The sequence below is a fragment of the Acinetobacter sp. CY81 genome (assembly GCF_059515925.1).
In genome coordinates, this window is sequence record NZ_JCAKNC010000011.1 from 1 (window position 1) to 57,671 (window position 57,671).

The following is a 57,671-nucleotide window of genomic DNA, read 5'->3' on the forward strand; positions in this document are numbered from 1 at the left end:
CCTACTTGAAATGAGCCTTAAACAATTTATTTCAACTCAAATATATTCTGTTAATGATTAACTACGTCCTCATCGGATCGCAGGTAACTGTGATAAATCACAGAAATTAATAAACTTAAACTCAATCGTCTAATTTACTAAGTTCTATAATTTCTCAGCTTATACACTCCGAAGAATGTATGGTGGAGACTAGGAGAGTCGAACTCCTGACCTCCTGCGTGCAAAGCAGGCGCTCTACCAACTAAGCTAAGTCCCCAGCTTATCATTTATAGATTCGATGTATCTTAAGTCATGGTGGGTCTGACAAGACTTGAACTTGTGACCCCACGCTTATCAAGCGTGTGCTCTAACCAACTGAGCTACAGACCCTCAGATACATCTTCATGAAGAACAACTTGTTGTGGATTCTTACCGATCGTCAATCTTTCGTTAAGGAGGTGATCCAGCCGCAGGTTCCCCTACGGCTACCTTGTTACGACTTCACCCCAGTCATCGGCCACACCGTGGTAAGCGTCCTCCTTGCGGTTAGACTACCTACTTCTGGTGCAACAAACTCCCATGGTGTGACGGGCGGTGTGTACAAGGCCCGGGAACGTATTCACCGCGGCATTCTGATCCGCGATTACTAGCGATTCCGACTTCATGGAGTCGAGTTGCAGACTCCAATCCGGACTACGATCGGCTTTTTGAGATTAGCATCCTATCGCTAGGTAGCAACCCTTTGTACCGACCATTGTAGCACGTGTGTAGCCCTGGTCGTAAGGGCCATGATGACTTGACGTCGTCCCCGCCTTCCTCCAGTTTGTCACTGGCAGTATCCTTAAAGTTCCCGGCTTAACCCGCTGGCAAATAAGGAAAAGGGTTGCGCTCGTTGCGGGACTTAACCCAACATCTCACGACACGAGCTGACGACAGCCATGCAGCACCTGTATCAGAGTTCCCGAAGGCACCAATCCATCTCTGGAAAGTTCTCTGTATGTCAAGACCAGGTAAGGTTCTTCGCGTTGCATCGAATTAAACCACATGCTCCACCGCTTGTGCGGGCCCCCGTCAATTCATTTGAGTTTTAGTCTTGCGACCGTACTCCCCAGGCGGTCTACTTATCGCGTTAGCTGCGCCACTAAAGTCTCAAAGACCCCAACGGCTAGTAGACATCGTTTACGGCATGGACTACCAGGGTATCTAATCCTGTTTGCTCCCCATGCTTTCGTACCTCAGTGTCAGTATTAGGCCAGATGGCTGCCTTCGCCATCGGTATTCCTCCAGATCTCTACGCATTTCACCGCTACACCTGGAATTCTACCATCCTCTCCCATACTCTAGTCTCCCAGTATCGAATGCAATTCCTAAGTTAAGCTCAGGGATTTCACATCCGACTTAAAAGACCACCTACGCACGCTTTACGCCCAGTAAATCCGATTAACGCTCGCACCCTCTGTATTACCGCGGCTGCTGGCACAGAGTTAGCCGGTGCTTATTCTGCGAGTAACGTCCACTATCCAAGAGTATTAATCTCGGTAGCCTCCTCCTCGCTTAAAGTGCTTTACAACCAAAAGGCCTTCTTCACACACGCGGCATGGCTGGATCAGGGTTCCCCCCATTGTCCAATATTCCCCACTGCTGCCTCCCGTAGGAGTCTGGGCCGTGTCTCAGTCCCAGTGTGGCGGATCATCCTCTCAGACCCGCTACAGATCGTCGCCTTGGTAGGCCTTTACCCCACCAACTAGCTAATCCGACTTAGGCTCATCTATTAGCGCAAGGCCCGAAGGTCCCCTGCTTTCTCCCGTAGGACGTATGCGGTATTAGCATTCCTTTCGAAATGTTGTCCCCCACTAATAGGCAGATTCCTAAGCATTACTCACCCGTCCGCCGCTAAGTAAAGTAGCAAGCTACTCTTCCCCGCTCGACTTGCATGTGTTAAGCCTGCCGCCAGCGTTCAATCTGAGCCATGATCAAACTCTTCAGTTTAATATTGCTTAGTGCCTTAAAGGGCACCAATCTTGGCTCATCAATTTTCTGACAAATATTTCTCAAATAAACTTCGAGTAATTTCTACCATCAATCAATGAAAATAATTTCGATCAATCAATCAGTAAAAATCCACACAAGTTGTTCTTCATAATCTCTTAATGATCTTCTTGCTCTTCGTCAGAGACAAGTTCAACACAATACAATCTTAACAACTTAACCTGTTCAGCTAAGTTCGTTTGCTGTATCGCGTCGGGATGCTGCGTATTCTATACAGTTTTATTTATCACGCAACCCCTATTTTAGATAAAAATAAGCACATGCATGTTTTTTAATCTAAAAAGTCACTTTTTTCATTTTTTCGATTAATTTTCATCCTTAAATAGCAAAAACTCTGCAAATAGTAGAGTTTTTTTAATTTTTCAAAATGATCTTTATTTAGCGATGTCGAGAAAGTCTTGGGTACTATAATGCTTTGTATCCAATTTTTTTATTTGTTTTTTACCTATATAATATGGATCAAGCGCTTGTACGTATTGTAAAAAAGCTTCCGCATAATCTAATCCCACATCTGTACGGCGTTCACCACTGATGGATTTAAGCGTTGTATAGTAATCACCACCATTTGCTAAAAAATCAATCGTCACCACTTTGTATAACTTTTCAAGCTGGACGGGTTGATATTCTCCAGATTGATTTCTGATTTCAATTGTATGAATCCGTTGCCCTTTATTTTGGGTAAAATCCACTTTCCATCTCATACCACCTGTATATGGATAACTCCCTGTATTATTTTGTGCAATGACGCCATCTATTGCATCTTCCAAAGTTGCTTTAACTTCATTACCCGTCATATCTAATCGAACGAGTGTATTTTTAAAAGGTAATACATTGTAAATTTTACCTACAGTGACATCACCAATACCGACATCCTCACGAACACCACCACCATTCTGAAAAGACAGGTCAGCATTAAAGTATTTTACACCCTGCTGTAAAAATGCTTCGGCAATCATTTGTTGGATATCTCCACCGTGCGCATCTACATGAGCATTTTTATTACATGCGTCGCCTAATGTTGAACGATTCACATCACGCTGTGTACCTGGCACTCGACGAGAACAAAGGTTATCAACCGCTTGAGCCACGACTTTTTCAGCAAAACTTTTCTTTTGTAATTGATAGGGTCTAAGAATATCTATCATTTTCTGATCAGGCTGTACCACTCTAAATGGCACTTGATCTTTGACAAACTGATTTAGAATCATTTGCTTTTCAGTTTCAGTTACAGATTTTGCATCTTTAGCCGTTCTATTGAACTGATCTCCAATCAAAACATGGGGTGTACCAGAACAACTTTCTACTTTGCCTTTGTTATCGAATTTAACATTGAGTTCACCAACGATATAACTATATTGCCAAGCTTGGGCAACACAAACTAAATCCCCATCTTTATTTTTCAATTGAGTCGGATATGTACCCTCAGGGGTCATACCGTATTTACTCAAATTTGATGGTCCTAATAAAGTGTGCGAATCACCACCAATAATCACATCAACATCTGTCAGTGATTTTGCCAGTTGTTGATCCAAATCATAACCTACGTGAGTTTGTAAAATAATCTTTTGAATCCCTTGTGCCTTATAAGCATCAATTTCTTTTTGAGCAGAGGTTATTTCATCTAAAAATAGTGTATCTGCATTGGGTTGCGATGAGTTCTTGGTTTTTTTTGCAACCGTTAGTCCAATAACAGCAAACTTGACACCATCTTTTTCAAAGACATGTGACTTTTGAATACGATTGGTTTGATATAAAGGTGATGATTGTCCAAATTGTACATTGGCAGTGAGAATTTTAGTTTTGTCTTTACATGATGTCCGATCCAAAAAGCCAATAAATTTGTCTAAGCCTGCATCCTGAGCATCAAATTCATGGTTACCCGGGGTGAAAGTATCAAAACATACACTATTCATGGCATCAGCATCCGCCTTACCATCAGTAAGGTTGTAATATAAGTCTCCAGTGGTTGCATCACCAGCATGCATTTTCAGCACATTCTTTTTTTCAGTTGCCAATTGATTCATCAATGAGGTGACACGTGAAAAACCTCCACTACTGACGCTAAATTCTTCCTGTCCCAAGCCAACATCGGCTTTAAATTTAATGGTTTCTTGATCCAAATGTGAATGGTGATCATTGATATGGATTAAATTGAGTTCCAATGCTTTTTGCTCAGGTTTAGGCGTGGCTTCAGACGAGCCATCATCACCTCCACAGCTACCTAAACTTAAACTGATTAAAACAATCAAAGTGCAATGACTAAACTTATGCTTTTGAATATTTATTTTCATTTTAGACACCCGAGTTAAAATTATTTTAAATAGAGTGTCTAGATTGTTAATTTCAATTCAGTGATAAAACAATGAAATTTTAATGACATTAATTTTGTATTTTTAAAAGTGCCCAAATAAAAAAAGTATAAAGTTATATTTAGCCTATTTTTTTTATTCAACTTAATCATTCTGAGGAATATTCGCCGAGAATCTCTCAGCCAAAGCAGTAATCGTTAAACTTGGATTCACACCAACATTGACTGGAATAACACTTCCATCTACGACATAGAGATTTGGATATCCAAATACTTCATGCTGAGCATTTATGACGCCTTTAGTTGGATTTTCTGCCATTACAGCTCCACCAAGCAAATGTGCCGTTACTGATAAATTTCCGACACTTTCCAACAATACATTTTGAGCTTCGCCATCACTAACTTCAGCAAATGTTTGAGCGGTTTGATTTGCGATAGGTATAAAAGACGGTGACCTTTGACCTGTTGCGATTCCCGAAATCAACCCACGTCCAAAACCTCTAAATAAGGTACGACCGTATCTAAAACGCAACTCATTATCTACTTGCTGCATCACCGTCAAAACTGTGACTCGTTTATACCAGTTTTGGGTGCGCCACGATCGTGTTGAGTATAATGGGTGCAGTAGCATTTGCTTCAAAACCCTCAAAGCCCGTAACCAAGGCTTTTCACCACCGATAAAAGGTCCCATATAAAACTTCATAAAATCATAACTGGCTGGAAAACGATTTTGCGTGATATGCGTCCGTTCATCTGCATGAAAATGACTTGAAATCGTTGTTCCTTGCGTTACATCAGCATGCTGATTATTCGATAATATGCTGACAATCGCTTCACTATTAGTCCGGACATGCTCACCCAATTGATTTGAAATATTTGGGAGGGTTTTGAACTGATCTCTGGATGAAAATAGAATTTCGAGAGTGCCCGTAACACCTGCAGATAAAATCACTTTCCGAGCAGTTAATGATTTTTGTCCATCTTTCTTCCAAGGATGCTTGCGGTGAACCTTATAACCGTTACCGTAAGGCTCTATATGGCTGACTTTAGATTCGGAAACGATCTCAACACCAAGCTGTTCTGCAAGGTACAGATAATTTTTATCCAAACTATTCTTTGCACCTTGACCGCATCCAGTAATACACCGTCCGCACAAATTACAGCCTATACGTTCTGGACCCGTACCTCCTAAAATTGGATCAGCAACCAGCCTTTCTGGATCACCAAAATAGATTCCTTGTGGAACTGTGCCATAACTCGATTGTACATCCATTTTCAATGCGGTTTGCTCTAACCATTGATCTTGAATACCTTTATAAGGATTTTCAGTCACACCCAGCATTTTTTTTGCTGTTTCATAATACGGCGCTAGCTCATCCTGCCAATTGCTATTTAAATTTGACCATATTGGATCAGTATAAAAACGTTCTCCTGGTTCCAAAAGTACAGCTGCATACACCACACTACCGCCACCTACAGCAATCCCTCGAACCACACCCATGTGCTGATATACATCTTGGGCTAAAAACCCGTACCGCCCCAACTTAGGTGCCCAAGTTAAATACTTTGCGTCTTCCCCCGCTTGATGAAGATCATCCGCAGATAAGCGTCTTCCTTGCTCTAAAATTGCAACTTTATAGCCTTTTTCAGCCAATCTGAGCGCGGAAACACTACCACCAAAGCCTGAACCTATGATCAAAACATCGTAATCAAATTGATCATTCATGATTCACGTCGCAATATAAAAGGAAATGAAAGTTTACGAATGAAAGGTAGATCAATCACGGTCATGCATAGATACGTTTGATCATCTAAAACCCGCATTTCATCTTTAACCCAACGCCAAGGTATAGGCGCATCAGCCCCGTAACTTAAAGCAATTCCTTGTTGACCATCCACCAAAGACATACCTTGAACGCAGTGCATTTGAAGTTTTTCAACAAGTCCTTGTTGGGTTTGCAAAATATTGGTCGCAGTATGCGGATCAAAAAACTTTTTACCTTGCCAGCCCATGAGACCACTCAATGCAATACTTGGCATTGCAGTTATTCTCAGCCACCACGGCCCTATAAATGATGCCCGATAAAATCCAGGTGTGATTGTCCCAACGTCAGATGAAAGATCCCGAAAGAATTGACGTATAAAACCCAACGATGCAGTTGCTAACACTTCATCTACCATGACTCGATACTCTCCTTAGAATCAAGAATGATATAAAATTATTTTTCTTTTTATTCAAAAACTAAGGCTAGGTATACCTTATTTTTATTATGCATAGTTTTGTATATAAATAAACCAATTTACTTACGTTTAATAAAATAATGAAAAATGAGCAATCTATTTTATGAATAAGTCAAAATCGTTAGTAAATATTGTATTAATGAACTGCTCTGAGCGTTAGGTACCGACACCCTCTCCAACCATTAAATAAAATGAGCCACGAATATATCGATAACCTTAACTTAGGCTCATCATAAATTGTCAATTTCCAATCTTTTAAATACAGGAAATTAAAAGTAAGACTATGATCATTGATGATCTGAACACCATTAAAAGTATCTGTATTATAAGGTTGTCCAATCCACAACTTATCCAATACGCCTTTCTGTATATCTATAAGATAAATATTTAAGCTCTCTTCAAAAACAACCTCATCTGTTGTTAAGATCAGATAACGATTTTCCCTCATCCATATGGCTTGTTCGAGCACTTTTCCCCGAATAAAAATTTTAGTATTTTTTTGATTGAGTTCAATCTCACATAGACTTTCCTTCGAGTCGGAAGCCTTTTCAATTAATTTCAGCTCAATCGTATTGACAATATGCATAGATCCTCCTCACAAAAAAACCAGTCAAATTGACTGGTTTTTTTACTGGCTTGAGTGAAGACTCAAACTTGACTAAATGTCGCTTGAAATAACTTATGAAATTATTTTAAGAAGCCTTGAACTAAGTTCAATACATTTTGAATATCACTATTGGCTTCTTGCTGATCAGTTTGACCTGCTTGAGGCGTTAGCGAATCAATAATCTCGGGTAATACCGAAGAAATCGCACCATACACATCTTGAGCTGGCACTTGTGCTTGAGCCGCAACATTTTCAATATCTTTTTGATCAAACAGGTTTTGAACCGATTGAGTTGGAATATTGGCATTCGCGCCTGGACCTGTAGAAACCCAATCATCCACTTGACTGGTTAAGCCCTGTCCTTTTAGTTGATCTAAAGCGCCTTGTAGACCACCATTTTTTTGAATCCAACCTAAAACTAAAGGTACAACCGCAATAAGCAATGATTGCGCATTAAATCCACTTGATTGTTGGGCAGGTGCTTGTTGCTGACCACCCGTCAATCCACCCAGTACAGAACCGAGAACACCACCTAAACCACCTTGTTGCGACTGTTGTTGACCACCAAGACCACCTAAAACAGAACCTAAAATCCCACCTAAACCACCTTGTTGAGATTGTTGCTGACCGCCTAATGCTTGTTTCGCTAAAATTTCTACAATATTACTTAAATTTGTCATGTCATGTTCCTAATTAGAGTTATCACCTCATCGAGCATACAATTTTTCTTGTTCACTGATGAAATATAATTGTTGTAATTTCTATGGTACGAAATTGAAGATACCCTTTAAAACAACTTTTACCAACGAAATTTATTCCAATTCTCAGGATTTGCCCAAAATTTTGAATTAAACCAATCTGGTACATGTTTATAAGTCAAAATATTAAATTGCCATAAAGCAAAATCTTGATCATGTGTGGTTTTATCAATGAGCTGTGTAAATCCGAGACTTCGCAACATTTGCTCATCTTGTAATTGGCTTACGACTACGATTCTTTTCGCCATCAAATCTCGAAGCTTGACTAACATTTGGACTTTCTGCTGTTCGTTTATTTCAGCAAACTCATGGGTATTAAGTAATACAAAACCCAGATCATATCTTTGTGTAAAAGGAAGCTTTAAATACTCAGTTACGCTAAAATATGACCATTGAATTGAATGTTGATGGTCTTGGCTTAAATTTTGCCCAAGACATAATGCAGTTTGAATTGGCTGTTCATTAGATAAATCGTCTAGCATCGACGTGATGACATTTTTCTCAGCCATGACTGCACCTTATTTTAGAGAGAATGAATACATGGAACTCCAAGGCATTTGTCATAAAATGCATGCAGGTCTACGCAACCTAAGTGTAACTGAACAACAAACGCACAAGGCAAATGTTGAATATAAATTTACATTAGATCGTTCAGAAATTGATCTTCCGTTTCAATTGGGTCAAGAAATTGAGATTGAAGCAACTGGCAATATCTACTGTGTTTCATGTGGTTCAAAAACACCTAAATCTTATTCGCAAGGTCACTGCTTTAAATGTATGAAAACCAAAGCTGCCTGTGATATGTGCATTATGAAGCCTGAAACTTGTCATTATCATTTAGGTACATGCCGAGAAGAAAGCTTTGCTCAAGAAGTTTGCTTTCAACCACACATCGTTTATTTAGCCAATTCAAGTGCTTTAAAAGTCGGTATTACACGTTTGGGGCAAATGCCGACACGGTGGCTGGATCAAGGTGCAACGCAAGCTCTGCCGATTATGAAAGTAGGTTCGCGTCGTTTATCTGGACAGCTCGAAGTGATGTTTGGTACTCAAGTCGCAGATAAAACCGATTGGCGCAAGCTACTTAAAGGTGAAGCTGAGCCTTTAAACTTGATCGAAGTTCGTGACGAACTATTAAATGAATTTGAACCTCAAATTGAATTGATTCGTGATGAATTCAGTATGAGTTTAGATTTCAATGAAAATGTTGAAATTCTTGAAAATGAATTGCCAAGAGAGTTTATTTATCCAGTAGACATTTACCCTGAAAAAATTAAATCTCATAATTTAGATAAGACTCCGATTATTCGTGGCAAGCTGCAAGGGATTAAAGGTCAATATCTGATTATGGATACAGGCGTGATCAATATCCGTAAATATACGGGTTATGAAATTAAAATCAGAGCTTAAATCCCATATTCAAGTTTTGGCTTAATCATTCGAATATTTAAAAACCGCTTTAATTAGCGGTTTTTTTTTCATTTCTTCATGATTCATTTTGAGATGAATTCAATAGCTGAAGGATTGCATCCACTGGATCCTCACTATTGTCTGCCAACAGATGTTTATGCATGGTGAGTAATTGCATCGACTGGATTTTAGAGGTTTCAATATCCATTAACTTTTCAATTTCATCTGCCAATTTTTCAGGCGTGGCGTCGTGCTGAATCAGCTCTTGAATGACTTTTTTCCCTGCAACAATATTTGGCAATGAATAATATGGGATCTTTATCATGAACTTCACCACATGATAAGTTAACCAATTCAATTTATAAAAAGTCACCATTGGACGGTGTAATAACATTGCTTCTAAAGTTGCTGTTCCTGATGCAAGCGCCACAATGTCACTCGCAACCATCACCATACGACCAATTTTTGATTCGGTTCCAGTGTTTTCTAATAAATGAATCTGAGAACGTAATTGTTCAGGATACTGTTTTAAAATTTCATCAATTTGCTGCTTTCGAGCATCATTAATCGCTGGAATAAGGAACACATAATTCGGATATTTTTTATAAAGTAATTGTGCAGCATCTAAAACCAAAGGCGCCAAACGCTCAATCTCACCGCGACGACTTCCAGGTAATAGTGCAATATGTTTTTGAGTTAGATCCAATCCTAAAGCCTGTTTTGCGTTCGCAATTGGGTTTTCAAGAGGAAGTTGACTTGCCAATGGATGCCCAACAAATGCTGAATTGACCTGAAATTTTTGATAGAAGGCTTTTTCAAATGGAAATAAGCATAAAACTAAATCTATGCTAGCTTTGATGCCATGTACACGTCCTTGACGCCATGCCCATACGGATGGACTTACATATTGCACCGTTTTAATCGGTAAATTTTTCTGCTTGATTGTTTTCGATAGCCGTAAATTAAAATCAGGCGCATCAATTCCCACAAAAATATCAACGGGATTGTTCGTCCATGTCTCCACTAGGCCATCACGTAATGCAAATAATTTTTTAATATCTTTTAAGACTTCAACAATCCCCATAACAGAAAGAATATCCATCGGGTAATAGCTTTTAAAACCTTCAGCGATCATTTGCGGTCCACCAATGCCTTCAAATTCAGCATCAATGCCTTGCTCTCGAAAACGACGGATTAGCTTTGCACCAAGCGTATCCCCTGATACTTCACCAACCACGATACCAATTTTTAGTTTTCGATTTAACAAGATCATTTCCCTCTCAATGAGCCATTTGATTTTAGCACAACTCTAGATATCTCAAATCGTTCAAATTGAGTTTGGCAATTTTAAACCATCAAACAGTCATTATCACGACATTAAATTAATTCACAATCTTTAGCATTTTTTGGAATAAGCAAATCAACAATCAAGACAACTACTTATAAAAAAAAGCCATAAGATATCCACGTTTTTTTATAAGTAAGATTGCGGCATGTACGGTTCTATCGAATATATTTTGGCAGGTATTTTAGTTGGTTTCTGCGTAGGCGTGACAGGTGTAGGTGGTGGTTCTTTGATGACCCCGATCCTCATTACCTTGTTTAAAATTGAACCTCATATCGCAATTGGTACTGATTTACTCTATGCCGCGATTTCAAAATTTTTTGGTTCTGTCGTTCATGCCAAAAAACTGAATATCGTCTGGCCTATCGTGATTTGGTTGGCTGTAGGCAGTATTCCTGCATCTATAGCAACGACTTGGGTTTTGGATAACTATCTAAGTCAATCTACCCATTATAAAGCAATCCTCACAATGGTTTTGGGCTTCATGCTAACCATTACAGGTATTTCTATTGTATTTAGAACACAAGTGGAGCGCTTCTTCAGCCGTTTTGGTAAGCCAATGACTAATGAAGACATCGATCAACAGCGTGAGCGTCTAAAAAGCAAGCGCCTACAAATTGCCTTGATGGGTATTGTACTCGGGATCTTTGTGACCTTATCTTCAGTCGGTGCAGGTGCATTCGGTATCATGGCATTGATCATCATGTTCCCTAATCTACCAATGATTCGTATCATTGGTTCGGACGTTGTCCATGCTGTCCTATTAACCTTAGTGGCTGGTATTGGTCACATGAGTTCAGGTAATGTCGATTTTGAATTATTAATGTGGTTATTGATTGGTTCTATTCCAGCCATCATTGTCGGAACTTTAGTTAGCTCACGTTTACCTGAAAAAATTATTCGTAAAATTTTAGGTATTACTCTTTTTGCTCTGGGTATCAACTTTATGGTCAATCCAGTCAAATCTAAACCTGTAACGCCACCAGAAGTCGCTATAACAGCGCCAGCGATCGCAAGCCAAACCAATTAAATAAAAGTCAGTTATCAATACCCGTAATTTTCAAATGAACATTACGGGTATTTTTTATTTAAAGCATGAATAGAAGATTTAATTTGACAATGTTAATTAAATCTACGATTGTTTGCAGTAATTGAATCCAACTCTAATTAATACTAAAAAGACAAATTCATTACTTTTTTTTATTAAATGCATTCAACTTTTTGATAACAAAATATGCACTGAATCGTGATATATTCAGTTAATTGAACATTTTTTTGTAAAAACGAACCAGTGACGGCAATGAATACACTACAGTCAAATTCCATTACACAATCCGATATCGATGATGTGAATGTACAAAGTTTTCAACCTCTTGTTCCGCCTGCTCAACTTAAAGCAGAACTACCATTAAACGAAAAAGCATATCAAACCGTGCTGAATGGTCGTGAGACTGTCCGTCAAATTTTAGATGGTCAAGACAAACGTCTTTTCGTTGTCATCGGTCCTTGCTCTATTCATGATATTGAAGCAGCTCATGATTATGCAGACCGCCTGAAAGTATTAGCAGAAAAAGTAAAAGATACGCTTTACATTATCATGCGCGTTTATTTTGAAAAACCACGTACAACTGTCGGTTGGAAAGGCTTAATCAACGATCCAGATATGAATGATTCATTCAACATTGAAAAAGGTTTACGTTTAGGTCGTAAATTATTGCTTGAATTGAATGAAAAAGGGTTACCTTGCGCAACAGAAGCACTTGATCCTAACTCACCACAATATTACCAAGACTTAATTTCATGGTCTGCGATTGGCGCACGTACAACCGAAAGCCAAACGCATCGTGAAATGTCTTCAGGTCTTTCATCACCTGTTGGTTTTAAAAATGGTACAGATGGTGGTTTAACGGTTGCTACGAATGCAATGCAGTCTGTTAAACATGGTCATAGCTTCCTTGGCTTGAATGATCAAGGTCAGGTGTCTGTGATTCGCACTAAAGGTAACCCATATGCACACGTCGTATTACGTGGCGGTAATGGCAAACCGAACTATGATGCTGGCTCAGTTGCAGATGCAGAAAATGCACTTGCTAAAGCTAAAGTGAGCAACAAAATTATGATTGATGCGAGCCATGCAAACTCAAACAAAGACCCGTACCTTCAACCCCTTGTGTTGAAAAACATCACAGAACAGATTTTGGATGGCAATAAATCTATCGTAGGTTTAATGGTAGAAAGTCATCTTAAAGGTGGTCGTCAAGATATTCCTGAAAATCTTTGTGATTTAGAGTATGGTAAGTCTGTAACTGATGGTTGTATTGATTGGGAAACGACTGAGAAAGTGTTGCTGGAAATGGATGCAGCCTTGAAAGACGTATTACCAAATCGTTAATAGTTTCTAAAACGCCATCACATGATGGCGTTTTTTTTGATTGAAAAATTGATAGAGGTGATGTCGACATGGATGACTCTAAAATGAGTGAATTTAAAACAGATCATGACGTTGATCATCTAGATATAGAATCGCTTGAAGCCGAACTCAGTCAAGTTCCAAATTTCCAATATATTCATCAACACTTAATGAGTTCTGGTCAACCTTCTGCTGAACACATTGCCAAAATCAAAGCATATGGCGTAGATACGCTGATCAATCTGGCCTTCACAGATTCAGAACCACATTTGGCAAACGAAGATCGTTTGTGTGCAGAACTCGGGTTGAATTACATCCAAGTCCCGATTCATTGGGAAATGCCAACTGATGAACAATGTATATTCGTTCTAGATTTAATTGATCATTTGGTACAACAAAAACAAGTATGGATACACTGCACCGAAAACAATCAATGTAGCTGTTTGATGTATCTCTATCGTCAATATTATCTTGATATGGATATGCCCACTGCTCAGGACTTAATGCATCAAATTTGGGAACCCAATGAAACTTGGACAGGTTTGATTCATGCAGTCGGATTGCAACTTCAAGGAAGAAAATCTACTTTAGATTTACAACATTCCCTGATGAGCGCTGATCAATTTTCCTAATTTATTTGCAACCATCAATTTAAATAAAAAAGTGAATGAGACTACCATCCAATTCACTTTTAATCTTTCAAACCAATTCAACTGGTAACGCTGATCATTTTCAAAATTATTTATTTTTGATGTGTCACCAGCACTGTAGCTGTCGACAATATTCCTTCTTGGCGACCAGTGAAACCCAACTTTTCTGTTGTTGTCGCTTTAATACTAATTTGCGTGACATCAAGATCCATCACATCTGCAATACTTTGGCGCATGGCTAAATTATGTATTGCCAACTTTGGTCGCTCACATGCAACTGTTATATCTGCATTGGCAAGTACATAACCTCGATCTTTGATCAGTTGATAAACATGTTTAAGTAAATTACGACTATCCGCACCTTTAAACGCTGCATCTGTGTCTGGGAAATGCTGTCCGATATCACCGAGTGCCAAAGCGCCTAATAGTGCATCACACAAGGCATGTAATACAACATCGCCATCGGAATGTGCTTTTAAGCCATGTGTATGCGGAATTTGTATACCTGCTAAAGTGACATACGATCCTTCTTCAAAAGCATGCACATCCATTCCCTGTCCTATACGAATTGGTAACATCACTTTAAGCTCCTATATACATAAATTCGTCTATAAATCTTGTATTCATACTTTCTATTTCGCTATAGTACGTATGCAAACACAGTGAAAGTATAAGCGATCATGTTGTTGAAATACGTATCGAATTCGATTAAATCAATAGTTTCTGCATTATTTATTTGCGCCGCTGCAACGTCCATCAGCCATGCAAAAGCACTGCAATGTGATGATACAGATGCACCTCAGTTTTTTAAAAAATTCTGCACAGATTCTTTTAGTGATTTACGTACAGAGTTTAATGAGCATTTTCATACCACATATTTAGTGACAGATGCCCCTATACGATTGATTGATGATACTCAAACGCTTTGGAATCAGCGCGTTCAGCAATGTAAAAATTCAACCTGCTTAAAGCAGCAAATAAATTTTAGAATTGAAGAGCTTAATTTTTACACCTCAATGAATCAGTCATTAACGCAACATTACCTAAAGTTTGAACATGGTCAAATTGCAAAACAACCTGCACATATCAAAATTCATCAACTGACTAAAGATCGTATCAAGATTGAAGGTACATCATATCGAGATCCCAACAATCGTGTTGAAAGCCAAACGATTTCATTATTGGCCTATACCACCAATGAAAATAAAAATGAAATTTTAGACAATGAAAATGACTGTAAATATGCTTTAAATTTTCAAAAATCCATTTTGATTATTGATTCAAAGACAAAAACTAAGAACTGTGATCGTTTTAAGGGAATTTATCGACTATACGATTAATCTCATCGGATACTCAACACGATAAGATTAATAATTACCACGTTCGACCTCGATCACTTATTTTTCAATTAAAGATCTTCATATATAACTCTGGATCTTTAATTATCTTTTGCTAAATTGCTAGTGCTAAACAAGAGACACCTGCAACTGCGAGAACCAATCCCAACAAAATACCAATCGTTACTTTTTCTTTAAATATCAATACGCCTGCAATTACACCAAACACTACAACCAAAATATTCATCCCTGCAAAAACCACTGCTGGAGAATCTTTTAAAAGCATGTGTGCTTTGACATAGAGTGCAATATTGGCAAAATTTAATACCCCTAAACTTAAACCTGCCAATAGGTTTTCTTTGCTCCATTTTGTATTTTTAATCGCTAAAAAGCCGAAAGAAATGACAAAGGCAAAAATAAACATCAAGTTCAAAGAGACAGAAAACTGTAAGCCTAAGCTTGTCGTATATTTTAATAAAATATCAATCAGCGCATAACCAAACCAAACGCCTAGTAAAGACATGATTGCTCTGGAAGAGTTCGAGGATGCTGCCCCGCCTGACTTCATAAATACAATCATCAATACAGCAATTAAGCCGATGCCTATCCCTATGATTTTCAACTGGCTGAAAGACTCATTAAATAAAAAATAGGCTGCAATTAAAGACAACACGACTGATAAGCGTTGTGCAACCTCTGTTTTTAAAATACCCGCAGTTTCCAATGATTTTGCTAAAAGAAAAAAAATCGCAGGTAAACAAAGACCCAGTACAGCGATCAACCACCACGGGGTTTCAGAAATGGAAATATTAGCTAAATTTGGCTTAAACCAAAAAAAACATAAACCACTAGCAGCCAAATAATTCCATGCAATCATCTGAAGCGGATCTAAGCCTTTAGACTTTGATATTTTTAGAAAAATTGAGACTAAAACACTACATAATGCCGCAGAAAATATCAGTTCCATCTTGAGCCTTTTATTTTATTTCATGATCTTGCATATTTGATTGATTTTTAAAACATTTTTTTAAATTTGACATCCATCTTAGATTTGCATTAAAAAAGCCCACATTACTGCGGGCTTTTGAGTATAAACAATTTTTATAAATTATTTATAACGGCTCACCATTTTCTCTAAAGAGATTGGGCGAATTTTGTCAGCATGACCTGATGTACCAAAAGCATTGTAACGATCAACACAGATATCTTTCATTGCAACAACAGTTTCAGCAAAGAATTTACGTGGATCGAATTCGCTTGGTTTTTCAGCCATCATACGACGCATAGCACCTGTAGATGCTAAACGTAAATCTGTGTCGATGTTGATTTTACGAACACCGTGTCTGATTGCTTCAACCAATTGCTCAACAGGAACACCGTAAGTTTCACCGATGTTACCGCCATATTGGTTAATCACAGCCAACCATTCTTGAGGCACAGAGCTTGAACCGTGCATTACAAGATGCGTATTTGGTAACGCAGCATGAATTTCTTTAATACGATCAATCGCAAGAATGTCACCTGTAGGTGGACGCGTAAACTTGTAAGCACCATGCGAAGTACCCACAGCAATTGCAAGCGCATCAACATTTGTATCAGCAACAAACTGAGTCGCTTCTTCAACAGATGTAAGCAGTTGAGAATGGTCTAGAACGCCTTCTGCGCCTACACCATCTTCTTCACCAGCCAAACCAGTTTCTAGACTACCTAGACAACCAATTTCACCTTCTACAGATACACCACACGCATGCGCTAAAGCAACAGTACGACGTGTTACTTCAACATTGTATTCGTACGAAGTTGGTGTTTTACCATCAGCTGCCAAAGAACCGTCCATCATTACAGATGAAAAGCCCAATTGGATTGAACGTTGGCATACGTCAGGATCTGTACCATGATCTTGATGCATTACCACTGGAATATGTGGCCATTCTTCAATTGCTGCCAAAATAAGGTGACGTAAGAATGGAGCACCAGCATATTTACGAGCACCGGCAGATGCTTGAACAATAACAGGTGAATTCGTTTCGTCTGCGGCTAACATGATTGCGCGCATTTGTTCTAAGTTGTTTACGTTAAAAGCTGGTACGCCGTAATTGTGTTCACCGGCGTGATCCAAGAGCTGGCGCAATGAGATAAGAGCCATAATTTCCTCCCAGGTAATGCCCCATATTCTACCCTGTCATGTGTTTCAATTCAGCAATAAATCGCAGTATTTGAAAAAAAATCCCTGCTTTCGCAGGGACTTTTAGGTAAAACGTTGAGCAAATACAATTTATCGATATTATTGTGCTGCTGACGCTTCAGTCGTTTCATCTAAAGTTGCTTGATCAGCAGGTACATTTGCAACTGATTCTGGAATATCAGTATTGTTTTCGTCTTGTAGTGGTTTGTCCAATGCATCAATGGCAGCTTGTTGTTCAGGGCTAACATTTGCAGATTCTTCAACCACAACTTCTGAAGTAGCGGCTTGATCAGCAGCAGGTGCACTTTCTTGTTTAGAACATGCAGCAAAAGTTAAAGGTAAAACAAGACAAGCAGCTAAAACTAATTTTGAATTCATCACAATTCCAAAAGTATATGATTTATATACAACAAATTTTATTGCAAAAATATTTCATTTTGATGACTAAATAAAGAACAGTGATTAAACATTCATTCAGACCAATGCTGAGTTTTTTAGAAATAAAAAAGCTGACAAATTTGTCAGCTTCTTCTTTTACAGTTTGTTTTAATCAAACATATTAAGCACGTTCAATTAACGCAGCAACTGCAGGAAGTGTTTTCCCTTCAACAAACTCAAGGAATGCACCACCACCTGTAGAAATATAACCGATTTTGTCAGCGACTTCGTACTTGTCAATTGCAGCTAAAGTATCACCGCCACCAGCGATAGAGAAACCTTCAGATTCCGCAATCGCTAAAGATAAAGTTTTAGTGCCTTCACCAAACTGATCAACTTCAAATACACCTACTGGACCATTCCAAAGAATTGTTTTTGAGGTTTTCAAAATTTCAGCAAACATTTTCGCTGTTTCAGGGCCAACATCTAGGATCATATCGTTATCAGAAACGTCTTCAACTTTCTTCACAACTGCTTTAGCAGCTGCCAACGAGCCTAGGAAGTCTGCAAAATCAATTTCAGATGCATCAGCGACTACCACATCCGTTGGTAATGGTACTGAAACTTTTGCAGCAATGGCTTTTGCTGTATCGATCAAATCATTTTCACACAATGATTTACCTACATTGAAACCTGCCGCAGCAAGGAATGTATTGGCAATACCACCACCAACGATCAATTGATCGCAAATATCTGAAAGTGAAGTTAAAACATCAAGTTTGGTTGATACTTTAGAACCAGCAACAATTGCAACCATTGGTTTCGCTGGGGTCTGTAATGCACGACCTAATGCATCCAACTCAGCAGCCAATAATGGACCAGCAGCAGCAACTTTGGCTAAACGTGCAACACCTTCAGTTGATGCTTCTGCACGATGTGCTGTACCAAATGCATCCATCACAAATACGTCGCAAAGCGCTGCGTATTTTTGAGCTAAATCTGGGTTATTTTTCTTTTCGCCTGCGTTAAAACGGCAGTTCTCTAAAAGCACAACTTGTCCAGCTGCAACGTCAACACCATCAAGATAATCTGTAATGAGTTGAACATTTTGACCTAAAGCTTTAGTTAAATATTCTGCTACTGGTGCTAAAGATTGTTCTGGTTTTGGTTCGCCTTCAACTGGACGACCTAAGTGTGAGTAAACCATTACTGCTGCACCTTTTTCAATCGCAGCTTTAATCGTTGGTAATGCAGCGCGTAAACGTGCATCACTGGTAATCACACCATTTTTAACAGGAACGTTTAAATCTTCACGAATAAGAACACGCTTACCTGCCAAATCTAGATCAGTCATACGCTGAAAGTTCATGTATAGCTCACTTTTTATATATCAAAATCGCATAGATTCTAAATGATTATGCTAAAAAAAGTTAGCCACTTTTGCATAAATGGTGTGGAATTGTTTGGTTTTGATTATCATAGGATCAGTCCTATACAGAACTTTTGCTTATGTCTTTTCATCCCGATCCTAAAATCAATCGTTTAAACGTCCTTGGTCAGCCATTGGCAAGCTGTTGCTTTGATCCAATCACTGGATATTTTCGAAATGGTTTTTGCCATACCGCACCATCCGACTTAGGACAACACACCGTTTGCGCTGAGATGACTTCTGAATTTTTAAGCTTTTCCCAAAGTATTGGGAATGACTTAACAACTCCTCTTCCTGAAGCTGGTTTTCCTGGTGTAAAACCGGGTGATTTTTGGTGTATCTGCGTGACACGTTGGGTTGAAGCATATCAAGCGGATATGGCACCAAATGTTAAGCTTCAAGCCTGCCATCAAGCTGTTTTGGCTTATGTACCTTTAGACTTGCTGATGGAATATGCCGTTTAATTTACAATTGAAATCATTCAATTTTATTTAAAATGATTGCTTCCATAGCTTTATATCTCTTTATAAAAATTTATTTTTCAGGACATGTACATGAGTCACACGCCGATCATTTTGGCTTCAAGTAGTCAAACACGTAAAGATTTAATGAATCGTTTAGGCATTGTTTATGAGTGTATTTCACCTGAAATTGATGAGTCACCGCAAGGTGAATTACATGCCGATGATTTAGCAAAGCGATTAGCTTTTGAAAAAGCAAAAGTGATTTCTGAGCAACATCCCAACGTAATTGTAATTGGTTCTGATCAAGTGGCTTGGCGTAAAGGCGCTCCTGATATTTTTATTGGAAAACCTTTATCCGTTGAAAATGCCATTAAGCAACTTCAAGCCAACTCAGATCATTTTGTTTATTTTAGCACTGCTTTAAGCGTACAACAGCAATCAACTAGATTTGAGCAGACTATTGTTGAACATTATAAAGTGAAATTTCGTAAATTGGATTTGAGTGAAATTGAGCGCTATGTAGAACGTGACCAACCCTTACATTGTGCAGGTAGTTTTAAGTGTGAAAGTTTGGGAATCAGTCTGTTTGAACAAATGATTGGGCAGGATCAAACGACTTTAATGGGTATGCCGATGATTCAATTATGTATGATCTTAAGGAAATTAGGATTTAATGTCCCGTAATGTACTAGATGCGATAAATTGGCAAGGGATTTTATTTCTTTGCTTTTTTTCCAAATTTTAAAAAGTATAAATTTAAAAAAACTATTAACTTTAATGATTTAAACTATGAAAATATCACTAGCACCTTTTTGTAAAGTATCACTATTAATTTCAATTCTTTTATTCTGTAATTCATCATTGTTTGCAGAAAAAATATATGCCGCAGAAAATCGTACAAATCAATACAGCAAAACTCTTATCAATGAATGGGTAAAGTTTAAATTGATTAATTTAGCTTTAGAAGAGAAAGGTGCTAAAACACAAGAAGAGTTTATTCAACTATTCTCAGACAAAAATACAAATGCTAAAGATCGTATTCACACCATGCTAAAAAGTATAATTGATGAGTTTAATGCTGAAATTAAATTTCTCAACCCACAAACAGTTGAAATCAAAAAATTAGTTGATTTGTATACTAAGAATAATGAAATTTCACTTAAAGTTATGCCAAACCATTTTCAACTTGAGCAAACAGCCGAAGAGAATAGTCTTGAATCAAATCGACATCATCAAGAGTTTATGCGATTTGCCGATGCAACAGCTGCCGCTGTTCAATATGAAAGTGAAATTGAAATACAAGTCCTACAATATTTAAAAGATCACCCTTTGAAATAACCACTTTCATTCGACTCACCTTAATTTAGACTTGCTTAGAATAGTAAGTCCAAGTGACAATACATAAAATTTTCTTGTAGTTTGTATTATGTCCCAAACATTAGATGTCCTTGGCGGAATTACCGCTGAACAATTTCTCTCAGAATATTGGCAAAAAAAACCGCTTTTAGTGCGTAATGCTATTCCTGAAATTGCAGGAATTTTAGAACCGAATGACGTGATGGAACTGGCACTTGAAGATGAAATGAGTGCCCGCCTAATTAAACAGAAAGACCGTGATCCAAATCAATGGACTGTTAAGTCTTCACCATTAATTAAAGCTGACTTCCAAAAGATGCCAAAACTTTGGACACTTTTGGTTCAAGCAGTTGACCATTACTCTTTTGATTTGTCAGAAATGTGGAAAAAGTTTCCTTTCATTCCACAATGGCGTCGTGAAGACATTATGGTGTCATACGCACCTAAAGGTGGATCTGTAGGTAAACATTTTGATTTTTATGATGTTTTCCTTGTACAAGGCTATGGACATCGTCGTTGGCAATTAGGACAACAATGCGATGCTTCTACAGAATATGTAGCAGGTCAACCGCTTAAACTTCTTCCTGAAATTGAAGTCAATTTTGATGAAGTACTCGCTCCGGGTGACTTACTCTATGTTCCACCTGGTCTTGCGCATTACGGCGTTGCGGAAGATGACTGCTTAACCTATTCATTTGGTTTCCGCATGCCAAATGTCGCAGACATGGTGGATAGTTTAGGCGATGCGCTTTCAATAGATGAATGCCTTCAAAACCCATTAATCGACATTCAGCGTGATCAAACTTCAGCCATTGGTGAAATCACGTCGCAAGAGTTGCAATATTTACGTGAAAAACTTTTGGAAGAACTACAAAATCCAAATGCACTGAATGAAGCGTTAATGACGTTGATTTCACGCCCAGGTTACCCAAATAATATTCCTGAAAATGATGAAATTGGCGTGGGTGATCTAGAAGAAGCGCTGGATCAAGGCTATTTACTCAAGTTAGAGCCTGCATCTCGTCTACTGTATAGCGAATTTGATGGTGTATTAAGATTTTGGGCAAATGGTGAGCGTATGGATATTTCTGAAGCATTCACTTCAAAACTTAAAATGATCGCTGATGGTGAAATCATTGAATTAAATGAAGAAATGTACGATCAATCTATTTTAGAAAATATTGCTGAGCTGATGAATACATCGGTCATTATGCTTCTACCGTCAGATGAAACTTCAGAATAATCATCTGAAGATCTAAACTAAACTTCAAAATAAATAATCAAAATTTCGTTCTAAGTTATTTATAGCTTAGAACGAACAATTCGATACTTGCGAATTCTTACATTTCTTCGTAATTTGAAAATATAGATTTTTTGGAACAATAAAAAATGGCAAGCCCAGCGCAAGCAATAAGACACAAACTACTTAATACTTTTTTTTCACGACATTCGATCTGGTTTGCCTGCATTTTTATTGCACTCAGCATCACTTGGTTAAGACTGTTCTATCATCCACATTATATTTATTATTTTATGTCTGATACTGCCATTAATATTTTATGGCTGATCACATCTACATTAAGTTTTCTAGGGCTGTATGACGTTCTACAAAATAAACATTCAATTTTGAAAAACTACCCAATCATGGGACATTTTCGTTTCTTGTTTGAAGATTTTAGACCTGAAATTCGCCAATACTTTATTGAATCAGATCAAGATGCCCTCCCATTTTCTAGAATGCAACGTAGCTTAGTCTATCAACGTGCTAAAAATGAAAATGCAGATAAGCCTTTTGGTTCAATTATTGATGTATATCAACAAGATTATCGTTTTATCAATCATTCAATGACACCTAAGCACCCCGCTGACCCTACGACATTTCGTATTAACATTGGTAATGAACAATGCGCTCAGCCTTATAGTGCTTCAATCATGAATATTTCAGCGATGAGCTTTGGTAGTTTAAGTGCCAATGCCATCCGTTCTTTGAACCTTGGTGCAAAACTTGGAAGTTTTTATCACGATACAGGTGAAGGAAGTTTAAGCCCTTATCACCTTGAAAATGGTGGTGACATCGTTTGGCAAATTGCCAGTGGTTACTTTGGTTGTCGAACGCCCGATGGAAAATTTGACCCTGAAAAATTCGCTCAACAAGCGAGCCTTCCCAATATCAAAATGATTGAGTTAAAACTCTCGCAAGGTGCAAAACCCGGTCATGGTGGAATTTTACCCAAACATAAAATTACAGAAGAAATCTCTCAAATTCGTGGCGTACCTCGTGATCGAGATTGTATTTCTCCACCAACACACTCTACTTTTAGCAATCCGATTGAAATGATGCATTTCATTCAACAATTACGTGAACTATCCAATGGTAAACCTGTCGGATTTAAACTGTGTATTGGTCAACCATGGCAATTTATGAGTATTGTCAAGGGGATGCTTGCAACGAAGATCATTCCTGATTTTATCGTCATAGATGGCTCCGAAGGTGGTACAGGCGCAGCTCCGATTGAGTTTAGTGACAATATCGGTACACCACTTCGTGAAGCACTTTTATTTGCTCATAACACGCTAGTCGGCGTTGGCTTAAGAGATAAGATTAAGATTGGTGCCAGTGGCAAGATTATCAGTGCATTCGATATTGCCAGTACTTTTGCAATTGGTGCGGATTGGGTCAACTCGGCTCGCGGCTTCATGTTTGCAGTGGGTTGTATTCAAGCGCAAAGCTGCCATACCAACCAATGTCCTGTAGGTGTCGCGACGCAAGATCCTGATCGTCAAAAAGCCATTCACGTCCCAACCAAAGCTGAGCGTGTTCATAGCTTCCATAAAAATACGCTCCATGCTCTGTCAGAAATGATTGCAGCTGCGGGTCTTGAGCATCCTAGTGACATTAAGGCACATCATTTAGCGCAACGTGTAAACGACCGTGAAATCAAAAACTATGCGCAATTACATTTTTGGTTAAAAGATGGTGAATTACTCACTTGCGAAAATAAAGATGATGAAAATTTCTATTATCGTATGTGGAATTTAGCCAAAGCTGAGCAGTTTTAATCATTCATAATTTTAAGAACAGGGAATAAAAGTCTCTGTTCTTTTTATTCTTAGATTTACATACTTAGATAATAACTAACGTCAATGTAAGACTATTAATAATACCCCTTGCCTGTTTGTGCATGTAAAAATGCAGGAATTAACCCTGTCAATGCTGCTCGAATATCGGCTCTTTCATTAATCAGCTGATGAGAACCTTCTTCAAGCATCAGTAAAGTCTGCAATCTGAATTTTGCACGTATAAATTCAATATTATAGCGCCAATCTACCGTTTGGTCCTGAGCACCTTGCGCAAGCCAAACAGGAATTCGACATGCTGGTCGCTGTTCCATTTCTAGCATCCACTTTGACATTGCCAAAATCCAGTCCATGCCCATCATGCGAGGTTGCAATGGATCTTTTAAACGTACGAAACGTAAAAATTCAGGGTTATGATTATTGCGTTTAAAATGTCTTGGAACTTCACGCTTAATACGGCGAATAATCCCTAATCCTACAGAGTTATGCCACCAAGCTGATTTCGCAGGGCGAACCAGCGGTGAAAGTAAAAGTACCCGCTCTACAATCGGGTTCTTACGCTGCTCAGCATATTCCAATAAATGATGCATCCAAATAGCAGCCCCTGTACTTTGCCCAATCCCGAGCCAAGGCTTCGGAAGCTGATCAGCATTCCTTAGATATTGATGAACAGCATGTAAAACCTGCTGGTAATGATCAAAGTTTTGGATGCTCGCAGCATTGCCATCGCTTAGGCCATGGCCCGGTAAGTCATATGTAATGACACTAAAGCCTTGATCTAATAATTCACGAATGATCGGCTGATAAATACCACTATGTTCTAAGTAACCATGCAGTAAAAAAACTGTGCCTTTAATCTGATCAATCACAGGCTGATAAACTTGCACATGTAATTTAAATAAAGGCATTTTGACATAACCTTGCCAAAACTGACCTTCTAACTGATCTAAACCATATAGTCGTCGATAAGCTTGAATTTCCTTAGATGGTTCATAAGGACGATTTAAATTTAAAGGCTCAAGTGTTAAGGGCGTTTCAATCCGATTCGGAATAGGCAAATCAAGCTGTGTTAAAACACTCGGGTTGAGAAAAGGAATATCAGCCATTATGGAACCTCTCTACAACCGCTTGAACCAAATAATACATCACGAATGGATGCCAGCATTTCATAGTTTGCACGACGACTATGATCATAATTTTGCAAACTCGGTTGCCAGTTTGTCATTGTTGTTGGCATTGGTGCTTCGACAGGTATTGTTTGAATACCATTTAGTGCAAATAGACGGCGTGTACGAGGCATATGGTAGCGATCTGTAATTAAAATCACGGTCGGTGCTCCCCCTTTTTTTTGTAATAATAATGAGCTAAATCGTGTGTTTTCACAGGTGTTCATGCTTCTATTTTCCAATAGATTAGCTTCGACGCCTGAATTTTTCAACCAAGCTTGCATATATGGTGCTTCCACACCACTGAGTACAATCGGTAATTTACTTTCTTTTTCAACATCAAGCGTTTTCTCTAAACGCAGACGTGTGTAGTCATTGACCACAATATCAACTTTATTTGGGCCTAAAGTTAACCCACCACCAAGGGTGACAATCGCATGTGGATCTGAACTTGCCTTCTTCTTATCTCCCTGACTTTGAATCAAAGCAATATCTTTATATGTTTGATCATCTACAGATTGTATTGAGTTAGGATCTACAGGGTGCGTTTCAAGAAATTGGGTATAAGTCTCTCTTAAGGCTTTATCTTCAGCACTTTCTTTTAAATTTTGAATCGACTCTGCTTGTTCATCTATTTCAACTTCACTCGCAGCTGTTGAAATCTCTGGACTATCCACCGCAGCAACAAAAGGAATTTTAGGTGTATCTTTGGATTCTTGTTTAGACTTATTTTTGAGTTTCTCTTTAATCTCGTCCAGCAATATTTGATAACGCGTTTGAATCAAAACCAGATCTTCAGTTTTTTTGTCTTGAATTGCCTGTTCCATTAAATCCAAATAAGCTTGGCGTGCAATCCATAAGCGCGAACCCGGCTCGTAATCAGAATGATCGGTTAGTGCTGCCATCTGCTGACTCTGAGCAGCAACAACATCAACATTCACAGGTACAAATGTATTAAGCGCTTTAACCACTAGGTTAGAGTAAAATGGTGTATACCAAAAAACTAAAAGACAGCCTGAAAATACGAATAAAATCGTCATCATTCGCACTATAGAAATCATCCAATGCTGTTTAGACATAACACCCTTATATCAATTGTTGGTATGTGGTTGAATTAAACCCATTGAGTCAAAAAGCACAGGTTCTGGCTCAAGTTGAATACTGAACTTTTTTAACACATCTTGTTGTACAGCGCGATATGTTGCTTGTACATCTTGTAAGTTTGCGTCAGCATAATTGACCAAGACAAGTGCTTGTTTACTAAACATTCCTACACTTCCAAGTTGTTTTCCTTTCCAACCTGCTTGATCAATTAACCAACCCGCAGCAATTTTTTGCATATCATTGGACTGAGGATAATGCGGTAAATTTGGAAATTCTAGTGATAGCTTTTCATATTCAACGGTTTGAATCACAGGGTTTTTAAAGAAACTGCCCGCATTAGGAAATACCTTCGGGTCAGGTAATTTACTCTGACGAATTTGAATCACTTGCTGCTGCAAATTTTCGGGACTCAAATTATCTGCCATGGCTGCTTTTAAATCACCATATTGGATTTTTAAATCCGCATTTTTTAACAACTTAAATACAACGTGCGTGATGATATAACGATTGGGATCATCTTTGAAAATACTGTGGCGATAGGAAAAATCACAATCTTCTTCCAAAATTGATTCAAACTTCTGCTCAACGCGATTATAAACTTCTACAGCGTGGATGAATTCACCTACTTCAACACCATACGCACCAATATTTTGAACAGGTGATGCACCCACTAAACCTGGAATCAAAGCTAAGTTCTGTAAACCAAACATTTTTTGCTGAGTCGTCCACAGCACAAACTCATGCCAGTTTTGACCTGCCCCCACACGCAATGTATACGACGTTTCATCTTCAGCAATACGCTCATTTGCTTGGATATTCATATGAATCACTAAAGCATTGATCTGATTCGGCAATAACATATTACTGCCACCAGACAAAATCATAATGTTCAACTGCTTTTGCTCAGCAAATTTCAGTGCATCAAGCAAATCTTCGGTATGATTAATTTGAACATAATGCGATGCAACTGCATCTAAATTTAGGGTATTCAATGCTTTTAATTGGACATTCGTTTGAACATTCATCATGAATTATATGTACTCTACAAAACTTTTAATGCTGATCTAGAACCATTGATGCTCATCACTAAAATATGAACGTTGATCAGCCTAATTGACGCTTTAAATGTTTAACCCACGCTTGGCTACTTGACTCACATTGATCCAAGACCTGTTCAAAGCCTAAATCTCCGCCATAATATGGATCAGGTACCGCATGTTTCGGATAATTTAAGTCATGCTCACTCATCAAAGCGATCTGTGCTTTCATTAAATGGCTTTGGAAATAATGTTCAGCTTTAGACTTTAATTTAGTGATATCTGCGAGATTTTCCATATCCATCGCTAAAATCAAATCAAAATCTACAAAATCCTGTTGAGTCAACTGTCTTGCTCGTAAACTCGATAAATCATAGCCACGTTTTAGTGCATGTTTCTGACTACGTAAATCAGGTGCTTTGTTGGGATGATAATTACTTGTACCCGCAGAGTCGATTTCTACATCAAGCTGCTCTGCCTGACAATAATGTCTAAGCACGACTTCAGCAGTAGGTGAACGACAAATATTTCCCAAGCATACACATAAAACTTTGTATGGCATTTTCGTCGTCATAACTCTCTCAAATGTACATATCTTTTATCGTTGTATATGTTAAGTTATTTACAGGATGAATCCTATAGAACTGTAAAACAATAATGCTGAATAATGCATAAGGAATCGTGAATGGCATCATTTCAATTTCAAACTGTTGGAAATATTATTTCTGGCTTAGGCTCGATCGCAGAATTAACCCAGATTCTGAAAGATAAAGCTTATAAGAAATTGTTACTGGTTACTGATGCTGGCATGATTCAACAGCAATTACATCTACCTTTGATTGAAATTTTTGAAACGACAGCAACACCTTATCTTATTTTCTCTGATGTTCAAGCCGATCCTCCTGAACATATCGTTCTTCAAGCAGTGGATTTTGCAAAATCACATAATGTCGATGCTGTCCTCGGGTTTGGTGGTGGAAGTTCACTCGATGTCGCGAAAATTATCGCGATCCTCGCTGATCCAAAACAAACGCAGCATATTGAACACATTTATGGTGTTGGAAATGCAAAATCCCCTCGTCTTCCTTTAATACTCGTACCAACTACAGCAGGTACAGGCTCTGAAGTCACGCCTATATCCATTGTAACTACAGGCGAAACCACAAAAACTGGGATCGTTTCACCTATTCTGTATGCTGATGTGGCCATCTTAGATGCGAACTTTACTAAGGATTTACCCGCACATATTACTGCTGCAACAGGTATTGATGCCATGGTGCATGCGATTGAAGCATACACCTCTAAAATTAAGAAAAACTTTTATGCAGATTTACTGGCTAAACAGGCTCTAAGCCTGCTCAATAAAAATTTAAAACTGGTTCTGGATGATGGTCATAACCTTGAAGCTCGTCAGAATATGCTATTAGGTTCAATGCTCGCAGGTCAGGCATTCGCCAATGCACCTGTTGGTGCTGTACATGCATTAGCCTATCCACTTGGGGGACATTTCCATTTATCCCATGGACATACCAATGCCTTGGTCTTATTAGAAGTTTTAAAGTTTAATGCCTCAGAAGCCAAACGCGACTATGCCGAGTTAATTCAATGGATGGATCCTTACAGTAAAGGCAATACCGATGGTTTATGTGATTTATTTATCGACCATATGCAACGTCATTTAGACCAGAGCGGACTGACATTAAAGCTCAGTGAATTGAATGTTCAACAGAGTCAATTAGAAACATTAGCAAGCGATGCTATGCAACAAACTCGTTTATTACAGAACAATCCAAAAGAAATGACCTTTGAAGATGCTTTAAATATTTATAAAGCAATTTATTAACTCAATTGGATTGAGCACTTTTTTTAAATTTTGATTTGATCATCTTATGAAGCCTAATATTCGTTCACGACAACATTATTCTTTTATTTTTCCAATACAAACCCGTTGGGCAGATAACGACATGTATGGTCATGTCAATAATGTGACCTATTATAGCTATTTCGATACCGCAGCAAATGCATTACTCATCCAAAAAGCTGGATTTGATATTCGCCAATCACCAAGCATCGGTTTAGTGGTGGAATCACACTGTCAATTTATGCAAGAACTGTCTTATCCCGAAATCATTGACGTTGGAGTAGCTATTCGAAAACTAGCCAATTCATCACTTTGCTATGACTTAGCCATTTTCAAACAAGGTCAAGAAGCAGCCTCAGCACAAGGTTACTTTACTCATGTGTTTGTTGATCGTGTAACAAGAAAAAGCACCTCGATTTCGACTGAAATGCGAAATGCTTTAGCGTCATTTTTAATGAATGAAGAACTATAAAATCATTTTGAGCCAAGTTAGCTTTTTGTATGACATAGATATTCACACAAAGATCATGTCTTATTTTAGCTGAACGTTGTGAATTTCACCTTCAAACATAGCCATTAAACTTTTAACAGCATCTTCCTGAGCCAATAACTCATTGGCTCTTACATGGGCTTTAACCTTACGCTCCGCTTGTTTGGCATACGGTGTCTGTTCGATGACTTCTTGGTAAACAACACTAAATCGTGTGTTTGACCATTGTGATTTGAGTTCATTTTCAAGCGTATGTTGGAACTGATTTAAAATAGTTTCGTACTTTTGAGGAATATGGAAAACACTTGCAGCATTAATTTCACCTGTCATCATGCCTTGTTGAGCCAGTTCTTGTACCGCAGGTGATAATTGACTGTTACGGAACCAATACTCCCACTTATCTACATTCCATTCACCCTCAAGTTTTTGAGGGCTTAAAGCTAAAATATCCTGTGGCATTAAAGCTGAATCAGCAACAGGATGAGCAACCAAACTTTCAACCAACGGCTGATTAGTCTCTACTGTAGCTGAATTACTAATTTGAGTAACTTCTACAGCAGGATTTAAGAAAAATACATCATCATTCGTGTTTAGCGCTTCTGTCGCATTTGGTACAGATGTAACAGGTTCATCACCAAAGAATGTTAGTTCAGGTCCTTCAGACTCAATTATTTTTTGGATTTCAGAGCTGGTAATATCAGAGTTTTCAATATCTGAGTCTGTAAGGTCAGAGCTTTCAAACTCAGATCTTTGAGTGCTTAAATCATCCTCAACAGATACACCCTGTTCATTATTCATGACAGGACTTTCTAAACCTTGTGTAGAACCTGCATCAGAATCCGTGATCGTTTGATCATCTTCATCATCAAGATAATCATCACTGCTTGGTTCATTCTGCTCGCCACGTTGACTCAAGGCATGGTCCAAATCAGCATCTTCGTTATAATCGCCATCCAAATCAAAGCTTGCTTCATTTAAAATCTGTGCACTTGGTGAAGCTTGCTGCTCTTCAATTCCATCATTTGATCGTGCGTTTTCATGAGTCATCAATCTTGTCTGATCAGCACCAACAACATTTTCATTTTCAAGTGATGTCGATTGTGGCGACGCTGACATTGGTACGTCTTGTACTGATATATCTTGCACTGACGTTAAGCTGACTGAAGTTTCTTGAGTTGAGACTTGCTGTGTAGCTGACTGGCTCGCTTTTTGTAAAGAAACTTCATTCGGTTGCATAGGCCTGAATGCCAATAAACGCAACACACACATTTCAAAGCCTTGTTCTTGAGTCACTGCCAACTGTAAATCGGCGCGCCCTTTACAAGCCACTTGATAATACAATTGAAGATCTTGAGCAGAAATTAAGCCTGAAAGTTGCATAATTTTGGCGTTAATTTCAGCACTATATTTAAGGCTAAGATCTGGTAAATATTGTAATAGCGCCAATTCATGCAAAGTCGAAATGAACTGATCCAAAACCAAGGAAACATCAAGTGCCTGCTGTCTAAACTGCATCAACAATGCACTCACACGCTGCTGTTGATTTTGATGGATCGCTAAAATCAAATCAAAAATAATGGTTCGATCTATTAGCCCCAACATTTCTTTGACATCTTGATGTTGAATAGCGCCTTGACCGTAGGCAATCGCCTGATCAGTTAAGGATAATGCATCACGTAAAGAACCTTGAGCTGATTCTGCAATTTGCCAAATCGCATCTTGTTCAGCTTGAATCTCTTCTTTATTTAAAATATGGGTTAAATGCGCTGTAATTTCATCGACAGCCAAAGGTCTTAAGGTAAATTGTAGACAACGTGAAATCACCGTAATCGGTAATTTTTGAGGATCTGTCGTCGCAAACAAAAATTTTACATGTTCAGGTGGTTCTTCTAGTGTTTTAAGCAACGCATTAAAGGAATGCGTCGAAAGCATATGCACTTCATCGATCAAATAAACTTTATATCGACCCTGTGTCGGTGCATAAGGGACGTTATCCAGTAATTCCCGAGTATCTTCAACTTTGGTACGCGATGCCGCATCGATTTCGATTAAATCAATAAAACGGCCTTCATTCACAGCAGTACACGTCGGACACACTTCACACGGCGTCGAAGTCACCCCAGTCTCGCAGTTTAAACATTTCGCAAGAATACGCGCAATCGTGGTTTTACCGACACCTCGAGTTCCTGTAAACAGATAAGCATGATGCAATCTGCCACGTTCTAAAGCACTGGTTAATGCACGTGATACATGGTTTTGACCAACGAGTTCGATAAAATTACGTGGACGATATTTACGTGCAAGTACTTGATACATGAATGCTCCCTTTATACAGGTCTAAGCATACTGTTTTTTTATTCAAGAGTGAATGCGGATTATGAATTCTCTTGCTTAGTGATGCATATAAAATGAATAAAGACCTTGTAGAAAACCCAATAGCTATAGGTTCCCTACACAATACTATTTGTTAGGCTTAGCGCTAAATCGTTTTTTCAAGTGAAAAATCATCGAATGCCACGTAAGCATTTGATGTTTTATCCTCAAGAATTTCAAGTAAGTTATTTTTCAAATCGACAAAAAGTAAATTTCGTGTAGTTACATTCTCAAGCTCTAATTTAGATTGATCATTTTCCGTAAATTTAATTTTACCTTTTAGGGTTTCAATTTCATTGTGCCCACTTAAACTCAAACGTGACAACACAAATGTTTGATCTGCTTTCAAGGTCAGCTCAACAGACATTCCAGGACATTCATCACAACGAGAAAAACAGCCCATGCATGGCGTCGTCCCTTGATACTTACCCACCCATTCAGGAACAATAACTTTTTTTTCAATTGTTTGATTTTTAGCTGCACTGCTGAATTCGGATTGGGCTTGATGATCGCCACAACCTGCCATTGCAGTAACCGCAATCAATGGAATAAAAATTGATTTTTGCATGGGAGAAATAAAAACAGAAAATAAAGCGCAAAATAGCATATTTGAAGTTTGATGCAAGGACTGATCAAATGTCTACCAATAAAAAAGCATCGCCTAATGCGATTCCAGTCCATCATCCACCAGTCCATCTTCTGGCTTTGCTAAACCTATACCATCTTTAATTTCAGCAATATAACTGCCCTTATCGGTAAAGACTTTCAAAATTGCATATCGATCCGTTTGGCTTTGAGTAATTGTAAAATAATTTAAATCTTCAGGATAATCTTCGAAACTTCCTCGCCATTTCACAATATCTTGATCTAATTGATCAACAGATTGAATAACGGCATTACGATGAAGATCAAATTGCAACATTTTCATTTCCAATCGGTCACCCACCTGCTTATCCGCCATTTTTTCAGTATCAAAACTGAATAAAAAACCATTTTCAGGATTTTTAAAATGTGCAGGAATAACTTGAGTTCTGATTGCATTTGGCTCTATGGCTACAATCAGACTTTTATCGATCTGATGATTGGATGATTGGTTATTACTGAGATCTCGACTGCTCTCTTTAATATCATCACTTGACTCAGCACGAGCTAGATCTCGACCTTCTTTACGATGATCTGAGTATTGATTGCCAGTCTGAGAACTGTCAAATGCATTACCCTCAGGTTTTAGGTAAAGTAATATCGCGGCAGCCAATATGGCCACCGCAATCACTGAATAAATGATTCTATTCATAGATATTCTGCAACTGGAAACCCAAAATTAACGAAATTGAGCAACAACAGGTGCATTCTTATTGATCATACTCAAAGCATCAGTTTTATTGGCTAAACCTAAACGATAACCATACTTGGGATGATATAGCGTTGGACTAGAGAAAAATGGTAATGAGTTCCCACCCATGATTGTACTGCCTAATGGATGTGCAAACCCACGAGCAGAATCATGACTATCATTATGATCAACACCCATATTGTGACCAAACTCATGACGCATTACAGACAAACCACAATTGGTACTGCTTGTACCCAACATATTATAAGCTAATGGTGATTTATTCACCCATGCTAAGCCACAGCCTTCTTCATTACCTTGATAATACACAGCATCTGCTTTTACACGATTACGTTCATTCTGAATCGTCTTATCGTCACGACCCGCACCCGTAATATCACCGAGTTTAGTGCTGCCTGGAATTCTATACTCTAGATAACCTACATCTCGAATATAAAATTGAGCATTAGAGTTTTCAGCTGCTACATTGGTTAAATCCTGCGCTTCCAGCATCCGAATTTTCGCAGCATTCGCTCCTAGTGATTTAGACACTTCAGGGCTGTTGACCAATAGCATATCAATGGTATAGCTATCTTTAACCCAGCCTTTAGCACTGAATATATAACGTTGATTTTCACCTTTAGAAATCGTCTGCTTTAAACCATTTGATGCAGTGATCGTGGTACTCCAATCAGCCAATGAGCTAAAGATTACTTTATCTCCAATGTTAGCTTTAGAAGGTAGAGCTAAATTCGCTTGCCAATTGGCATTACCGATTTTTACTCTTATCATCGGTTGTTTCATATCTGGAAGTTTTTGAGTATTGAGCGATTTTGCCTCTAAAGCCAACTGTGGCGAAGACATCAACACCCATTTTGCAATATCAGCCACATACATAAACTCATACCGATCACCACGATTCAATTTCAACGTTGCTTGAGTATTGATGTTTGTATTTAAAATGGTTGCTTCCCATGTTGCAGATGATTTAACCACGACACGATCACGATCTTTAGCCGTTTGCGGAAGTTCTAATGTAGGAATCCAATTAGCATCTGCAAAAATTACTTCAGTTAATGGGGCTTTAATTGACGTAATTTTAGACCCGACATTCTGTGCTTTCAGCTGATAAGGGCTGATACTTTCAGGCACCCACTTGGCTAACTCTTTAGAATACTTAAACCAAAAGCTGTCTCCACTTTTAAGGATATAACTACTCGCAAACAACAAATTTGATGTATGAATAGAAGAATCATAACTCGCATCAGATATCACATTAATCAACGTGCCTTCAGCAACATTGCTTGGTAGTGTAATTTGACGAGCCCATTGTCCATTACGCACATGAACTTTTTGAATCATTTGATTATTGTTAGGCACAGCAAAATCATTTGCGCCATTGCTTGGGTAGCTTACTGTCGGTTTCACTCGCCACTGAGCACTGGTTTTATCAAAAACAAAGCTATAACTCTGACCTTGTCGAATGGTTAAGGACTCAAGAGGTAAATCAGTATTCGAGGTATCTAAATAAGATGCATACCCTGCTTGTGAGTTGATTGTAATAACATCTTGATCATTGGCTGATGCTGGCAGATTTAAATTTTGAACCCAATTACCATTGGATAGATTAAATTGTAAATCACTATGCCCTGAAGGAATAAGACCGCTATTTTTATTGGTATTCGGCGTGAGAACCGTACTTGCAACAACGCCACTCAGCAAACAGGTTGCGACAAACAGTGATATTTTATTTTTCATGAACAGCTCTTATTATTAAGTTTAAATTTATAGTGTGTGAATTGTATAAATAAAGCATTTTTAATTCTAGTGCTTTAGGCAACTCTTAGGTCAGTTTTAAAACCAACCTTTTTTACCATGTATGATCTGATCTGCACAGCGTAGGGTTTCTTGGCTCAAGCCCCATAAACGATAATCTCCTGTAATCGAACCCGTTGGAAAATTATGTGTATAAGCAAAACTGAGTTGACGCTCTGGATCGCACCAAGCACCTGAACCATTATATCCAATATGACCAAAACCTTGAGTTGCACGCTTCCCTAAAGCCAGCACTCTGTGATAACCCAAACGCCATTTCATTGGAATCGGCATAACTCTGTCGCGACCATGATTTTGAATGGTACTTAAAGATTTAAAAGTCACTGGATCAATCAGTTCAACATTATTCCATCGTCCGCCTTGAGCCAGCATCGCGTAAATTTTTGCAAGACTGCGTGCCGTAAACACACCATTTGCAGCTGGAATTAAGGTCTGTAAAGTTGCATCATCAAAAAAGCTAAAACGCGCCATCCCCTTAGGAACCATCGCATCTAAAAAGTCTTCAGGATTTTGTCCTGATAGTTCGATGGCTTTGCCTATTAAATCAGGCTTGTGCTTTTTTTGCGTTTTATTATGGACTTGATTTTTCTTTTGTTCAGCTTTGAGTGCACGCATCTCTGGATCTTGATAATTCAGAGGTTTTGCTACACGTGCAATCTCATGTTCAGGTACACCAAAGTAAGCACCATCCAACTCTAGTGGCTCAACCAGATATAGCTTCATCAATTCTTGCAAGGGTCTTTGAGTTGCCTTTTCAATCGCCCCACCAACCAACCATCCAAAGGTCAGTGCTTGATAAGCATGTTCAGAGCCAATTTCAAAACGTGGCTGACTCAGCTCCATCACCTTTAACATATGCTGCCAGTCAGACATTTCAGAAGCTTGAGCAATGATATTTCGTATATCATATAAACCTGATTCATGGCTCAATAGATGTCTGAGTGACAGTTTTCCTTTGCCATGCTGAGCAAACTCAAGCCAATAATCCGCAATCGGTTGATCGTAATCGAGAAAGCGATGGCTCACTAAAATATGAGCAAGTGTTGCCAATATTCCCTTACCTGTCGAATAACAGACGGACAATGTATCCTCTTGCCACAATTCTTTTTGAGTCTTTTTACCTGTATGAATATCAACAACTTTTTCACCTGCAAAATAGATGGCTAAGGCAGCACCACCTTGACCACTACGTGCATCCTGTAGGCGACTAAAATGCGTTGCTAAGTCTATAAACCTTGGATCTACATGCCCTTGATAGTTATTTTGGTCAGCACGAAAATAGTTACGAATCAGCTTCATCACCTGTCCTTTTTTATTTTATTTTACATTGGATTGTCGTTTCTTTAATTCAACCAAGCCAATCGAACCATTTTTTTAAAATTCAGATCCACTCATCAACAATCCAAATTCAACGATCTACAATTTGAATATCAACTTCCAATTGCTTAAACACAACCTTCATACAATGCCTAAGTTATTTCACAAATAAAAAGATGAAAATCAGATTCAAAAAAAGCCCAAACATCAAGTTTAGGCTTAGTCTTATCCTTATAATGCTTTTAGAACACCCGCCACATGCGGCTTCTGTGATTTTTCATTGCGAATCAAAATTTGAGTATTGCCCTTTTGTTCCGCAGTTAAAAACTCAACTTTAGAAGGTAAGAACATCGGTAGTTTAAAATGCACATCTGCTTCATAGGCATCTGGCAACTCTAAACTCGCTAAAGCACGCGCTTTACTCCACATACCATGTGCAATGGCTTGCTTAAATCCAAATGCTTTGGCTGTCACGGCGTGAATATGAATAAGGTTAAAGTCACCTGATGACATTGCATAACGGCGACCCGTATTCTCAGCAACATCCCACACTGCTTTTAATTGATACTCAGGGACACTTTCTTCTTTCACTTTTGGCTGAACTGAACCATCTGTTTTTTGACGTGCAAGATAAGTGGTTAAGCCTTCCATCACCACTTCGCCATTAATTTTAGCTGTGGTTAAAAAATCAAATTGTAGCCCTTTATCGTGGGCTTTGAGCTCACCAAATTTGCAAGATAAAGTCATACTTTCATTGACACCAATCTTACGTGTTTGCTTCACAACATTACGAATATGTACTAAGCCTAACAATGCAAATGGAAAAGCTTCTGTCGTCATCATATGCATTTGTAGACTTTGCGAAACGACTGCCAAATATGTTGCTGGAATATAGCCATTTTGCTTATAACCACAAATTTCGTTATAAGCTTTTAAATGTTTAGAATCCGTTTTAAATGAATCCACCACATACTCAACTTGCGGTAGTACTTTTTCACCTTTAGGCTTTTTAAAAAATAAGCCTTGAATTACTTTTGGATAAGCCAAGTACGGTTTTGGCAGTTGACTAAAGTGACGAGTATTCATACTAGACCTTTCATTTTTTATATTTCAATACATTCAATTATCAACTTCCATATTAATGATGAAACTTAATAATTCCCTACCAATCTACATTCTAACTAAGTTTCTAAAATCAAAAATTCGAAAATCACGATTCAGAACTAAACATTAAGAATAAATACCTAAAATTTTATTTTAGATATGAATATGTAACACAAGCCCTTCTGCTTAGAAAGGCTTGTTATTTCAATTCAATCAAATACATCGATGATTAAACGATACAAAAGAAATCGTTTAAATTAAGCACCTAACAGGCTTTGACCACACACACGAACTACGTTACCGTTCAAACCTGTAGAAGCTGTTGCTGCAAATAATGCAATTGTTTCAGCAACATCGACAGGATGACCACCTTGGCTCATCGAGTTCATACGGCGTCCAGCTTCACGAATTGCAAATGGAATTGCCGCTGTCATTTGTGTTTCGATAAAGCCAGGTGCAACAGCATTGATGGTAATGCCATTTTTCAAGATTGGCGCTGTGAATTTAACCAAGCCGATTACGCCTGCTTTAGAGGCAGCATAGTTGGTTTGACCTAAGTTCCCTGCAATGCCTGAAATTGATGATACGCAAACAATACGACCATTTTCATTTAAGCCTGAATTTTCGAGTAAATAATCATTTACGCGCTCAATCGCAGCTAAGTTGATATTGATCACCAAATCCCAAAGCTCAGGCTTCATATTTGCCAAAGTTTTGTCACGAGTAATACCCGCATTGTGAACAATAATATCCAATCCACCTTGTTGAGCTGCGGCAGCTTTGATTTTTTCCCCTGCATCAGCAGCGGTAATGTCAATTGCTAACGTAGAACCGCCAATTTCACTTGCAACACGATCCAAATCTGCTTGTTGCTGAGGTACATCTAAACAAATTACATGCGCACCATCACGAGACAACACATGCGCAATCGCTTCACCAATACCACGACTTGCACCGGTTACTACCGCAATTTTACCTGCTAGTGGTTTTGTCCAATCTACATCTATTACCGTTGCTTTAGAAACACGAATCACTTGACCTGATACATAAGCTGAACGTGCTGATAATAAGAAACGTAGCGTTGATTCAACATTTGAAGCTGCATCTTGATCAACATAAACCAATTGTGCTGCGATACCTTTCTTAAACTCTTTACCTACCGATTTAACAAAACCTTCAAGCGCACGTTGCGCAATCGCTTGTTTAACTGTCGGCGCTTGCTCTGGAGTTAAACCCACAACAATCACACGACCTGATACTTGAATTTGTCGAGCAATCGGATTGAAAAATTTATGTAACTCATTCAACTGTTCAGAGTTTTGAATGCCTGAGGCATCAAATACCACAGCTTTAAATTTTGATTCTTTGTCACCTTCATTAAATGCACTGACGCTCAAACCCACTTTAGCAGCAGCTTGTTGTAATTCTGCATTGTTGCCTGCATAAGTATTGGCATGGATATTGGCAAAAACTTGGGCAATGTCACCAGAAAGCTGGCTAGATGGAGCAGCACCAAAAAGTACCGCACCTTGAATCACAGGTGTAGGAGAAGTAAAACGGTCTAATTCAAGTGGTGTTGGTAAACCTAAATTTTTAATGACAAATTTACCAATTGGAGATTTTGAAAAAGCTTGATATTGGTCAGTCATGAATGTGATCTCTCGACAAAGTAATTTATAGTGGATCCAAGTGAATTTTGAACTTCTAAGTAATCTCAAACACTTATAATATAGATGATCCATCTGTTTCAGATAAATAATACTTGAGTTAATCTATGTATGTCTTGACCTGAACGTTTTGTTAAATGTCATTATAGTCAATTCGACTACATTACAGATATGTTAATGTACAGTCCTAGAATATCGCAAACATGCTTGGAAAAGCCTTATGAGCAAAACAACTCAAGAAAATCCAACAGTCGAGAATTCTGCGAAAGAACCTGTGTCAAATACATCAACAACTCGTCCTAAAACGAGTTCAAGTACGCAAGCAGCTTCGACTAACGCAAATACTCAAAAAGCGTCAGGTACGCGTTCAGCTACTAAGCCACGCAAAAGTACCCAAGCAAATACAAAAACAGCTACATCTAAAGCAACAATCAATATTAAATCTTCTGTTACACAGGATAAAATTATGAGTCAAAATACTGTACGCCGTGTTGCAATTATTGGGGGAAATCGTATCCCTTTCGCTCGTTCTAACGGTGCTTATTTCACAGCGACAAACATGGACATGTTTACTGCGGCATTAAATGGCTTAGTTGAACGCTTCAACCTAAAAGGTCAACGCTTAGGTGAAGTCGTTGCTGGTGCTGTTCTTAAGCACAGCCGTGATTTCAACATGACTCGTGAATGTGTATTAAATACAGAACTTGCCCCTGAAACTCCTGCTTATGACATTCAACAAGCATGTGGTACAGGCTTACAAGCTGCTTTTTTAGTCGCAAATAAAATTGCTCTTGGTCAAATTGAAGTGGGTGTTGCTGGTGGTGTAGATACGACTTCTGATGCGCCAATTGCTTTTGGTGATGGTTTACGTAAAGCTTTACTTGAACTAAATATTGCTAAAACAGGTAAAGATCGCTTAAAAGCACTGACAAAAATCAATGTTAAAGACCTACTCGATGCGCCAAAAAATGGTGAGCCACGCACTGGTTTATCTATGGGTGATCATCAAGCAATCACGACGCTTGAATGGGGCATCTCTCGTGAAGCTCAAGACGAACTGGCTGCCTCTTCACATCAAAAAATGGGTAAAGCATACGAAGAAGGTTTCTTTGATGATTTAATTACGCCATTCCTAGGTCTAGATCGTGATAATAATTTACGTCCTGATTCTACTGTAGAAAAACTAGCAAAACTAAAACCTGCTTTTGGTAAAGGCGATGCGCGTACGATGACTGCAGGTAACTCGACCCCACTTACAGACGGTGCTTCATGCGTACTTTTAGCTTCTGAAGAATGGGCTAAAGCCAATGGACATGAAATTTTAGCTTATCTTTCTTTCTCTGAAACAGCTGCGGTTGATTTTGTAGAGAAAAAAGAAGGTTTGTTAATGGCGCCTGCTTATGCAGTTCCACGTATGCTAGATCGTGCAGGCATTAAACTTCAAGATTTTGATTATTATGAAATCCATGAAGCGTTTGCATCTCAAGTACTTTCAACGCTTAAAGCATGGGAAGATCCAAAATTCTGTAAAGAGCGTTTAGGCTTAGATGCACCATTAGGCTCTATTGACCGTTCGAAATTAAACGTAAAAGGTTCTTCACTTGCTGCAGGACACCCATTTGCTGCAACTGGTGGTCGTATCATCGCAACTGCTGCTAAATTGATTAACCAAAAAGGTTCAGGTCGTGTTCTTGTTTCGATCTGTGCTGCGGGTGGTCAAGGTGTAACAGCAATTATTGAAAAATAATTGCATCATAATTAAATAAAAAGCACCTCAATTTGAGGTGCTTTTTATTTTCATATTCTATGTGCTGATATTTATAATGATTTATCTTTATTCAGAATTTATCTGTACTTCCAATCTAATGCACAACAAAACTTATAATTGATTATTGAACAACAGCATAACCCATTTTGGCTTCGATCAAGTCATAGCACCATTGAAAAATAAAGGTATACACCAAAATACACAGGGTCAAACTAAAATCTAAAACGATCGCTTGCCACAAGCTCATATTCATTGCATAAGCGACCATTGGAATGGTTGCTAACATGAGTCCACCCTCAAATCCAATCGCATGAAGAATACGGACACGTACTGTTCTTTTTAACTGATGCTTAGCCTCAAATTTCTCAAAATAATGGTTAAATACCATATTCCAAATTACAGAAGTCACTGCCATAAAAATACCCAGTACGCCAGTGACTTCAAGAGGCATTTCAAAAATAAAACTGAGTGCAAGTGCTATGATCACCAACAGGATGATTTCATAGCTCAAAGCATGAACAATCCTTCTTTTGGAAATCAACATTTTAAATCTCTCTTTCTTTGTATAAATAAGATGAAGTAGATTTTATTTTATAAATTTCGATAATTCGAGTTAGAATCTTTCAATATTATTGATAGATAATTTTGATTGTAGAAAAATAATGAACATTAACCAAGAACAACTCACGATTTTTAAAACCGTAATGGAATTAGGATCATTCTCTGCTGCAGCGAGAGCTTTAGGTAAAGTCCCCTCTGCTGTCAGCATGTCTATTGCCAATTTAGAGATTGATTTAGATCTCCAACTTTTTGAGCGAGTGGGGCGAGAACCTAAACCTACTGCACAGGCTTTAGTTCTGTATGAGAAAACGCAACAGTTACTCATTGAAATGAGCCAATGGAAGCAACATGCGAATGCTTTGAGTGAAGGATTAGAGCCATCGTTAAATATTGTCGTTGTTTCAGAGCTTTTACATACCCAATGGACGGAATATATCGCCTTGCTTGAGAAGCAATTTCCGAGCTTGCAGGTCAATATCATTACAGCACCTCAAGAAGATGCTTTAAAAATGCTGTTCAACCAAAGCGCTCAATTGGCTTTAATTTTTGAAAGAGAACACTTGGAACATGGCGAGCAATTTGTAGAAGTAAAAAGAGAAAAACTTGTTCCTGTAGTGAGTGTTGATCACCCCTTAGCTCAACTTGAACAAATTCGATTTGAGGAACTACTTAAGAATAGACAAATCGTGGTCGCAAGTCGTGATAAAAACATCAAACCCGAACTACTTTACTCAAATCAATATTGGCGAACTGACAATCATCACTCTGCTGCGATGCTTATTTCAGACAACTTAGGTTGGGGTGTTTTACCCTATCAAATGCTGGCTGAAAACCCACTGCTTAAATCTAAACTCAAAATTATGAAGTTATCCGATTTCACTCCGAAATTTGAATATTACGTCGATTTAGTGTGGAATCGGCAAAGCAAGCTAGGCGCTGCTGCTCGTTTTTTGATTAATCACCTCAGAAAATAGCGTATTTCAACGAAATAATCGTATTTTTAAGTCAATTTGGCGCTGACAACAAATCAGCATGTGATATAAAAGAAGTAACAAGTATTTTAACTAAGAATTAAACTGTAATGAAACAAACAGCGTTAGACCAATTAAAAGCGATCACAACTATTGTTGCAGATACAGGCGATTTGACTGCCATTGAAAAATTTCGTCCTTTAGATGCGACTACAAATCCCTCACTGATCACGGCTGCAGCATCACTGCCTGAAAATAAGCAATTGATTGAAGATGCTTACGAACAAGCCAAATCTGAAGGTTATACTGCAGACTTACTCATTGAACGCGCAATTGATATTTTGACGGTTAAATTAGGCGTCGAAATTTTAAAATTGATCGATGGTCGTGTATCGACTGAAGTCGATGCAGCACTGTCATACGACACAGAAGCTACCATTGAGAAAGCGAAAGAACTATTAGCGCTCTATAAGGCTTATGGTATTGACCAAAACCGAATTTTAATCAAAATTGCATCGACCTGGGAAGGTATACAAGCAGCTAAAGCACTTGAGGCAGAAGGCATTCATTGTAACCTCACACTTTTATTTGGCTTACATCAAGCCAAAGCATGCGCAGATGCGAATGTCACTCTCATCTCTCCATTTGTAGGACGCATTTTAGATTGGTACAAAAAGGCAGAAGGTGTAGATCACTACTCAATTGCAAAAGACCCAGGTGTTTTATCTGTTAAGCAAATTTATACTTTTTATAAACAGCATCAGATTAAAACAGAAATTATGGGAGCAAGTTTCCGTAGTGTAGATCAAGTCCTCGGCTTAGCGGGCTGTGATTTACTCACTGTTTCTCCAAATCTGTTGTCTGACTTATCTCAAGATGAACGTGAAGTCAAAGCCCAGCTGTCTGTTGCTGAGGCACTTCAACAAGCAACCATTGAAAATACAGTGTTAGATAAAGATAGTTTTAAAGTAGACATTGAAAAAGATTTGATGGCAAGCCAGCTCCTCCTGAGCGGTATAGATGGCTTTATCAAAGCTCGACAACAACTTAACTTGTTATTACGCCAATCTTTTGGTTTTGATGCTGAAATTGAAGCATAAAATACGTTATAGTTCATTTAATCAAAATATGCTGAATCGAGTCACCTGACTCGATTTTTCATTTTCAAATTTGTATCGATAAAGCGAGACGGCAAGTGTTTGGTATCACTGATATTGTTACATTTATCATTGGCACAGTATTGATCATCGTACTGCCTGGACCAAACTCGCTCTATGTAATGTCGATTGCAACACGCTATGGTATACGCACAGGCTACATCGGAGCGCTTGGCGTATTCTGTGGTGACTGCATACTTATTCTCGGAACTGTTTTAGGTGCAGCAACCTTACTTCATAACTTTCCGTGGCTGTTTATCTTACTCAAGGCTGTCGGCGCACTTTATTTATCTTATTTAGGTGTGCGGCTCTTAATCGCTGCATTCAATACTTGGACTCAAAAACCACAATCACTTGATTTAAGCTCAAATTCAAAACCTGAAAAATTTCATCCTTTTCAAACTGCGCTAACTATCAGCATATTAAATCCAAAAGCGATTATGTTTTATCTGTCCTTTTTTATTCAATTTGTAGATCCAAATTATCCTTATCCAGCATTAAGTTTCACTGTGCTTGCGATCATTCTGCAAATCATGAGTATGGCGTATTTAACCATGTTGATATTTTCTGGCGTCAAGATCGCTTCCTATTTCAACTCTCGCTATAAACTCTCAGCCATTGCAGTGTCATCCATTGGTATATTGTTCTGTGCATTCGGGATTAAGCTGGCATTTTCTACACTATAAATACCACCTGATATGGATCAAGCTTACGTCCCTTAAAGAAATTAGAAATAGAGGAATCTTCATTTTTTGATGAAGAATCACATTTCTAGCAATTCAGCTTCAAGTCGGTCTTAAATCTCAGTATGATGTTTTGCATCAGATCAAATTAAAAACACACTGAAAAACTATGCCAACTCAGATGTCCAAAGCATCCAATAGACTTATCCAAGACTTTTCCATTCCTGCTGTTTTTGCTGGATTTATCACTTTTCTAATTGGTATTAGTGTTTCATCTGTTTTAGTGATTCAAGCGGCCCAACTTTTAGGTGCGAACACAGCTCAAATTAGCTCATGGTTTTGGGCACTCGGTTTAAGTATCGGTTTATCAGGACTCATTCTTTCTTGGAAATTTAAGTATCCTGTAGCAACCTCTTGGTCAACTGCTGGACTTGCCTTAATTATTGCTACGGGAAGTGGCTACTCGTTAAATGAAGCTGTTGCAGCCTTTATGATCTGTGGAGTCATCACCGCTACATTAGGTTTCTTTGGTGCTTTTGAGCGTATTCTTAGCTTTATTCCGCAAAGTTTAACCAGTGCCATGTTAGCCGGGGTCTTATTAAAATTCGGTATTGATGTGTTTGCAAAGCTCGAAACTCACTGGGGATTCATCTTTACTTTATTGGCCACTTATATTGTATTGAAAAAAGCATTACCTCGTTATTGCATTGTCATTACAGTTGTTGTTGGTTTTGTGATTTGTCCTTTATTTATGCAATTTGAAATTCCACCTTTGAATTTCTCGTTAACACAACCTGTTTGGGTAACTCCTGATTTTTCATTACAAAGTTTACTCGGGTTAGCGATCCCCTTATTTATTATCAATATGGCTTCGCAGTATCTCCCTGGTATTGCTATGATCAAAAGTTATGGCTATCAATCTCATGTTCGTCAACTGGTAGGATGGACAGGGATCGCACAAGCATTCTTTGCACCTTTTGGCGCATTTGCAACCAATATTGCGGCCATCAGTGCTGCTGTCAGTTTGGATGATCAAGCTCACCCCGATCCTCAAAAAAGATATATTGCTGGTATGAGCTGTGGTGTGTTTTATATTTTGATGGGACTTTTTGCATCAACCTTAACCACCTTACTGATTTCATTTCCATCTGTATTTATTGTTGCATTGGCTGGGATCGCACTTTTCGCGACGATTGGACACAACATCAGTATCGCATTTCATCAAGTGGATGAACGTGAAGCAGCACTGATGACGTTCCTCTTTTCTGCTTCAGGCGTACAGTTTTTTGGTATTGGCTCTGCTTTTTGGGGTTTACTCTTTGGTTATGCGGTTTACCGAATTTTCAGACTAAAACGTTAAAACATCCCTTGAAAACAAAAAAAGCTTATTCTGTTGAATAAGCTTTTTTTTCACATTTAAATCTAAGTTTTAAATCTCAGGGTACTCACCTGTACCTTCAGGCCATGGTGTAAGCAGCTCAAAACCATCTTCGGTCACAGCAACCATATGCTCCCACTGCGCAGAAAGAGATTTATCGGCAGTCACAACCGTCCAACCATCTTTTAGTTCTTTCACCTTAGCTTTACCCGCATTAATCATCGGTTCGATGGTAAACACCATCCCTGTTTTCAGCACGATGCCTTGACCTAATTGTCCATAATGCATCACATTCGGCTGTTCATGATAAACTTTACCAATACCATGCCCACAATATTCACGCACAATCGTATACCCTTCACGCTGCGCAACAGATTGAATAGCAAAACCAATATCACCTAAAGTCGCGCCAGGTTTAACCGCATGAATACCTGCAACCATTGCTTCGTATGTAGTATCTACTAATTTTTTCGCTTCAGGCTTTACCGTACCCACATAATACATGCGACTGGTATCGCCATAGTAACCGTCTTTGATAATCGCAACGTCGATATTAATAATATCACCATCCTCCAATATCGTTTTAGCAGACGGAATCCCGTGACATACCACTTCATTCGGAGAAATACAGGTGGTTTTGGTATAGCCATAATAACCAATATTTGCAGGAATAACTTTTAACGTTTTGATGATGTATTCATTACAAATATCATCCAGATACTCCGTGGTTACTCCGGGCTTCACATACTCACCAATCATCGCCAAAACTTCTGCAGCCAAGCGCCCTGAAATACGTAATTTGGCAATATCTTCTTGAGTTTTGATTGTGATTTTTGATGCTTTCATATGATTCACCCCTAATAACTTTGGCAATAGTATATGCCTTTCATTTTATTTTTGCAGATTCTTATCCGGCATTAAAAATATGGTGCCCCTAGCCCACAGCACAAATTTCAGCCAAACAAAATAAATTAACCAAAATTCAAAAAGTCATATTTTATTGTTAAATTCATTTTTTAATTTTACGATTTATAAATAATTTACATATTATCAATCAATTAATTTTATTAATCATTTATTTTCAACGAAAAGCCTTACAATTCATAGTATTCAGATCAGTCTAAGCTCTAAAAAATACCCTACAAAAAATATTCTTTTGCTCTAAAATCGCTTTCTTTTGTTCAAACCACCTCCCACTATGACGAATTTACGTACTCGGGATATTATTGCTTTAGGTTTTATGACCTTTGCACTTTTTATTGGTGCGGGCAATATTATTTTCCCTCCTATTGTGGCTCAACAAGCTGGTGAACATGTTTGGCTTGCAGCATTTGGTTTCTTAATCACTGCTGTTGGTTTACCTGTAATTACCATCATTGCTTTGTCACGTGTTGAAGGCTCTATTCAAGCGCTGAGTTCTCCGCTTGGTAAAGTTGCAAGTTTGATCTTAACCATTTCCTGCTACCTCGCTGTAGGTCCATTATTTGCGACCCCACGTACTGCAACGGTTTCTTATGAAATTGGTTTTTCTTCTTATTTTGGAACTTCAGCATCAAGCTTATTGATTTATAGTGCTATTTATTTTGCATTTGTTACGCTTGTGTCTTTATATCCGAATAAGATCTTAGACACTGTTGGTTATGTGCTTTCACCCTTAAAAATCCTAGCTTTAGTGATTTTGGGTGGTTCAGCATTCTTAATTCCAGCAGGATTTATCCCAGCTCCAATCAATAATTATGTAGCGAGCCCAATCTCTGAAGGTTTTGTAAATGGTTATTTAACCATGGATACTTTAGGTGCATTGGTATTTGGTATTGTCATTATTAATGCAATTCGTTCACGCGGTGTGACCGATAAAGCACTGATTACTAAATATGCAGTTTATGCAGGCTTGATTTCAGGTATTGGCTTAACTCTTGTCTACCTCAGCTTATTTAAATTAGGTTTAGGCAGTCATGACACAGCACCAAATGCAGCCAATGGCGCAATCATCCTTCATGCTTATGTACAGCATGCTTTTGGTGATTACGGCTCATTATTTTTAAGTGCAATGATCTTTATTGCATGTATGGTAACAGCGATTGGACTTACCTGTGCATGTGCCGAGTATTTCTCTCAAATCACAAAACTCAGTTATAAAAAGTGGGTTTTGATCCTTGTCGGTTTCGCATTCTTCATTTCAAACCTTGGTTTGACTAAACTAATTGCTTTCTCAGTACCTGTATTAAGTGCGATTTATCCACCTGCAATTACTGTGATTTTACTTGGTTTCTGTTGGAACTTTTTCAATACCCCTTCTCGAGTGATCGCACCTGTGACTGCTGTGGCTTTTGCATTTGGTATCGTAGATGGATTGAAAGTTGCTGGATTTGAAAATGCTTTACCAAACTGGATTACGCATTTACCACTGAGTGAACAAAACCTAGCTTGGCTTATCCCATCATTGATCGTTTTAGTTCTTTGCGTTGCTATCGACAAACTTAAGAAATAATAGATTAAATTGAATGGCGCTTCATGGTTTTACCCAAACCTTGAGTTGCTGGTGAGCAATAATTGTCGCGTTTACCCCACGGACTTTTATTGATTCCACATTTGATTTAACTATTTTTTTCTAAGCGATATTCTTAAAAACTCATTCAACTCGAATTAAAAAAAATTGAATGATGACAATAAATATTTCAAACAAAAGATCAATGTTACAAAGTTCTATCTTAAATGACGAATTAAATAAAAATACTCAGCAAAAATTTTATAACCCTCTTGCCTCTTACTTACCTTTTTTATCCAATAAAGTCCAATATTTAGCTCTTGTTTTGTGACTTAATTATCATTATATTAATTTAAAACTGCTCATTTTCAAGATTCATTTTTTTTTCCTAGAAAACTCTATTTTTATTCTTTGTGTCATATTACTGTCATATTTATATTCCATACTAATCAGTTACCTCTTGCTTTATCTAAGAATATACGTTAAAACTATAAATACAAATCCGACTAATTTAATTTGAATTGGTCTTAATTTTAACAGGAGGGATGGAGATGTTATCATTACATTTCAACAAGCAAGTCTTCATTAACACCCTGAAGGCGAACAACAACGCTGTAGTATTTCTAAGTACCACTATTGCTTTAATGCTTACTTTATTACTTCAAGGCACAATTCAAGGCAACCTAAAACCTGAATTTTTTGCTTATGCACTGATTGTTTCTGCTGCATTCTATGCTTGGGCTTTTATCGATTTAAAATTCCGTACTGTTTCAATAGACGAACAAAACAATACAACTGATTGACAGGTGGATGACCTCGTCATCCATCTTCAATCAGAGATAGAAAGATCCAAATATAATAAAAAATACAACTTAGAACAACCACAACCATCCATCAACCGAAAATTCTCCACATTTTTTATACCAATTTGAATTAAATGAAATTCTGTTAATTTTTAAGCACCCTTCTTGGCAGTACCTTCTCTACTATTTTTAAAACTTAAAATATTTTTATTATTTAATCACCAAATCTCAAAACATCTCATGAACACAAATTATTCACACAAAGTTTTGAATTACACCAACAAGTAAAATTGTAGTGCTGACAATCTCCCCCAATACCAATGCAATCATGGCACTTCGCATTAACCATGCCTTTAGCTTATATTTACCCAGTTGATGTGGCTGTTTAAATTGATTGGTCGTGTCTTTGAGCAAACCATGCAATACATAACTTAAAATCGCAAAGCTAAAAAAGAATAAATTGACAAGCACGCAGCTTAGATTGACGAATTCACTCCAGCTCGAACAGTATGCCATGACTGCAATAATCAGCGTTGCTGGTGCATATAACAAACTACTTCGATGGGCAATATCCACATAATAATGTGCTCTCGCCATATCAGATTTGGCAATTTGGACATACTTCCATACGCCTGTCATCATACCTACCCAAAGAAAAACACCACTAAATATAATTGCAATTTTAACCGACCATTCCAATTGCTCTGGATTAAGCATATTCATTTCCCTAAATTTATTTTTATATTTCCATGTTGAATGAATTCGACATAGCTTTTTTAAGACTATTTCAGTAATCAGCAAACCTAAAATCATCTAGCGACTGAATATATGATGACTTTTAAGTCAGCCATTATTAATTTTCAATGGATAAAAATGTGTACATTAAATTCAATTATCACTATTCATACTAGCTCATGACTACACCTTATGAAAATCTAAACGTGACCTGTGCAGATCAATATCACCTCGCTGCACGATTTTACCCAGCTCAAACTAGTTCAGAATTAAAACCCATCTTAATTAGCCCGGCCACCGGCATCACCATGAACTTCTACAATACTTTTGCAACATGGCTGGCTGAGCAAGGCCACCCTGTTATGAGTTTTGACTTCCGCGGTATCGGTCAGTCCTTACAAGGGAAATTAAAAGACTCCAAAGCCAGTATTCAAGACTGGGGACAACTCGACTTACCTGCAATGATTGACGCACTTTGTGAAAAGACTCGTACTGAACATATCTTAATGATTGGTCATAGCGCAGGTGGTCAACTCTTAGGTATTACACCAAACCACTCCAAAATCGAAAAATTAGTCGCCATCGCAGGTTCAACAGGACATGTTAAAAACTTAAAAGGTAGGACCAAGCTACTTGCTCCTTTGATGTTTAAGGTGATCTTCCCGATTGCTAGATCCACCGTTGGTTATGGTCCAACTCAGAAAATTGGTATGGGAGAAAACCTACCCAAAGATGTCGCTAAACAGTGGGCAGAGTTTTGCAGTCAACCGGGTTATGTTATGAATGCCATTGGTAAAACCATCTTTGACAATTATCATGATCACGTCAAAACACCAATTACAGTGCTGTGGGCTTCTGATGATGAAATTGCAACCGAAGCCAATGTGAAAGATCTTTTGAGACTCTACCCTGCATCAAATACCCAAATGATCGAGATTGTGCCAAGCGCTTTTAATCATAATGCTATTGGACATATGAGCATGTTTAAGCGATCTCATCAAAATATTTGGTCGACCATTTTAGAAAATATCCAAACAAACTAGTCTTTTCTCAAAATACTTCAATAAACAGCAACAAAAAAAGCCTCACAATTGTGAGGCTTTTTTAGAATGAACAATCTATTAAGCGAGTGTTGTAATTTTCACTGTCTTAATGCGAGTTTCATCCATTTCAAGAATTTCAAATTTCACTGATTCATGATCAATGATTGTACCGACTTTCACATCACCATTGGTTTTATCAAGGATAAGACCCGCAACGCTGAAATAACCAGAATCTTCTTGTACTAGATCTAAATCTAAAATATCAAGCGCCAATTCTAATTGGTACAAATCCAACATACCTGAAGCTTTCCAAGTCGTGTCGTCTAACTTAACCAAATCAAGCTGTTCATCTGCATCTGGGAATTCACCCGCAATCGCTTCAAAAACGTCGAGCGGAGAAATAAGACCTTGGATGTTGCCATATTCATTGGTCGCAAGAACCAAAGAACCTTTAGATGTACGTAGTGTATTAATCGCATCAATTACTTTCATTTTTTCATAAATGAAAATTGGACGTACACGTTTAAGCAACTGTTTTAAATGCTCTGGATCATCTAAAGCATCGATCAATTCTTTGGCACGCACAATGGTAATCACTTTATCAAGTTGACCACGACATACAGGGAACAAACTATGCGGTACAGAAAGTACTTGCTCACGAATTGCCTCAACATCATCTTCAATATTCACCCAAGAAATTTGATTTCGAGGAGTCATAATCGAAGCAACAGGACGCTCAGCCAATGACAATACACCACCGACCATATAACGTTCTTCATCACCAAATGCTGCATTTGAATCATCACCATTATCGTCATCCACGCTTGCATTTAGCTTACTGCCCATCAATTTTAAAATTGAATCTGCAGTACGGTGACGCAATGGAATTTTTGCCTCATGCTTTGCCGCATTACGATTAGAAAATTGGTTGAATGCTTCAATAACAATTGCAACACCAATACCTGAGTAGATGTACGCTTTAGGGATATGGAAGCCAAATCCTTCTGCAATTAAACTTACACCAATCAACAACAAGAAACTTAAACAGAGAATGACCACTGTTGGATGACGGTTTACAAAGATTGTTAATGGCTTAGAAGCAACCAACATCACGATCATAGCAACAACCATTGCCACCATCATCACGTAAATGTTATCAACCATACCAATTGCAGTGATTACAGAATCCAAAGAGAATACTGCATCTAGAATAACAATCTGAGCAACAACCGCCGCAAAACCTGCATATACCACATTATTGGTCGACTTAATCTCAGGCTTACCTTCCATCGTTTCATGTAGTTCACTTACAGCTTTATACACGAGGAACAGTCCACCAAAGAGCAAGATCAAATCTCGACCTGAGAAGGTTTTATCAAATACTTCAATCAACGGTTCTGTAAGCGTAACCAGCCACGAGATCGCAAAAAGCAATCCTAAACGCATAAATAACGCTAAAGATAAACCAATGACACGTGCTTTATCACGTTGTTCTGGAGGAAGTTTTTCAGCAAGAATTGCAATGAATACAAGGTTATCAATACCTAGAACGATCTCTAAGATAATTAAGGTAATTAAGCCAACCCATATACCAGGATCTAATAGAAACTCCATATTAGATCTCCGTCTTCTTATTATTTAAATAGGATTCAAAAAAATTTAACCAACACGGCGATGGATCCACAACAGATACCTTTTCAACTATAGATCTTACTATTATGCATAAGAATTAAGATTTGTAATTAACTGATCGTAAAAAAAAACTTTTATTTACATGTAATTTCCTTCCCCACAAAAAATGACCACAAAAAAATTTTAAAAATTTACTAAAAAAACAAATGCTTAATATATTTTTAACTTTAATTTTAAATCAAAAAAATTTGAATCCTTATTATAGATTTCCATTCCATTCGAATGTGTTTACTTTTAACGACGAGTCCAAGTTGAATAAAAAAATACAAAGCAATCTAAAAAATGATTTAGAATTATTTGTACACTACCTAAATCTAATAATAATTAGGTAAGCTTAAAACTTTTAACCTAGTAAGCCCTTATACGATCCTCTTTACATTATGATGAATACTTGATAATTAATTGCTTAGAAGTTTAAATTTTTGGTTTATTTTATCTAATTTATGCATAAGTTATTGAAGATATGTTGATTTGTATAATAAATATCCATTAATATAGATGTAATGTCATTAAAACGACTCACCAATAAAAAGAATATTAAGGACAAACAAATGTCAAAAAAATATGCTAAGTTTTTACCAACTTATGATTCATTTAATTTGGAAAATTTTCCATTTTATTGGGTATCCCAAGTGCATTCTCAGTATGTACTTAACGTCGATCATGTCCTTAAAAAATATGGTGTTGATAATTCACGACGCCGCTTATTACTCGCTCTTTCAACTAAACCCAATGCAAGTGTTTCTGAACTTTCAGAAATGATCGTTTCTAAAATGTCGACCACAACTAAAATTGTGTATCGCTTAAAAGATGAAGGTTTTGTAGATACCTATTCTTGTGAGAATGATGCTCGTATTACTCGCGTCATCTTGACTCAAAAAGGCACAGAAATGACAGTTAAAATTTCAGACCTGATGAGTGTCGTACTCGAGCAATCTTTTGAAGGACTAACCCCACTACAAATTGAAAAAATGATGGAAAGCTTAAAGCATATTTTTAAAAATTTATCACACTAATCTAAATCGTATAAATTAATTAAAAGAAACCGAGCTGATTTGGATTAACATTTTTAGATGGCTTAGGACAATAGAAACATTCAAATTCATCCACTGGAAAACCTTGGATGAAAGTTTGGATATCTGTTGTTTTTAAACCCAACCACTCATCTAAGCGATTATGAGGAATGATCACAACCGAACGTTTAACATCTCCTGGCTCATGAAAGTCCTTCATCATCTCATGGTCAATTGCATTCATGGTGATCATGGTTGCTGAACGGATGATTTGATCGCCAATTTTCACAATCTCATATAATGCGGCAATAAAAAATCCTTTTCCATCTTTGCGCCTGACGCCCCAGCGTTGAGCACGACCGTTGATGTATTTCATTTCATAAAACTCTGAAACAGCGACGACCCCAAATTTGAACTTTTGAAAAGATTCTTGAAAACTGGTTTTTTCTAATAGTGTTTCATTTCTTGCGTTGTAGGTAAATTTGACATCAGTTTTGTCATTTGCCCATTTAGGAATTAATCCAAAATTCACAGAACGCCATTCTAAACCCTGTTCAGATTTAAAGAGCAAAGGCGATTCATAATTCGGATAAATTTCAGAATCAAAATCCAAACGCATTTCAGGTAGGTCTAGAGCTCGAATTTGCTCGATTGTAATCGGCTTGAAGTTTGCACACATGGGATGATTGAATAATCATTGATTAAGTCAGCTTAAATTCATTTTACCTTAAATTTAAGGTTTAACCATTAAGCACAATTTAATGAGTCTTATATTTTGCTTTAATCTTGAAATAAAAAAGCCTCCGAAGAGGCTTTTTATTAATCACACAGGATTAACCACCTGCGTAACCTTTTAATTTTAAACGTGCAGCATGTAACAATGGCTCTGTGTAACCTGCCGGTTGCTCACCACCTTTAAAGATTAAATCCGATGCAGCTTTGAATGCATAACCATCAAATTTAGGTGCCATTGGTGTATACAGCGGATCAGATGCATTTTGCGCATCTACAATCACAGCCATACGCTTAAGCACTTCTTCAACTTGCGCTTTAGTCACAATACCATGACGTAACCAGTTAGCCACGTGCTGAGAAGAAATACGTAAAGTCGCACGGTCTTCCATTAAACCAACATCATTAATGTCGGGAACTTTAGAACAACCAACACCTAGATCAACCCAACGAACCACATAACCCAAGATCCCTTGACAGTTGTTTTCAAGTTCTTTGATTTTCTCTTCTTCAGTCCAGTTGATGTCTGTCGCCAAAGGTGGAGTCAAAAGATCATCTAAAGACAATGCTTCAGTTTCTTTTAATTCATTTTGACGTTGTGTAACACTGATTTGGTGATAATGCATTGCGTGGATGGTCGCACCTGTTGGAGATGGAACCCATGCACAGCTTGCACCAGCTTCAGGATGCTCAGTCTTAGATTTATACATGTCTAATAGCATATCTGGTTTTGGCCACATGCCTTTACCAATTTGTGCTTTACCACATAGACCCGTTTGAATTCCAATCATCACATTACGGTTTTCATACGCTGGGAACCAAGTTTGAGCCTTAACTTCGCCTTTACGAACGAATGGACCTGCTTCCATAAATGTATGGATTTCATCACCTGTACGGTCCATGAAACCTGTATTAATGAAGATAGTACGGTCTTTCGCTTGTGCGATACAGTTTTTAAGGTTTACAGATGTACGACGCTCTTCATCCATAATACCGATTTTTAAAGTTTTTGGCGGTAAACCAATTGCTTGTTCTGCACGCTCAAACAATTCAACTGCAAAAGCAACTTCTTCAGGACCATGCATTTTTGGCTTAACGATATACATGGAACCTTTACGCGAGTTCTTAATCGTATTCTCACCACGAATATCAGCAATCGTAAGAAGCGGAGTAATTAATGCATCCATGATGCCTTCGTAAATTTCTTCACCATCAACTAAAATCGCAGGGTTTGTCATTAAATGACCGACGTTACGAAGAAGCATCAATGAACGACCATGGAGTTTAGTCTCACCACCAATCAAGTTTTTGCAAGTACGGTCTGGGTTTAAAGCACGCGTAACAGTTTTACCATTTTTCTCGATAGATTCTGTTAAATCACCACGCATTAAGCCTAACCAGTTACGGTAGCCTTCAACTTTTTCTTCTGCATCAACAGCAGCAACAGAATCTTCTAAATCCTGAATCGTTGTAACCGCAGATTCTAAAACTAAATCTTTAACGCCAGCAGCATCCGTTTGACCGATTGGGCTTGTTGCATCAACAACAATAATCACATGTAAACCGTTGTTTAAAAGTACGATTTCATTTGGAGCAGGTTCTTCGCCGTTATAACCAACAAATTGCGCTTCATGTGCAAGTTTAGTTTGTGAACCATCTTTTAATGTCACAACCAATTGGTTATTTTCTACTGCATATTTAGTTGCATCGGCATGTGAACCTGTTGCAAGTGCAAAATTTTCATTTAAGAAGTTTTTAGCAAACTCGATAACTTTAGCACCGCGTAATGGGTTGTAGCCTTTACCTTTTTCTGCGCCACCCTCTTCTGGGATGACGTCAAAACCGTAAAGTGCATCGTATAAAGAACCCCAACGAGCGTTAGCAGCATTTAAGCAGTAACGTGCATTACGTACAGGCACTACCAACTGCGGACCTGCCAATAATGCGATTTCTTCATCTACATTTTCAGTGGTAATGTGAAAGTCTGCTACTTCTGGTACCAAGTAGCCAATTTCTGTAAGGAATGCTTTGTAAGCACCCAATTCAAATTTGTTATTGCGATGCCATTCATCAATTTTTGATTGAAGGTCATCACGCTTTGCTAAAAGCGCTTTATTCTTAGGAGTTAAATCGACAACAACTTGCTCAAAGTTTTTCCAGTATGTTGCGCTGTCTAAACCCGAACCTGGTAATGCTTCATTTTCAATGAAGTCGTAAAGTTCTTTTGCGATGGCTAACTTGCCTTGTTGAATACGTGCAGTCATTGTCTTTCCTGATATTGCTACTTTTTATACAAGAGATTCTTAGTATACCCATTTATACTGAGCTGAATAGTAATATCACATTCCTAAATAGCGAGCATTTTAAAATCAATACATCATGTATTTTCGCTCAATAAAATGCTCTAGAAATATGCTTTAACTCAACAATTTGAATCTTTATTTACACTATATAGTTTTTCTTAAAATCAACATTAGACTAAAGTGCCAATTTCAAGTGATAACAAGAGTACATAAGCTTCTTTGATGAATTTACAGCCAATTCGATTAAGCCATGAATCTGTGAATTTGTCGATAACTGGTCAGTAACCTATTATTTGACTTTAATTATGAGGCATAAATGCTTAGAAAATTCGATGCTAATAACTTCTTGTTTGTGTTAAATATTAGCCAGCTCTATTAGCTTGATCAGTTTTTATATTTAGGATTCTGTAAAATGGATGAAATAACACCACGGTTAAAAGTCGCAATACTTACACCTACTTATCAACGTGATCATTTTTTGCAGCAAACTCAACGCTACGTCGAACAACAAGTACTTCATAATATTGACTACCACTGGTTTGTTTTAGACGACTCACCACATAATTCGAAACATTTACAGGACTTCAACCAAAATCCAAACATAAGCTACTATTGGCTTGAAAATAAAAAAACTTTGGGCTACAAACGCAATATGCTCAATCAAATGGCACTCAACTGGGGTGCCAATATTATTTGCAATATGGATGATGACGATTGGTACGGTGCAAATTACGTTCAAGAGATGACAAAATTACTTTGTTCTGCGGATGAGATTAAATTCGTGGGGTCTGGTCGTGATTTTTACTACGATTTAAAGAGTAATCGGGTTTTAGATATTCCTTCCGTACGTGATTTCTCTAGTTGTAATGGTGTACTCTGCTATAAAATTGAAGTACTCAAAAGTCATCACTATCAAGATGAAGCTTCTTTTGCCGAAGAACAATATTTTTTAAATTCCGAAAAAGTCTATCAATATCAGAATATACAAAAATTACATCTTGCCTTAGCTCATCCGAATAATACAGTGACCAAGAAGAACTATTGCTATGGCGATCGCTACTTATCCAATTTA

General features: G+C 37.9%; 51 protein-coding genes, 2 tRNA genes and 1 rRNA gene (1 of these 54 running past the window's edge). 22 read left to right on the top strand and 32 right to left on the bottom strand.

All coding sequences use genetic code 11. The annotated features are described in order from the left end of the window. Window positions 1-180: 180 nt before the first annotated feature. The 9 genes from AC5YDM_RS11975 to AC5YDM_RS12015 form a co-directional block, all read right to left on the bottom strand. Window positions 181-256, bottom strand: a tRNA-Ala gene (locus tag AC5YDM_RS11975). A 36-nt stretch (window positions 257-292) separates the two neighbouring features. Beyond that, window positions 293-369, bottom strand: a tRNA-Ile gene (locus AC5YDM_RS11980). Between the two features lie 61 nt (window positions 370-430). Further along, a 16S ribosomal RNA gene (locus AC5YDM_RS11985) occupies window positions 431-1,968 on the bottom strand. A 434-nt stretch (window positions 1,969-2,402) separates the two neighbouring features. Beyond that, window positions 2,403-4,319, bottom strand: coding sequence for a bifunctional metallophosphatase/5'-nucleotidase (locus AC5YDM_RS11990; protein ID WP_496152322.1), 1,917 nt, complete (start codon window positions 4,317-4,319; stop codon window positions 2,403-2,405). A 162-nt stretch (window positions 4,320-4,481) separates the two neighbouring features. Next, on the bottom strand, window positions 4,482-6,062 hold the full coding sequence (locus tag AC5YDM_RS11995) for a GMC oxidoreductase (protein WP_496152323.1): 1,581 nt from the start codon (window positions 6,060-6,062) through the stop codon (window positions 4,482-4,484). After that, the gene (locus AC5YDM_RS12000; protein WP_496152324.1) at window positions 6,059-6,517 is read right to left on the bottom strand and encodes a hypothetical protein; all 459 of its coding nucleotides are present in this window, start codon (window positions 6,515-6,517) and stop codon (window positions 6,059-6,061) included. The genes AC5YDM_RS11995 and AC5YDM_RS12000 overlap by 4 nt, the downstream gene beginning before the upstream one ends. Window positions 6,518-6,713: 196 nt before the next feature. Beyond that, window positions 6,714-7,163 carry a hypothetical protein gene (locus AC5YDM_RS12005; protein ID WP_496152325.1) on the bottom strand — a complete coding sequence of 150 codons (450 nt, stop codon included), beginning with the start codon at window positions 7,161-7,163 and terminating at the stop codon, window positions 6,714-6,716. Between the two features lie 101 nt (window positions 7,164-7,264). Then, window positions 7,265-7,864 carry a YidB family protein gene (locus AC5YDM_RS12010; RefSeq protein ID WP_496152326.1) on the bottom strand — a complete coding sequence of 200 codons (600 nt, stop codon included), beginning with the start codon at window positions 7,862-7,864 and terminating at the stop codon, window positions 7,265-7,267. Between the two features lie 119 nt (window positions 7,865-7,983). After that, a complete protein-coding gene (locus AC5YDM_RS12015) occupies window positions 7,984-8,451 on the bottom strand; it encodes a DUF6231 family protein (protein WP_496152327.1) in 468 nt (155 codons plus the stop codon). Between the two features lie 31 nt (window positions 8,452-8,482). Between AC5YDM_RS12015 and AC5YDM_RS12020 the strand changes: the two genes are divergently transcribed. Next, entirely contained in the window at window positions 8,483-9,352 is an 870-nt protein-coding gene (locus AC5YDM_RS12020; RefSeq protein ID WP_496152407.1) for a DUF2797 domain-containing protein, read from the top strand. Window positions 9,353-9,428: 76 nt separating this feature from the next. Here the strand turns inward: AC5YDM_RS12020 and lpxB are convergent, their stop codons facing one another. After that, entirely contained in the window at window positions 9,429-10,619 is a 1,191-nt protein-coding gene (gene lpxB / locus AC5YDM_RS12025) for a lipid-A-disaccharide synthase (RefSeq protein ID WP_496152408.1), read from the bottom strand. Window positions 10,620-10,845: 226 nt separating this feature from the next. Here lpxB and AC5YDM_RS12030 point away from each other — a divergent pair, with 226 nt between their 5' ends. The 3 genes from AC5YDM_RS12030 to AC5YDM_RS12040 all read left to right on the top strand — a co-directional run bounded on the left by AC5YDM_RS12030 (window position 10,846) and on the right by AC5YDM_RS12040 (window position 13,739). Next, window positions 10,846-11,727 carry a sulfite exporter TauE/SafE family protein gene (locus tag AC5YDM_RS12030; protein WP_496152328.1) on the top strand — a complete coding sequence of 294 codons (882 nt, stop codon included), beginning with the start codon at window positions 10,846-10,848 and terminating at the stop codon, window positions 11,725-11,727. 270 nt (window positions 11,728-11,997) lie between these two features. After that, window positions 11,998-13,089: a 3-deoxy-7-phosphoheptulonate synthase gene (locus tag AC5YDM_RS12035; RefSeq protein WP_496152329.1), complete on the top strand. Its 1,092-nt coding sequence runs from the start codon at window positions 11,998-12,000 to the stop codon at window positions 13,087-13,089. 125 nt (window positions 13,090-13,214) lie between these two features. Next, a complete protein-coding gene (locus AC5YDM_RS12040) occupies window positions 13,215-13,739 on the top strand; it encodes a protein tyrosine phosphatase family protein (RefSeq protein WP_496152409.1) in 525 nt (174 codons plus the stop codon). 110 nt (window positions 13,740-13,849) lie between these two features. Here AC5YDM_RS12040 and ispF read toward each other — a convergent pair whose 3' ends face one another. After that, window positions 13,850-14,338: a 2-C-methyl-D-erythritol 2,4-cyclodiphosphate synthase gene (ispF, locus tag AC5YDM_RS12045; RefSeq protein WP_496152330.1), complete on the bottom strand. Its 489-nt coding sequence runs from the start codon at window positions 14,336-14,338 to the stop codon at window positions 13,850-13,852. 99 nt (window positions 14,339-14,437) lie between these two features. Here ispF and AC5YDM_RS12050 point away from each other — a divergent pair, with 99 nt between their 5' ends. Beyond that, window positions 14,438-15,097 (top strand): A1S_1983 family putative colistin resistance protein, encoded by a 660-nt coding sequence (locus AC5YDM_RS12050; RefSeq protein ID WP_496152331.1) that lies wholly within the window; start codon window positions 14,438-14,440, stop codon window positions 15,095-15,097. Between the two features lie 112 nt (window positions 15,098-15,209). On the opposite strand, the gene AC5YDM_RS12055 is transcribed toward AC5YDM_RS12050, so the two are convergent. The 4 genes from AC5YDM_RS12055 to AC5YDM_RS12070 form a co-directional block, all read right to left on the bottom strand. Continuing rightward, entirely contained in the window at window positions 15,210-16,061 is an 852-nt protein-coding gene (locus tag AC5YDM_RS12055) for an EamA family transporter (protein ID WP_496152332.1), read from the bottom strand. A gap of 141 nt (window positions 16,062-16,202) precedes the next feature. Next, entirely contained in the window at window positions 16,203-17,240 is a 1,038-nt protein-coding gene (gene fba / locus AC5YDM_RS12060; RefSeq protein ID WP_496152333.1) for a class II fructose-bisphosphate aldolase, read from the bottom strand. A gap of 138 nt (window positions 17,241-17,378) precedes the next feature. Beyond that, entirely contained in the window at window positions 17,379-17,657 is a 279-nt protein-coding gene (locus AC5YDM_RS12065) for a hypothetical protein (RefSeq protein ID WP_496152334.1), read from the bottom strand. 181 nt (window positions 17,658-17,838) lie between these two features. Next, window positions 17,839-19,026: a phosphoglycerate kinase gene (locus tag AC5YDM_RS12070; protein WP_496152335.1), complete on the bottom strand. Its 1,188-nt coding sequence runs from the start codon at window positions 19,024-19,026 to the stop codon at window positions 17,839-17,841. A 140-nt stretch (window positions 19,027-19,166) separates the two neighbouring features. Here AC5YDM_RS12070 and AC5YDM_RS12075 point away from each other — a divergent pair, with 140 nt between their 5' ends. From AC5YDM_RS12075 to AC5YDM_RS12095, 5 genes are all read left to right on the top strand, one after another. Beyond that, entirely contained in the window at window positions 19,167-19,550 is a 384-nt protein-coding gene (locus tag AC5YDM_RS12075) for a DUF2237 family protein (RefSeq protein ID WP_496152336.1), read from the top strand. A gap of 90 nt (window positions 19,551-19,640) precedes the next feature. Continuing rightward, complete coding sequence (locus tag AC5YDM_RS12080; RefSeq protein WP_496152337.1) at window positions 19,641-20,234, top strand: Maf family protein; 594 nt, start codon at window positions 19,641-19,643, stop codon at window positions 20,232-20,234. Between the two features lie 105 nt (window positions 20,235-20,339). Next, on the top strand, window positions 20,340-20,888 hold the full coding sequence (locus tag AC5YDM_RS12085; RefSeq protein WP_496152338.1) for a hypothetical protein: 549 nt from the start codon (window positions 20,340-20,342) through the stop codon (window positions 20,886-20,888). 88 nt (window positions 20,889-20,976) lie between these two features. Next, a complete protein-coding gene (locus tag AC5YDM_RS12090; RefSeq protein ID WP_496152339.1) occupies window positions 20,977-22,149 on the top strand; it encodes a ribosomal protein uL16 3-hydroxylase in 1,173 nt (390 codons plus the stop codon). Window positions 22,150-22,295: 146 nt separating this feature from the next. Next, window positions 22,296-23,966, top strand: coding sequence for an FMN-binding glutamate synthase family protein (locus AC5YDM_RS12095; protein ID WP_496152340.1), 1,671 nt, complete (start codon window positions 22,296-22,298; stop codon window positions 23,964-23,966). A 95-nt stretch (window positions 23,967-24,061) separates the two neighbouring features. Here AC5YDM_RS12095 and AC5YDM_RS12100 read toward each other — a convergent pair whose 3' ends face one another. From AC5YDM_RS12100 to AC5YDM_RS12115, 4 genes are all read right to left on the bottom strand, one after another. Further along, window positions 24,062-25,090: an alpha/beta hydrolase gene (locus tag AC5YDM_RS12100; protein ID WP_496152341.1), complete on the bottom strand. Its 1,029-nt coding sequence runs from the start codon at window positions 25,088-25,090 to the stop codon at window positions 24,062-24,064. Continuing rightward, window positions 25,090-26,229: a YdcF family protein gene (locus AC5YDM_RS12105; RefSeq protein WP_496152342.1), complete on the bottom strand. Its 1,140-nt coding sequence runs from the start codon at window positions 26,227-26,229 to the stop codon at window positions 25,090-25,092. The genes AC5YDM_RS12100 and AC5YDM_RS12105 overlap by 1 nt, the downstream gene beginning before the upstream one ends. Window positions 26,230-26,241: 12 nt before the next feature. Then, entirely contained in the window at window positions 26,242-27,279 is a 1,038-nt protein-coding gene (murB, locus tag AC5YDM_RS12110) for a UDP-N-acetylmuramate dehydrogenase (RefSeq protein ID WP_496152410.1), read from the bottom strand. A gap of 79 nt (window positions 27,280-27,358) precedes the next feature. Beyond that, a complete protein-coding gene (locus AC5YDM_RS12115) occupies window positions 27,359-27,865 on the bottom strand; it encodes a low molecular weight protein-tyrosine-phosphatase (RefSeq protein ID WP_496152343.1) in 507 nt (168 codons plus the stop codon). Window positions 27,866-27,976: 111 nt separating this feature from the next. On the opposite strand from AC5YDM_RS12115, the gene AC5YDM_RS12120 reads away from it, so the two are divergent. Continuing rightward, entirely contained in the window at window positions 27,977-29,134 is a 1,158-nt protein-coding gene (locus AC5YDM_RS12120; protein ID WP_496152344.1) for an iron-containing alcohol dehydrogenase, read from the top strand. A 46-nt stretch (window positions 29,135-29,180) separates the two neighbouring features. Next, the gene (locus tag AC5YDM_RS12125) at window positions 29,181-29,624 is read left to right on the top strand and encodes an acyl-CoA thioesterase (protein ID WP_496152345.1); all 444 of its coding nucleotides are present in this window, start codon (window positions 29,181-29,183) and stop codon (window positions 29,622-29,624) included. Between the two features lie 60 nt (window positions 29,625-29,684). Here the strand turns inward: AC5YDM_RS12125 and dnaX are convergent, their stop codons facing one another. From dnaX to AC5YDM_RS12160, 7 genes are all read right to left on the bottom strand, one after another. Next, on the bottom strand, window positions 29,685-31,958 hold the full coding sequence (gene dnaX / locus AC5YDM_RS12130) for a DNA polymerase III subunit gamma/tau (protein WP_496152346.1): 2,274 nt from the start codon (window positions 31,956-31,958) through the stop codon (window positions 29,685-29,687). 163 nt (window positions 31,959-32,121) lie between these two features. Then, window positions 32,122-32,583: a copper resistance protein NlpE N-terminal domain-containing protein gene (locus tag AC5YDM_RS12135; RefSeq protein ID WP_496152347.1), complete on the bottom strand. Its 462-nt coding sequence runs from the start codon at window positions 32,581-32,583 to the stop codon at window positions 32,122-32,124. Between the two features lie 93 nt (window positions 32,584-32,676). Beyond that, window positions 32,677-33,309: a metalloprotease secretion chaperone CpaB gene (gene cpaB, locus AC5YDM_RS12140; RefSeq protein ID WP_496152348.1), complete on the bottom strand. Its 633-nt coding sequence runs from the start codon at window positions 33,307-33,309 to the stop codon at window positions 32,677-32,679. 27 nt (window positions 33,310-33,336) lie between these two features. Next, window positions 33,337-35,112, bottom strand: coding sequence for a metalloendopeptidase CpaA (gene cpaA, locus AC5YDM_RS12145; protein WP_496152411.1), 1,776 nt, complete (start codon window positions 35,110-35,112; stop codon window positions 33,337-33,339). A 90-nt stretch (window positions 35,113-35,202) separates the two neighbouring features. Next, window positions 35,203-36,483 (bottom strand): serine hydrolase domain-containing protein, encoded by a 1,281-nt coding sequence (locus AC5YDM_RS12150; RefSeq protein ID WP_496152349.1) that lies wholly within the window; start codon window positions 36,481-36,483, stop codon window positions 35,203-35,205. 249 nt (window positions 36,484-36,732) lie between these two features. After that, window positions 36,733-37,587 carry a MaoC family dehydratase gene (locus tag AC5YDM_RS12155; RefSeq protein WP_496152350.1) on the bottom strand — a complete coding sequence of 285 codons (855 nt, stop codon included), beginning with the start codon at window positions 37,585-37,587 and terminating at the stop codon, window positions 36,733-36,735. 275 nt (window positions 37,588-37,862) lie between these two features. After that, window positions 37,863-39,254, bottom strand: a complete 1,392-nt coding sequence (locus AC5YDM_RS12160) for a 3-oxoacyl-ACP reductase (RefSeq protein WP_496152351.1) — start codon at window positions 39,252-39,254, stop codon at window positions 37,863-37,865. Between the two features lie 238 nt (window positions 39,255-39,492). Between AC5YDM_RS12160 and AC5YDM_RS12165 the strand changes: the two genes are divergently transcribed. Then, window positions 39,493-41,019, top strand: coding sequence for an acetyl-CoA C-acetyltransferase (locus tag AC5YDM_RS12165; protein ID WP_496152352.1), 1,527 nt, complete (start codon window positions 39,493-39,495; stop codon window positions 41,017-41,019). Between the two features lie 142 nt (window positions 41,020-41,161). On the opposite strand, the gene aceI is transcribed toward AC5YDM_RS12165, so the two are convergent. Further along, on the bottom strand, window positions 41,162-41,584 hold the full coding sequence (aceI, locus tag AC5YDM_RS12170; RefSeq protein WP_496152353.1) for a chlorhexidine efflux PACE transporter AceI: 423 nt from the start codon (window positions 41,582-41,584) through the stop codon (window positions 41,162-41,164). Window positions 41,585-41,702: 118 nt separating this feature from the next. Between aceI and aceR the strand changes: the two genes are divergently transcribed. The 4 genes from aceR to AC5YDM_RS12190 all read left to right on the top strand — a co-directional run bounded on the left by aceR (window position 41,703) and on the right by AC5YDM_RS12190 (window position 45,772). Next, the gene (gene aceR / locus AC5YDM_RS12175; RefSeq protein ID WP_496152354.1) at window positions 41,703-42,575 is read left to right on the top strand and encodes an HTH-type transcriptional regulator AceR; all 873 of its coding nucleotides are present in this window, start codon (window positions 41,703-41,705) and stop codon (window positions 42,573-42,575) included. 107 nt (window positions 42,576-42,682) lie between these two features. Beyond that, window positions 42,683-43,672, top strand: coding sequence for a transaldolase (tal, locus tag AC5YDM_RS12180; protein WP_496152355.1), 990 nt, complete (start codon window positions 42,683-42,685; stop codon window positions 43,670-43,672). A gap of 95 nt (window positions 43,673-43,767) precedes the next feature. Continuing rightward, window positions 43,768-44,415 (top strand): leucine efflux protein LeuE, encoded by a 648-nt coding sequence (gene leuE, locus AC5YDM_RS12185; RefSeq protein WP_496152356.1) that lies wholly within the window; start codon window positions 43,768-43,770, stop codon window positions 44,413-44,415. 166 nt (window positions 44,416-44,581) lie between these two features. After that, window positions 44,582-45,772 (top strand): benzoate/H(+) symporter BenE family transporter, encoded by a 1,191-nt coding sequence (locus AC5YDM_RS12190; protein WP_496152357.1) that lies wholly within the window; start codon window positions 44,582-44,584, stop codon window positions 45,770-45,772. Window positions 45,773-45,841: 69 nt separating this feature from the next. Here the strand turns inward: AC5YDM_RS12190 and map are convergent, their stop codons facing one another. Then, window positions 45,842-46,636: a type I methionyl aminopeptidase gene (gene map, locus AC5YDM_RS12195; RefSeq protein WP_496152358.1), complete on the bottom strand. Its 795-nt coding sequence runs from the start codon at window positions 46,634-46,636 to the stop codon at window positions 45,842-45,844. 352 nt (window positions 46,637-46,988) lie between these two features. Between map and brnQ the strand changes: the two genes are divergently transcribed. Continuing rightward, window positions 46,989-48,281, top strand: coding sequence for a branched-chain amino acid transport system II carrier protein (brnQ, locus tag AC5YDM_RS12200; protein WP_496152359.1), 1,293 nt, complete (start codon window positions 46,989-46,991; stop codon window positions 48,279-48,281). Between the two features lie 548 nt (window positions 48,282-48,829). Then, window positions 48,830-49,081, top strand: coding sequence for a hypothetical protein (locus AC5YDM_RS12205; protein WP_496152360.1), 252 nt, complete (start codon window positions 48,830-48,832; stop codon window positions 49,079-49,081). 255 nt (window positions 49,082-49,336) lie between these two features. Here the strand turns inward: AC5YDM_RS12205 and AC5YDM_RS12210 are convergent, their stop codons facing one another. Then, entirely contained in the window at window positions 49,337-49,798 is a 462-nt protein-coding gene (locus tag AC5YDM_RS12210; RefSeq protein ID WP_496152361.1) for a hypothetical protein, read from the bottom strand. A gap of 197 nt (window positions 49,799-49,995) precedes the next feature. On the opposite strand from AC5YDM_RS12210, the gene AC5YDM_RS12215 reads away from it, so the two are divergent. Then, entirely contained in the window at window positions 49,996-50,859 is an 864-nt protein-coding gene (locus tag AC5YDM_RS12215; protein WP_496152362.1) for an alpha/beta hydrolase family protein, read from the top strand. A 78-nt stretch (window positions 50,860-50,937) separates the two neighbouring features. Here AC5YDM_RS12215 and AC5YDM_RS12220 read toward each other — a convergent pair whose 3' ends face one another. After that, window positions 50,938-52,473 (bottom strand): TerC family protein, encoded by a 1,536-nt coding sequence (locus tag AC5YDM_RS12220; RefSeq protein WP_496152363.1) that lies wholly within the window; start codon window positions 52,471-52,473, stop codon window positions 50,938-50,940. A gap of 629 nt (window positions 52,474-53,102) precedes the next feature. Here AC5YDM_RS12220 and AC5YDM_RS12225 point away from each other — a divergent pair. Beyond that, entirely contained in the window at window positions 53,103-53,567 is a 465-nt protein-coding gene (locus tag AC5YDM_RS12225; RefSeq protein WP_496152364.1) for a MarR family winged helix-turn-helix transcriptional regulator, read from the top strand. A gap of 19 nt (window positions 53,568-53,586) precedes the next feature. On the opposite strand, the gene AC5YDM_RS12230 is transcribed toward AC5YDM_RS12225, so the two are convergent. Then, a complete protein-coding gene (locus tag AC5YDM_RS12230) occupies window positions 53,587-54,243 on the bottom strand; it encodes an SOS response-associated peptidase family protein (protein ID WP_496152365.1) in 657 nt (218 codons plus the stop codon). A gap of 154 nt (window positions 54,244-54,397) precedes the next feature. After that, a complete protein-coding gene (locus tag AC5YDM_RS12235; RefSeq protein ID WP_496152366.1) occupies window positions 54,398-56,560 on the bottom strand; it encodes a malate synthase G in 2,163 nt (720 codons plus the stop codon). A 451-nt stretch (window positions 56,561-57,011) separates the two neighbouring features. On the opposite strand from AC5YDM_RS12235, the gene AC5YDM_RS12240 reads away from it, so the two are divergent. Beyond that, window positions 57,012-57,671: the 5' portion of a glycosyltransferase gene (locus tag AC5YDM_RS12240; RefSeq protein WP_496152367.1), read on the top strand. It continues 69 nt past the right edge of the window; only the first 660 of its 729 coding nucleotides appear in the window; the start codon lies at window positions 57,012-57,014; its stop codon lies beyond the right edge, outside the window.

Coding starts and splice junctions, on each gene's coding strand:
- AC5YDM_RS11990 (WP_496152322.1), bottom strand. CDS start 4,319: ATGAAAATAAATATTCAAAAGCATAAGTTTAGTCATTGCACTTTGATT.
- AC5YDM_RS11995 (WP_496152323.1), bottom strand. CDS start 6,062: ATGAATGATCAATTTGATTACGATGTTTTGATCATAGGTTCAGGCTTT.
- AC5YDM_RS12000 (WP_496152324.1), bottom strand. CDS start 6,517: ATGGTAGATGAAGTGTTAGCAACTGCATCGTTGGGTTTTATACGTCAA.
- AC5YDM_RS12005 (WP_496152325.1), bottom strand. CDS start 7,163: ATGCATATTGTCAATACGATTGAGCTGAAATTAATTGAAAAGGCTTCC.
- AC5YDM_RS12010 (WP_496152326.1), bottom strand. CDS start 7,864: ATGACAAATTTAAGTAATATTGTAGAAATTTTAGCGAAACAAGCATTA.
- AC5YDM_RS12015 (WP_496152327.1), bottom strand. CDS start 8,451: ATGGCTGAGAAAAATGTCATCACGTCGATGCTAGACGATTTATCTAAT.
- AC5YDM_RS12020 (WP_496152407.1), top strand. CDS start 8,483: ATGGAACTCCAAGGCATTTGTCATAAAATGCATGCAGGTCTACGCAAC.
- AC5YDM_RS12030 (WP_496152328.1), top strand. CDS start 10,846: ATGTACGGTTCTATCGAATATATTTTGGCAGGTATTTTAGTTGGTTTC.
- AC5YDM_RS12035 (WP_496152329.1), top strand. CDS start 11,998: ATGAATACACTACAGTCAAATTCCATTACACAATCCGATATCGATGAT.
- AC5YDM_RS12050 (WP_496152331.1), top strand. CDS start 14,438: ATGTTGTTGAAATACGTATCGAATTCGATTAAATCAATAGTTTCTGCA.
- AC5YDM_RS12055 (WP_496152332.1), bottom strand. CDS start 16,061: ATGGAACTGATATTTTCTGCGGCATTATGTAGTGTTTTAGTCTCAATT.
- fba (WP_496152333.1), bottom strand. CDS start 17,240: ATGGCTCTTATCTCATTGCGCCAGCTCTTGGATCACGCCGGTGAACAC.
- AC5YDM_RS12065 (WP_496152334.1), bottom strand. CDS start 17,657: ATGAATTCAAAATTAGTTTTAGCTGCTTGTCTTGTTTTACCTTTAACT.
- AC5YDM_RS12070 (WP_496152335.1), bottom strand. CDS start 19,026: ATGAACTTTCAGCGTATGACTGATCTAGATTTGGCAGGTAAGCGTGTT.
- AC5YDM_RS12075 (WP_496152336.1), top strand. CDS start 19,167: ATGTCTTTTCATCCCGATCCTAAAATCAATCGTTTAAACGTCCTTGGT.
- AC5YDM_RS12080 (WP_496152337.1), top strand. CDS start 19,641: ATGAGTCACACGCCGATCATTTTGGCTTCAAGTAGTCAAACACGTAAA.
- AC5YDM_RS12085 (WP_496152338.1), top strand. CDS start 20,340: ATGAAAATATCACTAGCACCTTTTTGTAAAGTATCACTATTAATTTCA.
- AC5YDM_RS12090 (WP_496152339.1), top strand. CDS start 20,977: ATGTCCCAAACATTAGATGTCCTTGGCGGAATTACCGCTGAACAATTT.
- AC5YDM_RS12095 (WP_496152340.1), top strand. CDS start 22,296: ATGGCAAGCCCAGCGCAAGCAATAAGACACAAACTACTTAATACTTTT.
- AC5YDM_RS12100 (WP_496152341.1), bottom strand. CDS start 25,090: ATGGCTGATATTCCTTTTCTCAACCCGAGTGTTTTAACACAGCTTGAT.
- AC5YDM_RS12105 (WP_496152342.1), bottom strand. CDS start 26,229: ATGTCTAAACAGCATTGGATGATTTCTATAGTGCGAATGATGACGATT.
- murB (WP_496152410.1), bottom strand. CDS start 27,279: ATGAATGTTCAAACGAATGTCCAATTAAAAGCATTGAATACCCTAAAT.
- AC5YDM_RS12115 (WP_496152343.1), bottom strand. CDS start 27,865: ATGACGACGAAAATGCCATACAAAGTTTTATGTGTATGCTTGGGAAAT.
- AC5YDM_RS12120 (WP_496152344.1), top strand. CDS start 27,977: ATGGCATCATTTCAATTTCAAACTGTTGGAAATATTATTTCTGGCTTA.
- AC5YDM_RS12125 (WP_496152345.1), top strand. CDS start 29,181: ATGAAGCCTAATATTCGTTCACGACAACATTATTCTTTTATTTTTCCA.
- dnaX (WP_496152346.1), bottom strand. CDS start 31,958: ATGTATCAAGTACTTGCACGTAAATATCGTCCACGTAATTTTATCGAA.
- AC5YDM_RS12135 (WP_496152347.1), bottom strand. CDS start 32,583: ATGCAAAAATCAATTTTTATTCCATTGATTGCGGTTACTGCAATGGCA.
- cpaB (WP_496152348.1), bottom strand. CDS start 33,309: ATGAATAGAATCATTTATTCAGTGATTGCGGTGGCCATATTGGCTGCC.
- AC5YDM_RS12150 (WP_496152349.1), bottom strand. CDS start 36,483: ATGAAGCTGATTCGTAACTATTTTCGTGCTGACCAAAATAACTATCAA.
- AC5YDM_RS12155 (WP_496152350.1), bottom strand. CDS start 37,587: ATGAATACTCGTCACTTTAGTCAACTGCCAAAACCGTACTTGGCTTAT.
- AC5YDM_RS12160 (WP_496152351.1), bottom strand. CDS start 39,254: ATGACTGACCAATATCAAGCTTTTTCAAAATCTCCAATTGGTAAATTT.
- AC5YDM_RS12165 (WP_496152352.1), top strand. CDS start 39,493: ATGAGCAAAACAACTCAAGAAAATCCAACAGTCGAGAATTCTGCGAAA.
- aceI (WP_496152353.1), bottom strand. CDS start 41,584: ATGTTGATTTCCAAAAGAAGGATTGTTCATGCTTTGAGCTATGAAATC.
- aceR (WP_496152354.1), top strand. CDS start 41,703: ATGAACATTAACCAAGAACAACTCACGATTTTTAAAACCGTAATGGAA.
- tal (WP_496152355.1), top strand. CDS start 42,683: ATGAAACAAACAGCGTTAGACCAATTAAAAGCGATCACAACTATTGTT.
- AC5YDM_RS12190 (WP_496152357.1), top strand. CDS start 44,582: ATGCCAACTCAGATGTCCAAAGCATCCAATAGACTTATCCAAGACTTT.
- map (WP_496152358.1), bottom strand. CDS start 46,636: ATGAAAGCATCAAAAATCACAATCAAAACTCAAGAAGATATTGCCAAA.
- brnQ (WP_496152359.1), top strand. CDS start 46,989: ATGACGAATTTACGTACTCGGGATATTATTGCTTTAGGTTTTATGACC.
- AC5YDM_RS12205 (WP_496152360.1), top strand. CDS start 48,830: ATGTTATCATTACATTTCAACAAGCAAGTCTTCATTAACACCCTGAAG.
- AC5YDM_RS12210 (WP_496152361.1), bottom strand. CDS start 49,798: ATGCTTAATCCAGAGCAATTGGAATGGTCGGTTAAAATTGCAATTATA.
- AC5YDM_RS12215 (WP_496152362.1), top strand. CDS start 49,996: ATGACTACACCTTATGAAAATCTAAACGTGACCTGTGCAGATCAATAT.
- AC5YDM_RS12220 (WP_496152363.1), bottom strand. CDS start 52,473: ATGGAGTTTCTATTAGATCCTGGTATATGGGTTGGCTTAATTACCTTA.
- AC5YDM_RS12225 (WP_496152364.1), top strand. CDS start 53,103: ATGTCAAAAAAATATGCTAAGTTTTTACCAACTTATGATTCATTTAAT.
- AC5YDM_RS12230 (WP_496152365.1), bottom strand. CDS start 54,243: ATGTGTGCAAACTTCAAGCCGATTACAATCGAGCAAATTCGAGCTCTA.
- AC5YDM_RS12235 (WP_496152366.1), bottom strand. CDS start 56,560: ATGACTGCACGTATTCAACAAGGCAAGTTAGCCATCGCAAAAGAACTT.